This window comes from Litchfieldella xinjiangensis, assembly GCF_000759345.1.
Classification (GTDB): domain Bacteria; phylum Pseudomonadota; class Gammaproteobacteria; order Pseudomonadales; family Halomonadaceae; genus Litchfieldella_A; species Litchfieldella_A xinjiangensis.
In genome coordinates this window covers 628,649-686,319 of the sequence record NZ_JPZL01000001.1, presented here as the reverse complement: position 1 = coordinate 686,319, position 57,671 = coordinate 628,649, and the positions used below count along the sequence as shown (strand labels likewise).

Genomic DNA, 57,671 nt, shown 5'->3' with positions numbered 1-57,671 from the left:
ATCACCGGGGTGCCATCGCCTAGCAATTGCACGTCCAGTTCGACCCATGAGCAGCCGGCCTGGTGAGCGGCTCTCACGGCGGAGAGGGTGTTTTCCGGCGCATGAGCAGAGAGGCCTCGATGGGCGACGGTAAAGGGAACGACCTTGGGGGCATCGGCGGGACTGACAAGCTCAGCAGGCGGGGTAAGGGCGTCGTTCATGACACTGGCCTCGATACGCAACAGACAAGATAAAGGGGGCACATTCCAGCTGAGTCTGACGCGCTGCATGCCCACGCACAAGAGCATCGTGGTTTTGCATGACAGCGTGATGGCAGGCCATGAAGCCGGGCCCGCATGGGCCCGGAAAAAGGGGGGTCAGTCGGGCGCGATCGGCAGGTTGCGCTTGTGCTGGGTGTTGCGGTACGCGGTGAGTATCACCTTATAGACCTTGTCGCTGACCGGCTTGCCTTCGAGGAAGTCATCGATCTCTTCGTAACTGATGCCGAAGGCATCCTCATCGGTCTTGCCCGGCGTGAGCGATTCAAGATCGGCGGTGGGCACCTTGTCGACCAGTTCGCTCGGTGCGCCCAGTTCACGCCCAAGATCACGTACCTGGCGCTTGCTGAGTCCGGTCAATGGGGCCACGTCGCACGCGCCATCGCCATACTTGGTGAAGAAGCCCATCAAGGCTTCGGCGGCCTGATCGGTACCGACGACCAGCCCGCCCCGGGCCCCGGCGACGGCATACTGGGCGATCATCCGCTGGCGTGCCTTGATGTTACCCATCACGAAATCACGATGGGAGGCGTCCTTGAACTGAAGCCCGCCGCTTTCCAGGGCTTCGAGCATGGTATCGCTGGCCTTGGCGATATTCACCGTGAGGCATTCATCCGCACCGATGAATTCCAATGCACGTTGCGCATCGTGCTCGTCCTTCTGTTCCTGGTAGGGCAGGCGCATCGCCACGAAGCGTGCTTCGAGCCCGCGCTCGCGGGCGTGATCCACCGCCAGCTGCGCCAGCTTTCCAGCCACTGTGGAATCGACCCCACCACTGATGCCGAGAACGAGGGTGTGCTGGCCTGAAGTTTCCATCTGGCGAACCAGGAAGTCCCGGCGGCGCTCGACTTCCTTGCGAGCATCGATCTGCGTCTGGGCTTCCAGATCACGAATAATGGTCTGCTGGGCCTCGGTATTGGAGAGTGGCTCCATGACGTTTCGCTCCTTGTCGTTGAGCTCGGTAATCAATCGCTGTCGAGGACTTGCTGATGGTAATGGGGCAGGCGCTCCAGGGAGTAATGGGCAGCAGCGAGACGCACCTCATTGCGGCCGCCGTCGAAGCGCCGTGTCTCGCAGAAGTGATGCTCATGGTCCTTGTGCCGAAACGCCCAGGCAAAACATACCGTGCCGATGGGCGTGTCATCATCGCCCCCGTTGGGACCGGCTACACCTGTGTTCGACAAGGCCACGTCAGCATTGTTGTTGTTCAAGGCGCCGATGGCCATTTCACGGGCGACCGGCTCACTGGTCAGCCCATGGGTATCGATGGTGTCGAAGCTGACCTTGAGGTAGCGGTTCTTGGATTCGGGAGAGTACACGGCCAAACCGCAGTCGATGCTTTGGCCACTCCCCGGGATCCGAGCGAGTTCGGAGACGATCAGTCCTGCGGTGCAGGATTCGGCCGTTGCGAGGTTGAGATTGCTGTCCTGCAGGTATTGGGTGATCCGTTCGAGCATTTCCATTGCGGTTCCTTCTGCTTCCATTCTTGCTTGCATGAGTGATGCCTAGCGTCTTGGGGTGTAGGCGGATGTGGTAGCCTGCGCTCCTCGTGAGGTCCGATGACGAGGCCTCCCCTCAGTGTAGACACAAGCGTGGATGAGTTGGCGACGATGAATGTGGTGCATGTAAAGGATGCAAAAAGGCGTGACGCCTGCCTGGCTCGGCTCTGTGCCGAGGTATACGGCCAGCAAGCCGGGCTGACGCCGCTGGTGGTGTTTACCGGAACCCGGCGTGAGCTCTTCGTCCATGAGGCGGGTCGCATGTTGGCGCTGGTCGATCGTGAAGGTACGCCTCTCGCATTGGCCTTGCTGGTTCTCGACGCGGCCGGAGAAGGCATGACACTCACTCATAGCTGTGCTTTGGGTGAGGAGAAGGACGCCGAGCGCCGCTTGATCAGTGAATTGGCATTCAAGGCGCCGCTTCGTGTGGAGGCGGACAGTCGTGAAGAGGAGTCCTTCTACCTGGGCTGCGGGATTACCCGCTGGTTTGCCGGCCGTGATGGGCAGCGGATTGGCTTGGGACTCAAGCATCCGGCCAGCAGCGTACGCGAGCTGAGTGAGACGCTTGCCTTCGATGAGTCAGCCCTGCTGCGCCGCTTCAAGCATGATGCGAAAACCTTCGACGATGAGAAACAGCGCTTCGTCGATGGATTGGCGAATTTCCCGTCACGGCTCGCCTAGGATGGCCTGCGACTACAAGGCTTGACCTGGCAACAGGGGGAAGCTTGTATGGAGACCATCCAGAACCGAACGAGGAGCTTGTGATGGCCAAACGCATTCAATTCGCCAAGACCGGTGGGCCCGAGGTGCTAGAGTATGTAGACGTCGAGCCGCAGCCCCCGGGGCGCGATGAAGTCCAGGTCAGAAACCAGGCTATCGGCCTCAATTTCATCGATATCTACTTTCGCACCGGCCTGTATCCTGCACCTTCGATGCCATCGGGGCTGGGTACCGAAGGCGCAGGCGTGGTCGAGGCGGTCGGTGAAGGCGTGACCCATTTGAAAAAAGGTGATCGTGTCGCCTATGCCCAAGGGCCGCTGGGTGCCTACGCCGAATTACATACCTTGCCGGCGGCCAAGGTAGTGGTGCTTCCCGACAACGTCGACATCGAAACGGCAGCCGGCAGCATGCTCAAGGGCCTGACGGTGCAGTACCTGCTGCGTCAAACCTATCCGTTAAAAGGCGGCGAAACCATCCTGTTTCACGCTGCGGCTGGCGGTGTCGGTTCGATTGCCTGCCAGTGGGCCCGCGTACTGGGGGTCAGGCTGATTGGTACGGTAAGCTCGCAGGAGAAGGCCGACATTGCCCAGGCCAACGGTGCCTGGGCCACGATCGACTATAGCCGCGAGAATGTGGCCGAGCGTATTCGTGAGCTGACCCAGGGCGAAATGTGCGATGTGGTTTACGATTCGGTGGGCAAGGATACTTGGGAAACGTCCCTGGATTGCCTCAAGCCACGCGGACTGATGGTCAGCTTCGGTAACGCATCGGGCCCGGTGGAGAACGTCAATATCGGTATCCTCAACCAGAAAGGCTCGTTGTTCGTCACACGCCCGAGTCTCAACGGGTATGCCGATTCCCGCGAGCGTCTCGAGATGATGTGCACCGATCTGTTCGACATGCTGGGCAGTGGCAAGGTGGCCGTGGATATCGGCCAGCGCTTCGACTTGAAGGATGCCGGAAAGGCACAAGAAGCCGTGGCCTCGCGCAAGACGACCGGCTCGACCATTCTTATCCCCTGAACCTGCCCGCGCCGCGACATGGCTGCCCTCCGGGCGGCCATTCTGTCTTTTCTATAACGAGGCGTTCAGCTCGCCGATCAACCGTTCACGGTGTTTGAGTGCCGTTACGCCCCGGTCCCCGAGCCGGGCGGCAACCTCGCTCACTATCCCCTCGGCAAGCAACATGAAGGCACACATGCTGTTGCTGAAGAACACGCTTTGATTAGGCACCAGGAACGTGTGCGAGGCGAGTCTCGCCAGCGGCGAGCTTGCCGTATCGGTCAAAGCGATCACGTCGATACCGTGGCGTACGGCGATCTCGGCCGTGGCAATCACACTCGGCGTATAGGGAAAGCAGCTGGCGACCACCAACAGGTCGCCGCGATCGAGTTGGGCCAGCGCATCGGCCACGCCTTGCCGACTGGAGTCCAGCGGTGCCACGTCGGCCCGCAGCATACCCAGTCCGTACGCCATGAATAATGCGAGAGAATGGAACTGCCTCATGCCATGGATGCGAACGCGGTGTGCCGTGGCCAGGCGCCCCACGGTTGCATTGAAGGTATCGGCATCGATGCGCTCCAGTAAGCCTGCGAGGTTGGTACTCTCCTGACGGGCCAGGCGAGGCAGACAGCCGAGTCGCTCGGTTTCATCGCTATCGGCCAGCATCCGAGACGCCTGGTCGCTATAGAAATGCGAGCCCTCGGTCAGCTCGCGGCGAAAGACGGCTTGCAAGTCACCGAAGCCGCCGTATCCCAGGCGCTGTGCCAGACGGGTCAAGGTCGAGGCGTTGACCCCCAGCTGTGCGGCCAGCTCGCTAATCGACCCAAAGGCGCTCTGCTGAGGTGAATCGATCAGCGTGGCGAGGACATGTCGGGAGCGACTCCCCAGTCGGAGCGGCGACTCACCTGCGTCGATCTCGCGGCGGAGTTGCTCTAGCGCCGATAGCGTATCAGGCGGAAAAGAGGTCATGGCGATTGGCCTTGGTGTCGCTTCGAGAAGCGCAAGCATAGCAGGAGGGAGGTAGGGCAAAAATAATTGCGCAAATTATATTTGCATCTATTGTTTGCATATCACTCATCCAAACTCGACGATGCCCTCTCATGAGCCATGTGTTTCACCGCCATCTCAACCAGTTCTATCCCGTCGCGGTTCGAGGCGATGGGCCCTACCTGATCGATGCTGATGGGCGACGCTATCTTGATGCCAGTGGCGGGGCAGCGGTTTCGTGCCTTGGGCACAGCGATGCCGATGTCGTCGAGGCGATTCGCGAGCAGGTAGGCAAGCTGGCTTATGCGCATACGTCGTTTTTCACGAACGAGCCCATGGAGGACTTGGCTGACTTCCTGATCGATAAGGCCCCCGCGGGGTTGGCATCGGTCTACTTCGTCTCGGGGGGCTCGGAAGCCGTGGAAGCGGCGCTCAAGCTTGCTCGCCAATATTTCATAGAGATTGGCCAGCCGCAGCGCAAGCATGTCATCGCCCGGCGGCAGAGCTATCACGGCAACACCCTGGGGGCATTGGCTACCGGTGGCAATGCCTGGCGCCGCCAACAGTTCGAGCCGCTATTGATCGAAGTCAGTCATGTCAGCCCATGCTATGCCTACCGAGAGCAGCAGACGGGAGAGACGCCCGAGCAAATGGGGGAGCGCTTGGCCCAGGAACTCGAAAACGACATCGTGCGACTGGGTGCGGAAAATGTCATGGCCTTCGTTGCCGAGCCGGTCGTCGGGGCAACGCTTGGCGCGGTGCCTCCGGTGCCTGGGTATTTCCAACGCATACGCGAGATCTGCGATCGCTACGGCGTGTTGTTGATCCTCGATGAGGTGATGTGCGGCATGGGACGCACAGGGACCTTATTTGCGGCCGAGCAGGAGGGCATCAGCGCCGACCTCGTGACGATCGCCAAGGGGCTAGGTGCCGGGTACCAGCCGATCGGCGCCACGCTGGTCAGCGAGCGCATCCGCCACGCCATTGCCGAAGGCTCGGGATTGTTCCAGCATGGCCATACCTATATCGGGCACGCTACCGCCTGTGCCGCCGCTCTTGCCGTACAACGGGCCATCGAGTCACGCGACCTCCTGGCTCGAGTGCGCTGGTTGGGGGACGGATTGGAACGGCGCCTCGTACAACGTTTTGGCGGACATCCTCATATTGGCGACATTCGAGGCCGTGGCCTGTTCCAGGGGCTTGAGTTCGTGGCCGATCGTGACGACAAGAGCCCGTTCGCTCCCGAACTGAAGCTTCATGCACGGATCAAGAGAGCCGCCATGGCGGAAGGGCTGATGTGTTATCCCATGGGAGGCACGCTGGATGGCCGTCGTGGTGATCACGTTCTTCTCGCACCGCCGTTCATCCTTGATGACAGCCATCTCGACGAGCTGGTCGAGAAGCTCGGAAGGGCGGTGGATAGCGCGCTCGATAGCCTTCAATGAGATCGACAGGAGCGACCCAGTGAAGATCGATTCCCGGCTGACGCCACTCGACGAATCGCGTATGAATGATGCCCAGCGGCGCGTGCTGGGCGAGATACTCAGCGGTCCGCGAGGCAATCTCGATGGGCCGTTCCTGGCCTGGATTCACAGCCCGGCGTTGGCCGACCATGCGCAGCGGCTCGGCGCGTTCTGCCGCTACCAGACTCGTCTGGAATTACGCCTGAGCGAACTCGCCATTCTGTTCACTGCCGCCTGGTGGCAATCCCAGGCCGAATGGCAGATCCATGAACCTATCGCCCGGCAGGCAGGAATCTCTGACACCGTCATCGAGGCCTTGCGCCGGGGAGACGAGCCGGTGTTCGCTCTTGATGACGAAGCCTTGATCTATCGCCTGGGCACGTCGCTCTACACTAAGCGACGTATCGACGATGCCCTCTATGAAGAAGCGGTGACTACCTTCGGGGAGCCGGGAGTGGTCGAATTGGTGGGAATATTCGGCTATTACGCCCTGGTCGCGATGACGCTCAATGTTTTCGAGGTGCGCCGCGATACCGGCACGGCCTTGCCGTTTGCCGAGCCGTGAAGGGCCTGGGCTTTCATGAAAATGCCCGGCCATTGGCCGGGCAAAACGATCGGTAAGCGAGAAAAGTTCAGAAGTCCACATTAAGCCCGAGCCAATAGCGACGCCCGTCTTCTACGAAGCCATATTCGTCATACGTGACGGATTCATCAAAGAGGTTGTATACCCCTAGGTTAATCTTGGCACGCTCGTTGACCCGGTATCCGACCCCGCTGTCAACGAAGGTATACGACGGAGCCACAAGGGAGCTCTGAGACGGCCCTGTCGTTGGCTGACTCTCTTCGCCACGGTAAGTCAGGCGGACCCAAGGACTGAGCGTTTCAGTGGCCTGCCAATTGAGTGAAGCTGTGAAGAGGTGCTTGGGAAGTTGAGTCAATGGCTCGCCCTCGTATTCACCACTTTTCTGTTCGGAGTCGGTGTATGTATAACTCGCTGACAAGTCGAGATCACGTGTCAGCGGGGCAGCTAAGGTCAGTTCGGCCCCTTGGGTGACGGCTTCGTCGACATTGATTCGATAGGTCGGGTCGCTGCCGAATCGGTTAGGGCCTGCGTCACACACCGAGATGGGGCAGGCTACGCGCGTTATCTTGTCCTCGAAATCATTATGGAAGAGGGTAACGCCTGCATTGAAACCACTGGCTGCCGTGTAAAGAAGCCCGATCTCCTTATTAAGTGACGTTTCCGGTTCGAGATCAGGGTTTCCGTAAACGTCACCTCCGCGACTTATTTGCCCCCAGTCTGCGGTGGTTTCGCGTAAGTTGGGCGAACGGAACCCCGTTGAGATACCTCCTTTGAGTGTCCACTGTGGCGTCATATTCCAGACGCTATAGAGGCGGGGGCTTAAGTGACTGCCATAGTTTTCGGCATCGTCCAGGCGGAGCCCGCCGGTTAACGAGACGTTTTGGGTCAGTAACCACTCATCTTCTGCATACAACGCGTATTGTGAAGACTCGACATTTGTACGATCAGAAATTTGATTCGAGGTGGCGTCTTCAAGGCTTTCTTCTTCGTAGCGACCGCCGACAGTGACAATATGAGCGCCTAGTGGCATCACCAAATTAGTATCGAAAATCGTATTGGTGATTTCCATCTCACGTTTTTTATTTTCACTTTGCTCACGTTGGACATAGGTCTTGCTGGTACCCACGTCCCACCGTCCCGTATGGGTCAGTGCAATATGTTCCCGCGTGAATTCGTTATGCGAATCCGTGCATCCCCCGCGGCAGCCCTCGCTCGGTGCGGAACGCCCCATCAAGGAGTCGCGGCTTTGTTCCGTGGCACTCCCTTCGAGCGTAAAATCGTGGTTCTGGGTCGGAGTCAGCGTCAAGCGAGCGGTGAGGCTGCGTAAGTCCTTATCTTCGTAGCCGTTAACGATCTTGTCTTCGTCGCGAGTGCTGGCTTGACCGTATAGTTCGATACCCAGCAAGCCGGCCCGGAGCGGACCACTCAAATAAAAATTGGTCTGTTGGCTATTTCCCGAGGCGCTGTCTTCTTGAATCACCGTGTCGGCTTGCACGCTTCCGTGCCACTCGGTAGCCACCTTCCGTGTGATCACGTTAATGACCCCGCCGATGGCATCAGAGCCGTATAGAGTCGACATGGGGCCTCGGATCACTTCGATTCTCTCGATTGCTTGAAGGGGCGGGAGCCAATCCTGCTCGAAGCCAGCACTGCCGTTCGGTCGGCTCTCACGAGTGGATTGTGGCTTGCCGTCCACCAGGATCAATGTGTATTGGGAGGGCATGCCGCGAATACTGATATCCGCGCCATTATCCCCAGCACCGCCTCCGGTCACGATGACACCCGGCACATCGCGTAGGGCGTCTGTCACGTCGCGATAATACCGTTCCTCCAATTGCTCACGGCTGATGACACTAATAGAGGCGGGTGCATTCTTGGCCTGTTGTTCATAGCCCGACGCGGTTACCACGATATTGCTGAGCTGCTGGTCTTGTTGTGCCTGGGCGACGGACGCGACGAGGGCCATACCGATGGCGCAGGTAAGCGCGGAGCGTTGAGGGTGTCCCATGATTCACCTTTGAATGATCATTTGTTTCAAATGTTAGTGATTATTATCTGCAGAAGTCATTCTATTGCGAAAGCGATACCGACTGGAGGGTGGATACGGCAACGTCACGTTCATGTTTGTGCAACGCTTTGTGCCTCGTCGCCCAAAGCCGCATCATGTGAGCCGATACACCACGCTATACCGAGCCAGGGAGGGAAGGGATGTCCGATGCCACATGGGTCTTCGTGTTGCTTGGAGCGACGCTTGCCGCCTTCGTCTGGGGGCGGTTCCGGTATGACCTGGTAGCACTGATTTCCTTGCTGGTCGCGGTGATGCTTGGTTTGGTACCCGCCGATGATGCCTTTCTGGGCTTTGGTCATCCCGCAGTCATCACCGTTGCGGCTGTCCTGGTCCTGAGCAAGGGCTTCGAGCGTTCCGGCGTGGTCGACGTTATCGCGGAGCAGGCGTTCAAGGTGGGCAGCCGGCTTTTCCCTCAGTTGCTGGTGCTGACCGGCACCGTCGTCGTTCTATCGGCGGTCATGAATAACGTGGGTGCCCTGGCATTGATGTTGCCCGTCGCGATACGCATGGCTCGCAAGCACGACAGTCCGCCTTCCCTGCTGCTGATGCCATTGGCGTTCGGTTCCTTGCTGGGCGGCCTGCTGACGATGATTGGAACCCCTCCCAACATCATCATTGCTAGCTATCGGGGCAGCCAACTCGGTGAGAACTTCGGCTTGTTCTCGTTTACGCCGGTTGGAGCGATGGTCGCCATGGCTGGGTTGCTGTTTCTGGTTACGCTGGGTTGGCGCTTGACACCTCGCAGAGAGGGCCAAGCCTCCGCTGAAGAGCTGTTCGATACGGCGCACTACCTGAGTGAGCTCCGCGTGACCAAGGATGCCAAGGCGGTGGGCTGGTCGCTTCTGGACCTGCAGAAAGCCATCGATGAACATATTCCCGTGCTTGCGGTAGTACGAGAAGATAAACGTCATGCCGGGCACGCCTTCATGGGCCGGTTGCGTGAAGGCGATGTGCTCTTGGTCGAGGCTGGCCCCGAGGAAATGAAACAGCTCGAAAGCAAGGCGGGGCTGCGTCTCAATAGCCATCGGGATTCGGAATACGAGGGCGAAGAGGACTCACCGGAAGACGCACGGAGAGAACAGGCCGACAGGCACGAGGTGAGCGCTTCGAGCCGGCGAAGGGAGAACGACGACAGCAATTCGAGCCGATCTGTCGACACCGAGGGGTTGCAGCTGGTCGAGGCCGTCGTACGCAACGACTCGATGATGATCAATCGGACCGTGGTTCAGCTTCGCTTGCTCAACCAGCATGGCTTGCACTTGGTCGCTGTTGCACGCGATGGCGAGCGGTTGCGTCAGCGCCTGCGCGAGATTCGCTTTCGGCCGGGTGATGTATTGCTCATGCAGGGTGATGAGGGAGGGCTCTCCGAGAGCTTGGCCACACTGGGATGCCTGCCCCTGGCCAACCGTAACCTGACCTTGGGCCAACCGCGCATGTTGCTGGTCTCGCTGGCCATCTTCTCGGCGGCTATCCTGCTGATGCTCTTCGATGTCTTGCCGGCAGCGGTTGCGTTGACGGCTGCGGCAGCGGTATCGCTTCTGGTGGGGGTGCTACCGATGCGTGATGGCTATCAGGCGATCGATGGGCCCGTGATCGTCCTGCTTGGAGCGATGATCCCGGTGGGCCAGACGCTCGAGACGAGTGGTGGTGCGGCGTTAATTGCCGACGCGCTGCTGCAGTTGGGTGAGCATTGGCCGCCCGTGGTGACGTTGGCAGGTTTGTTCCTGCTGTCGATGGTGCTCTCAAATATCATCAACAACGCTGCGGCAGCGCTGTTGATGGCGCCCATTGCCGCAAGTCTGGCGCGTGGTTTCGATCTATCGCTCGATCCCTTCCTGATGGTGGTCGCCGTATCCGCTTCGTGTGCCTTCCTGACCCCGATCGGCCACCAGTCCAATACGCTGGTCATGGGGCCGGCAGGATATCGCTTCAGCGATTACTGGAGACTCGGGTTACCGCTGTCGTTGGTGGTATGGATCGTGGCCATTCCCATGATCCTGTGGGTGTGGCCGCTGTCCTCCTGACAAGGTCCTCCTTCGGTACGAAGCCTCAACGCATGAACCCCGGCCGAAGCCGGGGTTCATGGTTTGCACTGCATGCGGTTCAGGAGGCGTTATGCCACACGATCTTGTCTCGATCCTGAGCGAAGGCATCGAAGGCAAAGTCATCGACGGTCAGCAACTCCAGCACGCCTGTCTCGAATTCGCGCATGAACGTCGCTTCGTCTTCGGTGATGACCCCGACGCTTAGCGCTGCTTCGAAGCGCTGTTCGGGATGCAGCGCCTGGCTAGGCAGTTCTCCCTTGGCATAGGCCTTGGTGACCTTGCGATAGATCGGCTCTGCCTGGGGATAATCTTTCAGCAGGGCATTGTATTGCGCCAGGGGATTGTCCCGTTGACCTTCATCCTGACGATCCCAGGTGTCGGCGATCAGCTTGCTGCGCAACGCCGTATGGCGAGACACGTTCTGAGCGATCTCGCGTGTCTGGATGTCGCTCGGCTTGCGCCAGCGGCGTCCCATGGGCATGACCAAGGCAGACAGGAGCTTGCCGAGTGCCCGGTTGGGCAAGTTGTCGAATAGCTCGACGAACGCCTGCTCCGCACGATAGAGCAATGTCCGGCAACTGTAATGCAGCAGCGTCGCCTCGCCTTCGACCTTGTCTGATTCATGCCACTGCTTGATGACCATCGAGGCCAGGTAGAGGTTGGAGAGCACATCGCCCAGGCGGGCCGAGATCATTTCCCGCGACTTGAGGGACGAGCCCAGGCTGGCCATGGCTGCATCCGCGCATAGACTGAACCCGGCGGACAGTCGGGACACGTCAGCGGCGTAGGGGCCCGCCACCTCATCGAAGGGCGTCGACACCGTGCTCAGATGCAAGCCGCCCAGCAGGGCGCGTGCGGCATTGCCGAAGATCAAGCGCACGTGCGAGAACAGCGCCTTGTCGAAGGCCTTTGGATCATTGGCGTCCTTGGCGGCCAGTTCCTCGAGCACATGCGGATGGCAGCGTATCGCTCCCTGACCGAAGATCATCAGGTTGCGAGTCATGATATTGGCGCCTTCCACGGTGATCGCCACCGGGTTGGCGCTATAGCCGATACCGATATAGTTGCGCGGTCCGAGGGTGACCGCCTTGCCACCGTGGATGTCCATGGCATCGGCCAACAGGCTGCGCTGGAATTCGGTCAGCTGGCTCTTGAGGATGGCCGAGGGCACGGATGGCTTCTCACCATGATCGACCAGGTTGGCGGTCTGGGATACCGCCGCCTGAGCGATATACGCCAGCGACGCGATACGCGCCAGGGGCTCCTGTACGCCTTCCATTTCCGCGACCGGCAAATTGAACTGACGCCGCAACCGGGCGAACCCGCCGGTCCAGCCCAGCGCATAGCGCGCGGTACCGGTGGCGCCGGAAGGCAGCGTAATGCAGCGTCCCACCGATAGGCACTCGACCAGCATGCGCCAACCCTGGCCGGCCATTTCCGGCCCACCGATGATGGTATCCAGCGGCACGAAGATGTTCTCGCCCTTGATCGGCCCGTTCATGAACGGGCTGCCGATGGGGTGGTGGCGACGACCGATTTCCAGCCCTTCCGTCTCACGGGGAATCAGCGCGCAGGTAATGCCGAGATCCTCGTCGCCGTCCAGCAATCGATCGGGGTCGAACATGCGAAAGGCCAGGCCGACCACGGTGGCGATGGGCGCCAGGGTGATCCAGCGCTTCTCGAAGGTCAGGTCGAGTCCCAGTACCTCCTTGCCATCGATGGTACGCTTGCAGACCACACCGATATCCGGCAATGAGGTCGCGTCGCTACCGGCGCGCGGGCCCGTCAAGCCGAAGCAGGGAATTTCACGCCCGTCGGCCAGGCGTGGCAGATAATGATCCTTCTGCGCCTGGGTACCGTACTTGAGCAACAGCTCGCCCGGACCCAGTGAGTTGGGAACCCCCACGGTAACCATCAGCGTCTCGTTGACTGACAGCTTCTGAAGCACGGCCGACTGGGCCTTGGCCGAGAACCCCAGCCCCCCGTACTCCTTGGGTATAATCATGCCGAAGAAGCCTTCCTGCTTCAGGTAGCTCCATAGTTCGGGCGGCAGGTCGGCCCGTTCCCGCGTGATTTCCCAGGCGTTGCACATCCCGGCCGCGACCGAGCACTGGTTGTCGAGGAAGGCGCGCTCCTCTTCGTTCAGCCCATCGTTGCGGTAGCTCAGTAGCGAATCCCAGTCGGGCTTGCCCGTAAAAAGCTCGCCATCCCAGGAAACGGTGCCAGCTTCCAGCGCGGTGCGCTCGGTATCCGAGACGCGCGGGGCGACCTTCTTGAAGGTGGCAAACAGGCGCGGCGACAGCCAGCGTTGACGTAGCTTGGGCAGGCCGCCCGCTGCGACGAGAGCGGCGCCCAGCAGCAGGAGAACACCCAGCACCTGCGCCTCGACGACCAGGCTGAAGACACCCATCAGCACGAGGACGCCCAGCACCGCTTTTGCGCCCGCTTCCCGATGCATGACGAAGAGCAGTGCGACGGCGGTCAATAGTAAGAGAACCAGATGGACCATGCAGCAGAACCTCCCTCGGCGTGTAGGATGACTCGATACTCTAACAAGCGTTTGAATTATTCAAGCATAGTCGATCCTCGGCCGACCTAAGTCTCATTCTGGCTCGCCCGACGAAAAAACCCCGCAGCGCGGGGTGAAGGAGGCAACGGAGTATCGGGATCAGCTTGTGCCACGTTCCGGTGACTTACGTGCCGGGGCGTTGCCGGCCACGTAATAAGGCGCGTCGGCCTTGGGCAGTGGGTCGCGGCCACGTACCTTGTCGGCCATTTTTTCGGCAATCATGATGGTCGGGGCATTGAGATTTCCCGTCGTGATCACCGGCATGATCGAGGCGTCGATGACACGCAAGTTCTCCAGGCCGTGTACCCGACCGGCGCCATCGACCACGGCCATGTCGTCATAGCCCATCTTGCAACTGCCGCTGGGATGATAGGCAGTCTCGGCGTGTTGACGCACGAATTCGTCGAGTTCCTCATCTGTCTGCACGTTGGGCCCGGGCGATATCTCGCGGCCCCTGTAGGGGTCCATGGCCGGCTGAGCGATGATTTCTCGCGTCAGTCGTATGGCGTCTCGAAACTCCTCCCAGTCCTTCTGTTCCGACATGTAGTTGAACAGGATGCTGGGTGCGGCATTGGGGTCCTTCGATGTCAGGCGGATTCTGCCTCGGCTCATCGAACGCATCGAGCCGACGTGGGCCTGGAAACCATGGGCCTGTACGGCACTCTTGCCGTTGTAGCTGATGGCGATCGGCAGGAAGTGGTACTGCAGGTTGGGCCACGCCTCATCGTCATTGGTACGGATGAAGCCGGCAGCCTCGAACTGGTTGCTCGAGCCGATACCGGTGCCGAAGAACAGCCATTCGGCGCCGATCTTGGGCTGGTTGTACCATTTGAGTGCAGGATAAAAGGAGATCGGCTTGGTGCACTCGTACTGGATGTACATCTCCAGGTGATCCTGGAGGTTTTCTCCGACACCGGGCAAGTCGTGAACGACCGGAATGTCGTACTCCTTGAGGTGTTCAGCGTTGCCGACCCCGGAGCGCAGCAGGATCTGTGGCGAGGCGATGGCGCCGCCACACAGCAACACCTCACGGCGCGCTCGTACTTCCTGGGCCGCCCCCTTGCGAGCATAAGCCACGCCCACGGCGCGCTTGCCTTCGAACAGGATGCGGTCGGTGACCGCGTGAGTCTCGATAGTCAGGTTGTCACGGCGCTTGGCCACGTCGAGATAGCCACGCGCCGTGGAGGCGCGGCGGCCATTCGGCGTGGTGGTGCGGTCCATCGGGCCGAAGCCCTCCTGCTGATAGCCGTTGACGTCCTCGGTTGCAGGATATCCTGCCTCGATCCCGGCCTGGATGAACGCACCGTAAAGTTCGTTGTTGCCCTCCTTGGGCGTAGCCACCGAGACGGGACCCTCACCGCCATGGTAGGTATTGGGGCCAATGTCCCGGGTCTCGGCACGCTTGAAGTAGGGCAGGCACTCGAGGTAGTTCCAATCTTCCAGCCCGGGCTGCTTGGCCCAGCTGTCGTAATCGAGCGCGTTGCCGCGCAGGTAGCACATGCCATTGATGAGGGATGAGCCGCCCAGCCCCTTGCCTCGCCCACATTCCATGCGGCGATCGTTCATGTAAGGTTCGGGGTCGGTCTCGAACGCCCAGTTATAGCGCTTACCTTGCAGCGGATAGGCGAGGGCGGCGGGCATCTGGGTACGGAAGTCGAAACGATAGTCGGGCCCGCCGGCCTCGAGCAGCAGCACGCTGACGTCGGCATCTTCGGTCAGGCGCGTGGCCAACACATTGCCCGCCGAGCCGGCACCGATAATGATGTAGTCATATTCACGAACTTGGGACATTTCAGCCCTCCGAAACAGAGATAGGTCGAATCCGGGGCGCGAACCGGCAGGTATGACGCGAAGACGCTATGAACCCATCCGTGGGCGCTCGGCATTTTCATCCCTGAAAATGACGCTTCGCTTACCTACCTCCCGGTTCGCCAAGGAGTGCGTCAGAACGCCGATTCGAAGGGCCCCATCTCGATCTGGACCGATTTGATCTGGGTGTAATGATCCAGTGTCGACACCCCATTCTCGCGGCCCACCCCCGATTGCTTGTAGCCGCCTACTGGCATTTCGGCCGGCGACTCGCCCCAGGTGTTGACCCAGCAGATACCGGCTTCGAGCTGGTGAATGGTGCGGTGCGCACGGTTCAGGCTCTCGGTGAACACGCCCGCTGCCAGCCCGTAGTGGGTATCGTTGGCGCGACGAATCAGCTCATCCTCATCGTCGAAGACGAGAATGGACATCACTGGCCCAAAGATCTCCTCCTGGACGATGCGCATGTCATCGTTGCAGTCGGTGAAGACCGTGGGGGCCGCCCAGGCACCGGTGGCGTAATCACCGTGATTCATCGGCTCGCCACCGATCAGCACGCGGGCGCCTTCCTGTTTGCCGATCTCGATATACGACAGCACCTTCTTCTGATGTTCGAAGCTCACCAGCGGGCCGAAGTTGACCTCGGGATCGAGCGGGTTACCTGCCTTGATGCGTGCCACACGCTCCTTGACCTTGGCCTCGAAAGCCTCTTTCACGGAGCGCTGCACGAACGCACGCGTGCCATTGGTGCAGACCTGGCCACTGGAATAGAAGTTGGCCATCATCGCCGCATCGGCTGCGCGATCCAGGTCGGCATCGTCGAACACGATCAGCGGAGACTTGCCGCCGAGCTCCATGGTCACATCCTTCAGCGACGAGGCGGCCGCTGCCGACATGACCTTCTTGCCGGTGCCTACCTCCCCCGTGAAGCTGATCTTGTCGATGCCCTCATGATTGGTCAGCATCTGACCTACCTCGCCGGCACCATGGACCACGTTGAAAACGCCATTCGGCAGCCCGGCTTCGGTGAAAATCTCGGCCAGTTTCATGGTGGTCAGCGGTGTGATCTCGCTGGGCTTGAAGACCACGGCATTACCGGCGGCCAGGGCCGGTGCCGCCTTCCAGCAGGCGATCTGGATCGGGTAGTTCCAGGCCCCGATCGAGCCGATCACCCCGAGCGGTTCACGCCGGGTGTAGACGAATGACGTTTCACGCAGCGGGATCTGGCGACCTTCGATCGCGGGTGCCAGCCCGGCGAAATATTCCAGGGCATCCGCACCGGTAACGATATCCACCGCCACGGTTTCGCTGATGGGCTTGCCGGTATTCAGCGTTTCCAGCTCGGCCAATTCGTCGTTTCGCTCACGCAGCAGCGCGACGGCACGATTCATGATGCGTGAACGCTCCACGCCGGTCATGGCTGCCCAGACTTTCTGCCCGCGACGCGCTGAGGCGACTGCAGCATCGACATCGGCCTGAGAGGCGAGCTGGATGTCGGCGAGGTGGGAACCGTCTGTCGGGTTGAGGACAGGGAAGGTCTCATTGGATGTCGCGTCGACACGACGACCATCGATATACAATTGCTGGAGTTCGATCGTTGCCATTGCGTCCTCCTGCGGAGCGTGCGGAATAGGGCTGATAAGCGGTGTGCTGGGGCGTCAGGCTGATCCAGCCTGGGCCAGTTGTTGATCCAGATACGCGTAGGCCAGGTATCTTGCGCCTTCTACCTCCATCTTATCCGGAGCCAGGGCACCACGTAGCCAGAGGCCATCGACCATCGCAGCCAGGCCGCGGGCTGCTCGCCGGGCCTCGTCTTTTGGCAGGCACTGGCGAAATTGATGGCTTAGATTGGAATACAGGCGTCGGTCGTTGACGTATTGCAGTCGCTGTAGATTGCGCTTGTGCATGCTGCTGGCCCAGAACGCCAGCCAGGTCTTCATGACGGCCTGACTTACCTGGCTTCGGTCGAAGTTGCCGTCGATGATGGCTCTTAGATGCTCACGGGGCGAATCAGATGCCAGTGCCTGCCGGCGACTGGCTACAGCCTCGCCAAGGTCGCTCAGGATCTGACGCATGGTGGCTTCCAACAGGCCGTCCTTGCCGCCGAAATAATGGCTGATGATGCCTGCAGAGACACCCGCGCGCCGGGCGATTCGAACCACGGTGGCATCGGCCAGGCCGGCCTCATCGATAGCTTCCATGGTGGCCAGGATCAACTGGCGTCGACGTATGGGTTCCATGCCGAGCTTGGGCAACGATGCATCTCCTGACGTAGGGCGACCAGGACCTGGGTTGGGGCAGCGTTATCGGCTTACCTGGCCATTGGGCGCAACTTCATTTAAGGTGGAAAGTATACATATTTTTATTGAACGTTCAATCAATAAAAATATGTCAGACGTTCTCTCGCTCGCCAGCGCTTGGCAGCAGGGGGAGCACAACGGTGGCTTCGCTATTCGGTATGCCGCCAAGGGACAAAATGGACAGGAGAAGAACATGAACGAGGCAATGCTTAAGCGTGCCCTGGTGACGCTGGGTACCAGTACCCTGTTGGTCGGTGCCGCTGCCGTTCAGGCACAAGAAGACGAAAGTTGCGAACGGGTGCGTTTTGCCGAGGTCGGTTGGACCGATATCACCGCTACCACGGCACTGACGAGTGAAGTACTGGAAGCACTGGGCTATGAGACCCGAGTCGATACCGTATCGGTACCGATTGCCTACTCCGGTCTGCGCAATGAGGACTTCGATGTCTTTCTGGGCAACTGGATGCCTTCCATGGCCTCGATCAGCGATCCTTACATCGAGCAGGGCGACGTCGATCGAGTGGCGGCCAACCTGCAGGGCGCCAAGTACACCTTGGCCGTTCCCCAGTACGTTCACGATGCTGGCGTGACCTCCGTCGAGGATCTCGATGCGGATGCCGAACGATTCGAGAGCCGTATCTACGGCATCGAGGCCGGTAACGATGGCAATATGATCATTCAAGATATGATCGATGACGATGCCTTCGGCCTGGGCGATTGGGAACTGGTCGACTCCAGTGAGGCGGGAATGCTGGCCGAGCTTCGCTCCAAGGCGCAGAACGAGGAATGGATGGTCTTCCTGGGCTGGGAGCCGCATCCCATGAACACCAACTTCGACATGGCCTACCTGGAAGGTGCTGACGATTACTTCGGGACCAACCTGGGCGGTGCGACGGTGCACACCAATACCCGTGCCGGCTATGTCGAGTCCTGCCCGAACGTGGGCACGCTGCTCAAGAATCTCGAATTCACCCTCGAGATGGAAAACCAGCTGATGAGCGCCATCATGGATGAAGGCGTCGATCCGCGTGAGGCGGCGCGCAACTACCTGCAAGAGAATCCGGGCGTGCTCGACGAGTGGCTGGAAGGCGTGTCTACACGGGGCGGCGAGGAAGGCCTGCCGGCCGTCAAGGACGAGCTTGGCATCGAGAGCTGAGTGTAGCGGAACGGGCCTGCGGACTTGCCAAGGGGCAAGGCCGCAGGCATAATCCGCACCGCGTTGGCGGTCGCATCGATTTTGGCGCGCCACTCGTGGCTACGTAGCTCAGCTGGTTAGAGCACATCACTCATAATGATGGGGTCCCCTGTTCGAATCAGGGCGTAGCCACCACGAATCCCATTGGCCCCGCCTGGTTATCCAGGCGGGGCCAATGCATTGTACAGGTTCGCATTTCTCCTACCGATTGCTTCTGCATTCCGACTTGACCTGACCGCCATGTTCCGTATACTACGTCGCGTGTTCCGGGTCGTTCCCCGATAGCTCAGTTGGTAGAGCAAATGACTGTTAATCATTGGGTCGCAGGTTCGAGTCCTGCTCGGGGAGCCAACCCAGTGTCGTCTTCACCAGCGTAATTCGCGGATAGCTCACATACGTTGTTCGCACGATTCCCCGATAGCTCAGTTGGTAGAGCAAATGACTGTTAATCATTGGGTCGCAGGTTCGAGTCCTGCTCGGGGAGCCAACACAACGCGCTACGGCGTTACCCCCTGAACACTGCAAGACGACGATTCCCCGATAGCTCAGTTGGTAGAGCAAATGACTGTTAATCATTGGGTCGCAGGTTCGAGTCCTGCTCGGGGAGCCATCGCTCTATAGCGCTTTTTTCTATAGCCTTTCTTCTGCGCTTTCGTGCCGTGCTTCCTGTCCTGCATAAGCCTAGGCGTTCCCCGACAGCCCCAGCCAGAGCGGAACGAATACGACCAGTAGCAGTACGATGATCAGGCCGACCAAATACGGGATGATGGCCCGCGTGATGACGATTCCCCGATAGCTCAGTTGGTAGAGCAAATGACTGTTAATCATTGGGTCGCAGGTTCGAGTCCTGCTCGGGGAGCCAACCCAGTGTCGTCTTCACCAGCGTAATTCACGGATAGCTCACATACGTTGTCCGCACGATTCCCCGATAGCTCAGTTGGTAGAGCAAATGACTGTTAATCATTGGGTCGCAGGTTCGAGTCCTGCTCGGGGAGCCATCGCTCTATAGCGCTTTTTTCTATAGCCTTTCTTCTGCGCTTTCGTGCCGTGCTTCCTGTCCTGCATAAGCCTAGGCGTTCCCCGACAGCCCCAGCCAGAGCGGAACGAATACGACCAGTAGCAGTACGATGATCAGGCCGACCAAATACGGGATGATGGCCCGCGTGATGCGTTCCAGGGGTAGCTGTGTCACCGAGGAGGCAACATAGAGATTTATGGCGACAGGCGGCGTGATCATGCCGATGGCCAGGCCCACCACGATGATCAATCCGAAGTGAATGGGGTCGATGCCCAGCTGGTAGACCAGCGGCAGCAACACTGGCGTAAGGATGATCAGAGCGCTGGCCGTCTCGATGAACACCCCGGTGAGCAGGATGACCGCGACGATCAACAGCATGATCACATATGGGTCGGTGGAAATGGATAGCACCCACTGGGCAATGGCGGTAGGTACGTTTGCGTTGGAGAGTGTCCAACTGAGCACCGCCGAGGTGGCGATGACGAACATGATGACCGCCGTGGTGATTGCCGAGCGGATCATCACGCGGTAGATATCACGTAACGTGAGGTCGCGGTAGACGAACAGCGAGACCAGCAGGGCGTAATTGACCGCAACGACGGCCGCTTCGCTTGGCGTGAAAATACCCGAGAAGATTCCCCCCAGGATGATCACTGGGGTCATCAATCCCCAACTGGCATTTTTCAAGGTACGGCCGATAGTCGCCAATGACAGTGCCGTGCCGCGTGGATAATTGCGTCTATAAGCCTGGACGATGGCGATGGTCATCAGCCCTAGCCCCATGGCCAACCCGGGCAGGAAGCCATTGAGAAAGAGCTTGGACACCGACTGCTGGGCGATGACCGCATAGATGATCATTGGCACGGAAGGAGGAACAACCACCCCTATGGTGCCACTGGCTGCAATCAGGCTGGCTGCGGAGGCAGGATCGTAGCCCTTGCGCTTGAGCTCGGGAACCAGACTGGAACCCACGGCAGCCGTCGTTGCCGCACCGGAACCGGAAATGGCGGAAAAGAACATGCCTGCCAGTACCGAGACAATCGAGAGGCCGCCCTTGAGGAAGCCGAACAGCGCATCGGCGAAATCCACCAGCTTCTCACTGACTTTCCCCTGCGCCATCAAGTCACCTGACAGAATGAAAAGCGGGACCGCAACCAGGGCGAAGGAATTGATGCCCTGGAACATCTGCTGGGTGACGACCATCAAAGGAACGCCCTGCGTATAGAGGGCGAGAAGTGAGCTGGCACCGATGGCCAAGGCAATCGGCACGCCGAATAACATGAACCCTACGAAAAGTACGAGTAGAAGGGCCGTCATGAAACCGGCTCCTCAGGCTGTGGTGCGTTCGATGGCCCGGCCACGATGAGTTGTACAAGGTCATTGAAGGCGTACCAGGCCATCAGCGCCGAACTCAACGGAATGACTGCATAGACGTACGTCATCGACAAGCGCAGCGATGCCGATTTCTGAAAGCTCTGTACTTGCATGTAGCGGTAACCGATGACTACCAGGGCCAGGAGGAATCCCAGCGCTACCAGCAGCGCGATGATACGAGCCACATGCCGCAAACGCAGCGGCAGGGCATCCACCACGAACGTCACGGCGATATGTCGGCCGCGCTGAAACGCGAGAGTCGCTGCCAGAAACGTGATCCAGATCAGCAGGAAGCGTGCCACTTCCTCCGTCCAGCCCACGGCGGTGAACAGCACCCGTGACACGATTTGCAGGGTGATCACGGCGATCAGCGCCGCCATGCCAACAAAGACGATTGGCTGTATGACGGCGTCGATCGCGCTTTCAATGCGTTGCAGGACCTTCAGCACTTATTCGATCGCCTCACGGATGCGGTCGAGGTAGTCTTCGAATTGATCGCCATACGTGTCGTAGACCGGTGCAACGGCTTGCTGAAAAGCGGCGATATCCGGCTCTTCGACGATCGCCATGCCCGCTTCACGCAGGTCGGCCAGTTGCTCGGCCTCCATCTCGGCATTCACCGTACGCTCGTGCTGGGCGGCTTCGCGTGCGGCTTCCACCAGTACGTCCTGCGCTGCGTCGGGTAGGCGGTTCCAGGCGGGCATGCCGATGACGAAGATGGCAGGGGCGTAGGTATGCCGGGTGAGCGTCATATGATCCTGTGTCTCGTAAAGCTTGAACGAGTGGATCACGTTGACGGGGTTCTCCTGTCCATCGATCGTGCCTTGCTGCATGGCTGTCAGTGCTTCGGTCCAGGCCATGGGAACGGCATTGGCGCCCAGCTCACGGAAGGTGTCGGTGTAGACGGGGTTCTCCATGACGCGAATGCGCAGGCCGTCGATGTCATCGGGGTGCTCGACGGGGCGTTCACTGTTGGTCAGGTTACGAAAACCGCGTTCGGCATACGCCAGGCCCTTGAGATTGACCTCGCTCAGCTTGTCGAGCAGATCCTGGCCGATGGGACCGTCGAGAACGTCATAGGCAGCTTCAGGGGAGGGGAACAGGAAAGGCAGTTCGAATACCGCCATTTCCTCGACGAAATTTGCGACGGGGCCGTTGGTGATCACGCCCATGTCGACGGTGCCGATCTGCATGCCCTCGAGCAGGGTCCGTTCGTCGCCCAGCGTGGCATTGGGATAGAGCTCCACGGAAATCGCGCCTTCGGTTCGCTCGGCCACCAGTTCCTGGAATCTCACCGCTGCAATATGAAAACCGTCCTGTTCGTTGACCACGTGGGCCAGGCGTAGGGTGACCGGATCCATCTCGGCCAGCTCGTTGGCGGATACGGCATTCGTCAGCGACAGGACGGCGGTGGCGATGCCCAGCGAGAGCAGGCGTTGCTTGAAGGTTTTCATTATCGTTTTCTCTTGCGGTTGATAAGCCTGGCGAGTCTCGCCCAGCAGGCGAAGCGGGTCAACGGCACGTAAGTCTAGGAAGCCCCGGGAGTTTGTTGAAGCGGGACGATGTAACCGTCGAGCAATGCTGACAGTATCGGGTTGGAAAAGAATTCGACCAGCCGGCGTGCGGTGACTTCGCCAATGCCGGGGTAGCGTTGCCAATCCTCAAGGGTTCTGGCGCGGTAGGCGCTGAGTGAGGAAGGGCTGTCAGCCAGATCGAGGCCTGCCTGTGGAATGCTCGGCATCCCCAATGCTGTAAGCCAGCGTGTGAAAGGCTGCTGCTGGGCCGCTTGGAAGCGTGCGTGCCATTGGGCTGCGCGGCGTTCGCCAACCCCCTTCACCTCTTCCAGTTCAGCAGGCGACAGGGTCAGCCAATCGTGGAGATCCTCGACCAATCCCGCTGCGATCAGCCGCGACCAGGCGCCCTCGCCGATGCCCGGCATATCGAGCCCCTCCCGACTTGAGATCCATGTCAGCCGGGCCAGGAATTGCGCTTCGCAGCCTGGGGCGAGCCGCAGACAGCTTAAATCGTGATACCGCTCGGGGTCTGGGGCCTCGATCGGCACCCGGGGTATCTGGCGATGCATCACGTCATCGAGTTGCGGAATCGTCGCGCCTGCCAGGCGGATCGTGACGTCATCACCGGGGCGTACATCCCATTGCTGCCATTGGTCGAGGGAGCCCAGGCTCACGCGACGTATGACGCGATCGTCTAGTCGAGTCGGGGCCAGCGTCAGCATGGGCGTAATGTTGCCGGTGCGACCGATCCGAAACGTGACGTCGCGTACCGTCGCCAAGCTGCGTTGCGCAGGATGCTTCCAGGCCACTGCCCAGCTCGGCGGCTGGGGCAGCCACTCGGTCCCTGCGGGACGTGCGCCCTGGCGGATGACGACACCGTCCGTGGCGAAGGGCAGAGGACCTTGGTACCAACGACGGCGCCATTCACCGACGTCCTTGAAATCCGCCACCGGCTGGGTAAGGTCAGCCGCGTCGTCGAAGCCCCATGCGCTCAACCGTTCCAGCCTGTCGGTCATGCTCGCTGGGCCATCCGGCCAGTCCCATACGAACAGGCCGATCTCCCGGGCATCCATGGCATCGAGCATGTGGCGTGCCATCAGGCCGATGACGGTGCTGCGAGCCCCGTCGCTACCCATGTCGGCTTGCACATGGTCGGCGCGCCGATGGTAGAGTTCGCCCTGTAGCGTCACGCGCGGGGGTGGGGCGGTACCCGCCAGTGTCTTGGGAATGGCTTCGATCCGTTCGGCATGGCTGCTCCAGTCCTGACCTTGCCGGCCGTCACCGCGACTGACGACCTCGAGCAGTTGACCATCGTCATAGACGAGCGTGACCGCCACGCCGTCGACCTTGGGCTGTACCCAGAGCCCCTGTGACTGGCGACGCTTCACCCAGACTGCCAGGGCGTCAGGATCGGTGATCTTGTCCAGCCCCGTCTGGACGATGGCATGTTTGACGCCATCGCGTATCGGGGTAAGGTGCGCTTCGCGTCGTGCCGCGGGAGACGGTGTCGGTGAGTCCAGGCATGCTTGCCAGGCAATCAAGCGCTCACGCGTCTGATCGTAGACGCTGTCTTCGACGAGTCGCTCGCCACGTCCGTAATACGCTTCGTCCCAGGCCTCGATGCGATCGGCTAGCGATGTCATGGCCTCTTGCTGCAGTGCCGGATCGCCAGGTGGGCATGTCTCGGCCCAGGCCAGCGGCAAGGATAACCATCCCGTCCAGGCGCAAATCGCACCGACCAGCCCAAGGCGAATCCTTGGGCGCATAGTGGCAAGACTTTCCACGACGAGGCCTCTCCCTGGCGACGTTGACAAGCGATGGTGTTGTCCTGGCCAAGGGGGGGGACCCGGGCCTGGGCATGAGCCGCCATGATACCGTGTCTGCAACGAAATCGCCCCGCCGAAGCGGGGCGATTCACGTCGTGCACGCGTGAGGCTAGGCCTGGCGGCTCAAGTGAGCATAATCCAGGAGGATCTCGGCGCTCTCCAGTACCTGGGCACGGGATGCAGGCTCGCTATCCTCATCGTCTTCGCTGCGCGCCTCGACCCAATCATCGAGTGGCTCGAGACCGAGGGCGCGACGACGCTGATTCTCGAGTGAGAGCTGCTCGGCTTCCTGCGCCTCCATTTCACGCTTGCGCTGTTCACGATTGAGGCTGATGGTCGTGTGTTGTTCACGTAGTCGCCGAGCCAACTCCGCCTGACGTTCCAGGTAGACGAAGTTGGGATGCGTTTCGACGCGCGCATCATGTCTCGCCTCGAGTGTTTCGATGTAGCGCCATGGCTCGCCATACAGGCGATATTGCACGCTGCGCACGGTATCCCAGGGCAGGGCATTGTCGAGGCTGCTTTCACCGATCATTTCAGGATCGATCAGGCTGGGGAAGAGAATGTCGGGCTCGACCCCGCGGTGCTGGGTACTTTCCCCCGAAATACGGTAGAACTTGGCGCGGGTCAGCTTGACCTGGCCGTGGCTGAGTTCATTGAGGGTCTGCACCGTACCCTTGCCGAAGGTCTGGCTACCTACCACCAGGCCACGCCCATAATCCTGGATGGCACCGGCAAAGATTTCAGAGGCCGAGGCAGACAGTCGATTGACCAGCACGGTCAGTGGGCCGTCATAGAGCGTGCCGGTTTCGGTGTCGCCATACAGGCTGATCCGGCCACGGGCGTCGCGCACTTGCACGGTGGGGCCGCGGTCGATGAACAGGCCAATCAGTGAATTCGCCTCTTGCAGGGCGCCACCCCCATTGTTGCGCAGGTCGAGCACGATGCCTTCGACGCCTTCACGTTTCAGGATCTCGATTTCTTGCGCCACGTCGCGCGTGGTGCTGCGGTAATCTTCTTCGCCTGCCTGCCAGGCATCGAAATCGACATAGAAGGTGGGAATCTTGATGACCCCGACGCGGTGACGTCCGTCTTCCCGCTCGATCTCGACTATTTCACTGCTGGCGGCCTGATCTTCGAGATTGACCGTATCGCGGGTGATCTCCACGGTGCGCGAGCGGGTCATGTCGATGGCCTGGGCGGGGACCACATCGAGTCTGACCACCGATCCCTTGGGCCCGCGAATCAGATCGACCACCTCATCGAGACGCATGCCGACCACATTGACCATTTCGCCTTCTTCCTGGCCTACGGCAATGATCCTGTCCGCTGGCTCGAGCACGCCGGCCTTGTCGGCAGGCCCGCCGGGAACCAGGCTCGAGACCTTCACATATTCGCCTTCGGTCTGGAGCAGTGCGCCTATGCCTTCGAGCGATAGACGCATCTGAATATCGAAGGACTCGCCCTGACGCGGCGAAAGATATTCGGTATGCGGGTCGACGGTGCCGGTCACTGCCGCCATGAACAGGCCGAAAATATCTTCGGCGTTAGTCTGGCGGACACGGGTCAACTGCCCCTCGTAGCGCTGGCGCAGGTTGTCCTCGATCTGTTCGTCGTCCTGTCCGCTGATGTCCATGGTCAATGCCGCGTTCTTCAGGCGTTTTGTCCAGAGCTCATCCAGCGCGGCTTCACTCTCTGCCCACGGGGCGCCTTCTCGATCCACTTCGAGTCGTTCGTCGCTGTCGAAGCGGTAGTCGAGGCCACCTTCCAGCTGGGCGAGGATCCACTCGAGCCTTGATTCGAGGCGCTCATGGTAGCGTTGGTAGAGCGTAAAGACGCGTTCCAGCTCGCCATCGTAGAGGGCATCGTCCATCCCCGTTTCCAGATCGCGAAAATGGTCCACGTCACGACGCAGGAGATAGGCCCGCTGTGAGTCAAGCACATCGAGATAGCGTTGGAATGCCTGTTCCGACCAGGCATTGTCGAGGCTGACATCCGCATAGTGGCCATAGCGCAGTGACTCGGCGACCTCCGCTGCAGCCTGACGATGGGTATCGGCGGGCTCGGGCTGGGCCAGGGCCGTCACGCTGATGGTCGAGACAAGCGCGATGACGCTCACACGCCGTATAACGGCAATCAGGCTCATCAATGAAGCACTCCCGGTTTCATGTACACTTCTTCCCTAGACTGGCGATCGGCGCGTGAGGTTGCGTCTGCCAAGTTTGGCATTGTAGCAGCCTGTGTCGCCAGACACAGACCCTTCGACGAGGATCGACATGCCCCACGACCCTACCCTAGAACGACTCTTGAACTTCTTGCAGCGCTCACCCACCCCATGGCATGCCGTTGCCAACATGGCTCAGCGTCTCGAACAAGCCGGTTATCGCCGTCTGGATGAGACGCTGTCCTGGCAGTTGTCGCCGGGCGAGCGCATCTACATTACCCGCAATGACTCTTCGTTGGTGGCCATGCAATTGCCTGCCGATCGACTCGAGGCATTACGCATGATCGGGGCGCATACCGATAGTCCCGGGCTGCGCCTGAAGCCGAATGCTGCCCAACAAAATAGCGGGTGGCTCCAGCTCGGGGTCGAGGTGTATGGCGGCGCGCTGCTGGCCCCCTGGTTCGATCGGGATCTTGGCATCGCCGGTCGAGTCCAGGTGCGCCGTGAAGATGGGCGAATCCAAGGGCTACTCCTGAATGTGGAGCGACCCGTCGCCATTGTCCCGAGTCTTGCCATCCATCTCGATCGTGAAGCCAACAATGGGCGGGCGATCAATGCGCAGACACAAATGGCGCCGGTGTTGCTACAGGGCGGCGACAAGGCGGACCTGCAACGCCTCATACAGCGATGGTTGCATGAGCAGCATAACATCGAGAACGCCGACGTTCTCGATTTCGAACTGGCCTTCTATGACGTTCAACCTCCGTCTCGTGTCGGCATGGAGGGGGAGCTGATCGCCAGCGCACGCCTGGATAACTTACTGTCCTGCTTCATCGGCCTCGAGGCGTTGCTTGCATGCGATGGCCGCCAGGGCGCGCTAATGGTCGCCAATGATCATGAAGAAGTCGGTAGTGCCAGTACCAGTGGCGCCCAGGGTCCGCTTCTCAGCGATGTCTTGCGGCGCGTCAATGCGCAGCTCGGGGATCCAAGCGAAGAGGGGTATATCCGCCTCATTCAGGCGTCGCGTATGATTTCTTGCGATAACGCACATGCGCTGCATCCCAATTTCCCCGACAAGCACGATGCTGCCCATGGCCCCGCCATCAATGGTGGCCCGGTGATCAAGGTCAATGCCAATCAGCGCTATGCCACCAACAGTGCGACGGCGGCCATGTTCCGTGATCTATGCCGTGAAGTGGCGGTGCCGGTTCAGACCTTCGTGACCCGAGCCGACATGGGCTGCGGCAGTACCATCGGTCCGATCACGGCGACTCAGTTGGGCGTGCCAACACTGGATATCGGGGTCCCCCAGTGGGGCATGCATTCGATCAGGGAGACGGCCGGTAGTCAGGACGTCGGTTACTTGACCAAGGTGCTGACCGCTTTCTTCAATCGTCCACGATTAAGCTAGGGACCGTTGAGTCAGCGAGAACGAAAACCGCCCGTCGGCAGGCCGACGGGCGGAGAATTCGATTTGGTGGCTACGCCCTGATTCGAACAGGGGACCCCATCATTATGAGTGATGTGCTCTAACCAGCTGAGCTACGTAGCCGTCCAACGGGGGCGAATCTTACCCCTAAGGGCGTGATACGTCAACTCATTCGGGTTCAGACATTGAATCGAAAGTGAATGACGTCACCATCCTGAACCACATAATCCTTTCCCTCCAGACGCCATTTGCCCGCATCCTTGGCGCCTTGCTCGCCACCCAGGGCGACGAAATCGTCGTAGGCAATCACTTCGGCGCGGATGAAACCCTTCTGGAAGTCGGTATGGATCGCCCCCGCGGCTTCCGGTGCAGTGGCACCGACCTTGACGGTCCAGGCTCTTACTTCCTTCACACCCGCGGTGAAGTATGTCTGCAGGCCCAGCAGGGCATAACCGGCGCGAATCACGCGGTCGAGGCCCGGCTCTTCCATGCCCAGTTCCTCGAGGAACATGGCGCGCTCGTCATCTTCGAGCTCGGCGATCTCGGCTTCCAACTGGTTGCACACCGGGACCACCACGGCGCCTTCCTCGGCGGCAATCTCGCGAACGATGTCGAGGTAGGGATTGTTCTCGAAGCCATCGTCGTTGACGTTGGCAATATACATGGTGGGCTTGAGCGTAAGGAAGCCGAAGCTCTTGACCTGCCGCTTCTCGTCGTCGGAAAGCCCGAAACTGCGCAGGGGCATACCCTCGGCCAGGTGCGGCTGGATGCGGTCGAGAATCGCCTTGGTGGCAATCGCCTCCTTGTCGCCGCCTTTGACCACGCGCGTCAGGCGTTGGATTGACCGATCGACGGTATCCAGGTCAGCGAGCGCCAGTTCCATGTTGATGGTTTCGATGTCGGCGTGTGGGTCGACCTGGTTGGCCACGTGGATGACGTTGTCATTGTCGAAGCAGCGCACAACATGAGCGATCGCTTCCGTTTCGCGTATGTTGGCAAGGAACTTGTTGCCCAGGCCTTCGCCCTTGGAGGCGCCCGCCACCAGGCCGGCAATGTCGACGAACTCCATCGTGGTCGGCAGTACCTTCTGCGGCTTGACGATCTCTGCCAGCTTGTCCAGGCGTGGATCGGGCATCGGAACGATACCCACATTGGGCTCGATGGTGCAGAAGGGGAAGTTCTCGGCGTCGATACCGGATTTGGTCAGCGCATTGAAGAGCGTCGATTTACCCACATTGGGCAGGCCGACGATGCCGCAGTTGAAACCCATGATAGTGTCCTGAAAGCGTAGGTCGTGTGGCGAGAGTGACGTGCTTACGGTTTGAAGCTGTGCAGTCGATTCATGGCCTTGGCCATGTCGCCGCCCAGGGCATCGGGAAGCGTGGCCTCGATCTCGACAAGGGCAGCGTCGATGGCTGCGCGCTCTGCCTTGCCGGGGCGACCCAGCACGAAATTGGTGACCTGCCGGGCATCGCCGGGGTGACCGATGCCGACCCGCAAGCGATGAAATGAATTGTCATTGCCCAATGCACGGATGATGTCTCGAAGGCCGTTATGGCCGCCATGGCCGCCACCTTGCTTGTAGCGGGCCGTACCCGGGGCAATGTCCAACTCGTCATGTGCGACGATCAGTTCGTCGGATGCCAGCTTGAAGAACTGGCAAAGCGCGGCGACAGCCGCGCCACTGCGATTCATGAAGGTCTGCGGAAACAGCAAGTGCAGTTCATGTCCGGCATAGTTCACCTTGGCGTAATGGCCAAGGAACTTGCGCTCGGGACGCAGGGGCGTATGGCTATCGCGCGCAATGGCCTCGACCAGCCAGGCGCCAGCGTTGTGCCGGGTGTCGTCGTACTCCGGCCCGGGATTACCGAGGCCGATGATCGCTTTCACTTGGCTCATGCTGACGTCCTGGTGGCCATGGCAACAAGGGAGAAAGTTTACTCGCCCTTGTCATCCTGCTTGGCGTTGGCTTCCGGTGCTTCGGGCTCAGCGTTCGGCTGCGCCTCGTCACCCTCGGCGTTATCGTCGGCCGTACCACGCGTCGGGTGGGTGATGCTCACCACGCCTGAATCGTGCTCTTCCCCATGGGAAAGGGCGACCGAGGAAACGCCGGCCGGAAGGGCCAGGTCGGACAGGTGCAATGTGGCGCCCAGCTCGAGATTGCTGATATCCACTTCCAGATATTCCGGCAGGTCCTTGGGCAGACAGCTGATCTCGATATCGTTGGCCAGCACGTGCAGCACGCCACCGTCATCCTTGATGCCCTTGCACTTGTCTTCGCCCACGACGTGCAGCGGCACGTGCAGCTTCATTTCGTGGGTGGCATCGACGCGCATGAAGTCGGCATGAGTGACCAGCGCCTTGTAGGGGTGGCGCTGCAGATCACGGATGATGACCTGTTCCTTGTTACCATCGACGTCGATATTGATCAGCGAGGAGAAGAACGCTTCGTCCTCGATGGCCTTGTAGAAGGCGGCCTTGTCGATGGTGATCGGCTGGGGAGCCTTTTCGCCGCCGTAGATGATGGCAGCGACTTGCTCGTTCGCACGACGCAGGCGGCGGCTCGCACCTTTCCCCAGCTCCTTGCGAACATTGGCGGTGAGTTGGTAATCGGACATGGGTTTAACCTCATTGGTCAATAAAGGAAAGCGCTACCGCCCGCGACCAGACGATAGCGTTTCCGGGGCCCTTTCGGGCTGCGTATCCCAACACGATGTCGCTTAGTGGAACATCGCGCTGACGGATTCTTCATTACTGACCCGACGGATCGCCTCTGCGATCAGTCCGGCCACGGAAAGTTGACGGATCTTGCCACTGCGGCGGGCTGGCTCCGCCAGTGGAATGGTGTCGGTCACTACCAATTCGTCGAGTACTGAACCCGAAATGTTGTCGACAGCGGGTCCGGACAGGATCGGGTGCGTGGCATAGGCCACCACACGACGTGCCCCGTGATCCTTGAGTGCCTCGGCGGCCTTGCACAACGTACCGGCGGTATCGACCATGTCATCCACGACCACGCAGGTGCGACCTTCGATCTCGCCGATGATGTGCATCACCTGGGCCTGGTTGGCCTGGGGGCGACGCTTGTCGATGATCGCGAGGTCGGCATTGAGCTGCTTGGCGATGGCCCGGGCACGTACCACACCGCCCACATCGGGCGATACCACCACCAGGTCGTCATAGTTCTGGCGCTCGATGTCGTCGAGCAGGATCGGTGAGCCATAGACGTTGTCTACCGGCACATCGAAGAACCCTTGAATCTGATCGGCGTGCAGGTCCATCGTCATGACCCTGTCGACGCCGGCCTTGACCATCATGTCGGCCACTACCTTGGCGGAAATAGGTACACGTGCAGAGCGCACCCGACGATCCTGGCGAGCATACCCGAAGTAGGGTACCACCGCAGTGATACGGGTTGCCGAAGCACGACGCAGTGCATCCACCATCAGGATCAGTTCCATCAGGTTGTCGTTGGTCGGTGCGCAGGTGGACTGCAGGAGGAAGACGTCCTTGCCGCGAACGTTCTCGTTGATCTCTACCGCGATTTCGCCATCGCTGAACTGGCCTACCGTGGCATGACCCAGCCGGTTATCCAGCCCCTCGGCGATTTTTCGAGCGAGGTCGGGATTGGCGTTCCCGGCGAAAACCATCAATTTAGACACGCGCAGCCACCTTTGGAGTCTCAGGAATCTCTGTGGGGGAATGGCGACAGCTCAACGACGCGAGAACTGGCTGGGGTAGCAGGACTCGAACCTGCGAATGGCGATACCAAAAACCGCTGCCTTACCACTTGGCTATACCCCAGTATTCGTCTCGCCTCGGTCGAAACCTCTGCCTTGGCGCCGTTATGGCGTTACGCTCGGGCTCGTGACCGGCATGCCGCCATACTCCAGAGCTGCATGGAGGGGAGAGCGATTGCAGCCCTTCGCCTTGAAGGCGTGCCAGCCAGCATCGACACGCTGCAGAATGCTATCGGCCTCGCACTCGTCAGTCAAACGCGCAAACAGGCAAGCGCCAGTGCCGGTAAGCATGGTCGGGGCGAACCCGGACAGCCATGCATGGGCCCTGGCAATCTCAGGGTAGCGGGCGAAGACCGTTTGCTGGCAGTCGTTGTGCCACGCCAGAGCCCCCCCTTGCAGTGCGCGCGCCATACTAATGGGGGGGGTGTTCCGTGTCAATTGCGGTGCGTTGAACACGCTGGCCGTCGAGACCGTGATACCGGGGTGCAACACCACGAACCAGGGCGTCTCCAACTCGACGGCCGTCAGCACTTCACCGACGCCTTCCGCCCAGGCAGCCTGGCCATGCACGAAAACCGGCACGTCGGCACCCAAGGTCAGGCCGATGGACGCGAGGCGCTCATAGGTAAAGCCAGTCTCCCAAAGGCGATTCAGGGCCAGCAGGGTCGTCGCCGCATTGGAGCTGCCCCCACCCAGGCCTCCTCCCATGGGCAGGCGTTTTTCAAGAGTGATATCCACACCGTACCGGCAGCCGCTCTCCCGTTGTAGGGCGCGGGCTGCCCGTACGACCAGGTTATCTTCAGGGGCGACCCCCGGCAGTGCGGGGGATAAAGTAATGCTGTCGTCGTGTCGCGGGGTGAAGTGCAGGGTGTCCGAGACATCGAGAAACTGAAACAGCGTCTGTAGCGTGTGATAGCCATCCGGACGGCGACCGGTGATATGCAGCATCCGGTTGAGCTTGGCCGGGGCCGGGAGCGTCAAGGTCTCAAGCATCGGGGGCTTCGCCGAGCCGCCATTGGTTGACCACCAGCGTTGCGCGTAAATCGCCATAGGTCATGACCAGCCGGCGGGGTAGCCACAATCCTTTCTGCGTCTCGACCCAGTCGCGATAATCGATCTCCCATCCAGCCTGCTCGAGATACAGCGGGTAACCGCTTTCGTCAGTATTGCGCGTGTATTCGCTCCCTGGGGCTGGCAGTCCACGTACCCAGTGATCCAGCGCCGAGATGGGCAGGGACCAACCCAGCTGTTGTTCCATGAGGGCTTCGGGGGTTTCGGCTTCGAAGCGCCCCTCGCTGGTGGTCAGGCTGACGCGGCCGGGACGGCCCTCCATCAGGTTGCGACCGCTACCGAAAGGCCCGCTGATCAACAGGCGGTAATAGCGGGGATATTGTGCCCAGTCGAGGTTGGCGCTTGTCGATTCCTCAGGGGTGCGCAGTCCGACCTTTCCCGCCAGGGTCCACCGCTGGAGCGCTTCGATATCCTTTACCTGACTTTTCCAGGTCGGCCGTTCTCCCGGTATCGTGGCATCCAGGCTGCGGGTGGCACAGCCCGTCATCAATAGCGTGACCAGAAGGGCCGGAATCAATCTGTTGAGATGAGTCATTGCGTTCCTGTTCCGTCAGTTGGCACGAGGGATTCACGGCCGTAATTCTGGGATGCGTTCGAGCAGGCTGTCGATGGCGGGATGACGTGTGAATCGATCCAGGCTCTCTTCTATCAAGGCTCGGGCCCGGTGTTTTTCGTCGAGTGCCCACAACACCTCAGCCAGATGGGCGGCGACTTCCTGATCCGGCATGGTGGCATATGCACGTTCGAGATAAGGCAGGGCGCGCGCATCATCGCCCTGCTTGTGATAGACCCAGCCCAGACTATCGAGGATCGCAGCGTTGTCGGGAGAGAGGCGGTAAGCGCGCTCGACCAGGCGCTGTGCTTCGTCGAGCCGATCGGTCATGTCGGCCAGGGTATAGCCCAGCGCATTGAGCGCCATGGCGTGGTCGGGTTGTCGCTCGATGATGTGGCGCAGGTCGGCTTCCATGGCCGCCAGATCGCCTTGCTCGAAGGCCCGCATGGCGCGCATGTAGCGCAGCTCATGAGCCTCCGGGTTCTGTGACAGTTCCCGTCTCAGCAAGGCATCGGCATCGGCCTTGCGATCCTGTTGATCCAGCAATTCGACTTCCAGTGTCGTCAAGCCGCTGGCGTAGTCCTCGTGTCGCAGGCGCTCGATTTGTAGAAAGTCACGGGCGTCGCCCAGGCGGTCGGCCTCGACCAGCATTTGCGCGGCGAGCAGGCGGGATTGGAGGAAGCCGTCTCCCGGCGGTACCTGGCGGTAATAAAGCAGGGCGTTATCGACTTCACCTGCCTCGGCCGCGATATTGCCTAGCAGCATGAATACCTGGGGGGCGGGCTTGCCGCCTTCCACCATGGGAAGCAGGAGGCGTTTCGCCGGTCCCGGGTAGCCCTCTTCGAGATACAGTTGTGCCAACGCCAGGCGCAGTTCCTGATTGTCTTCATGGCGCTTCAGCAGCGCGTTGAGTTGCGATTCGGCTGCTTCGACATTGGATAGCTGCAGCTCGACCTGGGCGGCCAGCAGGAGAAAGCGCCCATCATCCGGCGCGATCTCGATACCGCGCCTGGCCGCTTCTCGTGCTCCGATGAGGTCCTGTTGCTGCATCGCGATCCGGGTTCTCGCCAGCCACAAGGCCGGCAGTTCGGGGTGCGAGCGGGCCAGGGTTTCGAGTCGCGATTCGGCACGTCCCAGTTCGCCGCTTGCCGCCTCGAGCAGGGCGGTGGCCAGGATAGCGTCGTAGTGGTGAGGTTGATCACTGCCGGGGTGGCGTGCCAGGTAGTCGCGCAAGCGTTCGAGTAGCGGCGCCAGTTCGACATCCTGTTCTATTGCTTGCTCGGAAAAATTGGCGAGCTCGCCATGGATTCCCCGTTCGCTGAGGGCCAGGCGCTGTTCGAGGCTGGTTACCCAGTCGCCACGCTGCAGGGCGAGGCTGGACAGCAATCGTGTGGGAGCCTCGGCATCGGGAGCCAGGGTTTGCCAGCGCTTGGCGCTACGCTCGAGGAGTTCGGGGTCGTTGGCAAAGCGGGCCGCCAGCGTGGCACGTTCGACCAGGGCCAGGGAGTCGTAGCGATCGGCGACCTGTAGATAGCCATGGCTGGCTTGTCGATAATCGCCGCGCTGCCCGGCGAACTCGGCTGTCAGAAGTGTGGCAAGGCTTTCACCGTCGAGGCCGCTGGAGACCGGGGGCGCCTTGGCCAGGGGGTCTTCGGCCGGGGCGAGGGAAGAGGTTGGCGTGCTTTGGCAGCCATGGGTCAATAAAGCCATCGGTATCGACAGGGCTGCCAGGATCAAGCGTGCGCGCATGGGTGCCTCGTTAATTTAGCCAGGCATTCAGCATAACGGCTTGGCGTGATCGGTCAACGACAATGCAGACGCCACCCATCTTTAGGGCTGTGTTAGAATACGCGCCTTACGGCCCGATGGCCGTGCGACTCGCTTGTAAATCCTGAGCCAAGATCTTGACTTAATGACGCTTCTCGCCCTGGGAATCAATCACAAGACCGCTGCCGTAGAGGTGCGCGAGCAGGTCGCTTTTACCCCGACGCAGCTCGAAGTCGCGCTGAGCGAACTGCGTGCCCTGCCTGACGTCACAGAAGCGGCGGTCCTCTCGACCTGCAATCGTACGGAGCTCTACTGCGTGACCGAGTCACGCGGCGAGAAGGCGATCCTCGAGTGGCTGGGCCGGTTTCATGATCTGAAGGTCGAAGACCTGTCCAGAAATGCCTACCACTATCTCGACAACGATGCCGCACGCCATTTGATGCGTGTCGCGGTGGGGCTCGACTCCATGGTTCTGGGTGAACCCCAGATCTTGGGTCAGCTCAAGGATGCCTACCAGACGGCGCGTCGCTATCACGGCCTCGGAGGCGAGCTGGAGCGTCTTTTCCAGCACACCTTTTCCGTGGCCAAGCAGGTGCGCACCGAAACCGGCATCGGTGAGAACCCCGTCTCGGTCGCCTATGCGGCCGTGAGCATGGCTAGCCGTATATTCGAGGACTTTTCGCGGCAGCGCGCGCTGTTGATCGGGGCGGGCGAAACCATCGAACTGGTCGCCCGTCATCTTCGCGAAGCCGGTATCTGTGAATTGATCGTTGCCAACCGTACCCGGGAGCGTGCCGAGGAACTGGCCAGCGAGTTTTCTGCCGAGGCCATTTCGCTCAACGAAATCCCGGAGGCGCTGGTGCGGGCCGATATCGTGATTTCATCGACGGCGGCGCCGCTGCCGATCCTGGGCAAGGGCATGGTCGAGGCCGCCATTCGGCGTCGTCGCCACCGGCCCATCTTCATGGTCGATATTGCCGTGCCGCGCGATATCGAACCCCAGGTCGGCGAGCTCGGTGATGTCTTCCTTTATACCGTCGACGACCTGCATGAGGTGATCGAAGAGAATCGGCGCCATCGTCAGGTGGCGGCCGACCAGGCCGAAGCGCTGATCGAGCAAGGGGTCGGTCACTGGGTTCACGAGCGTCGGGTGCGCGGAGCCGGCGATCTGATTCGTCGCTATCGTGAGCAGGGAGAAGCCCTGCGGGCCGCTGCTGAAGCCCAGGCGCTGGCCCAACTGGCCAAGGGCGACGACCCTCAGAAAGTCATTGCCCGTCTTTCGCGCCAACTTTCGAACAAGCTCATGCATGGGCCCACCACCCGTCTTCGCGAAGCGTCCGGCGCCGAGCGCCACGATGTGGTGGGCGCGGCCGAGGCGCTGCTGATCGACCCGGCAGCGCCTCCACAGGATCCCTGAGGGCGAGACTCGCCCGGCTTTCGAACCCGCTCGCGCCCAACAATCAACAGGATTCTCAATGAAAGCGACACTTCGCCAGCGCCTGGATTCCTTTCACGAACGCTTCGAAGAGCTTTCCGCTCTACTTGCCGAGCCCGATGTCATCGCCGACCAGGGCAAGTTTCGTGATTATTCCCGCGAGTATGCCGAGCTCGAAGAGCTGGTAGCGGCCTGGCAGCGCTATCGCAATGTCGAGGCCGATATCGAGGCGGCCGAGCAGCTCAGCCATGACAGCGATCCGGAAATGCGCGAAATGGCCGAGATGGAACTGGAAGAAGGGCGGTCGCGACTGGAAGGGCTGGAGGAGGAACTCAAGCGCTTGCTGGTGCCCCGGGATCCCGATGATGGCCGCAATGTCTTTCTCGAGGTTCGGGCCGGCACCGGAGGCGACGAGGCTGCATTGTTTGCCGGGGACCTGTTCCGCATGTACTCGCGCTACGCCGAAAAGCAGGGCTGGAAAGTCGAGGTGATCAGTGCCAGCCACGGCGAAATGGGGGGCTACAAGGAAATCATCGCGCGCGTTCGTGGCGAGGGAGCCTACGCCCAGCTCAAGTTCGAGTCGGGGGCCCACCGTGTGCAGCGTGTCCCGGCGACCGAGTCCCAGGGGCGTATCCATACCTCGGCCTGTACGGTGGCGGTCATGCCCGAAGTCGATGAAGTGACCGATATCGACATCAACCCCAACGACCTGCGAGTCGACACCTTTCGCTCCAGCGGCGCTGGCGGTCAGCACGTCAATACTACCGATTCGGCGATCCGCATCACACACCTGCCCAGCGGGGTCGTGGTGGAATGCCAGGAGGAGCGCAGCCAGCACAAGAACCGGGCCAAGGCAATGTCGCTGCTGGCGGCACGACTCAAGCAATCGGCGCTAGACACTCAGCGCCAGCAGCAAGCGGATACCCGCCGTTCATTGGTGGGTTCGGGCGATCGTAGCGAGCGCATCCGTACCTACAACTTCCCTCAAGGCCGCCTGACCGATCACCGCATCAACTTGACCCTCTACAAGCTGGGTGAAGTCATGGGCGGCGAACTGAGCGAAGTGATTGGGCCGCTCGTCAACGAATATCAGGCCGAGCAATTGGCCGCTCTTCAGGACGCCTGATGCGCCTGGATACCTTGTTGCTGCGTGCCGCGCGCCGCCTGAGCGAATCGGGCTCGCCCAGCCCGCGGCTGGATGCCGATGTGCTCCTGTGCCATGTCATGCAGGTAGAGCGAAGCTGGCTTTATACATGGGGAGATCGTCAAGCCGAGCCGTGGGTACAGGCGCGTTTCGAAGCGCTGATTGCGGCCCGGGCCCAGGGTTGGCCGGTCGCCTACCTGACCGAAGAGCGGGAATTCTGGGGGCTACGCTTGATGACGGGGCCTTCGACCTTGATCCCTCGCCCCGATACCGAAAGGCTGGTAGAAGCGGCTCTGGCCCAAGCCGACTCCGAGTCGGGCCGATTCCTCGATCTGGGTACGGGCACGGGGGCGGTGGCTCTGGCCTTTGCCTGTGAGCGTCCGACCTGGGAGGTCGTGGCAGTGGATCGTGAGCCGGCCGCCGTGGCCCTCGCCAAGGCCAACGCCCAGCGCCATGGACTCACTCGTGTCGAGATACTGATCAGCGATTGGTTCGAAGCGTTGGGAAAGCGGCAATTCGCGATCATCGTGTCCAATCCGCCGTATCTTGCCTCCGACGACCCCCATCTGGCCCTGGGTGATGTCCGCTTCGAACCGCGCTCCGCGCTGGTGGCTGGAAAACAGGGACTGGCCGATCTGGAAGCGCTTGTCGATACCGCGCGCGATCAACTCGAGCCTCATGGCTGGCTAATGTTGGAGCATGGCATGCAGCAGGGGGCGGCAGTACGCAGTGCCCTGGAGGCAGCAGGTTACGAACAGATCGAAACGGTCTGCGATCTCGAAGGACGTGATCGGGTGACCCTGGGCCGCTGGCCGGCCACGACCGAGCGTTGAAGGGGGAGCGTGCGTTACGCTGGAGGACGCAGGCGGCTGTGTGGTAATACTTAAGACGGGGGATGGCTCAGTCATCCTTGCTCGGCAAAGTGCATTCCACGATACAAAAAACTATAAACCTCTGGATTTGTGGTGCATCTTGCCATGACACGTCTTTATGCCATTGGCTCGGACCGCACATTACAATGAAAGCCAAGACTCGTTCACTGGATCGTATCGACCTCAAAATCCTGCGTTGCCTGCAAGAAAACGCGCGCATTTCCTATGTCGACCTCGCTTCCCAGGTGGGGCTCTCCACGACCCCATGCCTGGAGCGCGTCAAGCGGCTGGAGCGTAGTGGCATTATACGCGGCTACAAGGCCGTGCTGGATCCCAAGGCACTCAAGGCCAATCTGCTCGTGTTTGTCGAAATTAGTCTCGAGACGCAATCGCCGACGGTATTCGATGAATTCCGGCGCGCCGTCAGCACGCTTCCCCAGATACAGGAGTGCCATCTGGTTTCCGGCCAATTCGATTACATACTCAAATGTCGGATCCCCGAAATGGCAGCCTATCGACAGTTGCTGGGCGATGTCGTTCTGACACTGCCCGGCGTCAAGGAATCCAAGAGTTACGTCGTGATGGAGGAGGTCAAGGAGGAGTTTGCCTTGCATATCCCCGATATCGACCAGCTCGACGACAAATAGGGCGGAGGCCCAACGTCGCCATGAACGATGAAGCGCTATTGCGATACAGCCGCCAGATCATGCTGGATGCCATCGATGTCCACGGCCAGGAGCGCCTGCTTGCAAGTCACGCGCTTGTGGTGGGTGCCGGTGGTCTGGGCTCACCCGTGGCGCTCTATCTGGCCGCTGCCGGCGTGGGACGCCTGACCATTGCCGATGCCGATGAGGTGGAGCTGTCGAACCTGCAGCGACAAGTGGCCCACCGCCAGGCCGACCTGGGACGCAACAAGGCTGAGTCCGCACGTGAGGCGGCGCAAGCGCTCAACCCTGACTGCGATATCCAGGCGGTGACTCGCCATCTCGAGGGAGATGCGCTGACGGCTCTGGCCCGCGAGGCCGATATAGTACTGGACTGTACCGATCGTTTTTCCAGTCGTTACGCCATCAATCGCGGCTGCTTGCAAGCAGGGGTGCCCCTCGTGTCGGGTGCGGCGATTCGCTTCTCTGGACAGCTCGCGGTTTTCGACCCGCGCGATCCCGACAGTCCCTGTTATGCCTGCCTGTATCCCCCCCGGCAGGGGGAAGCACAGGACGACGAGTTGCGCTGTGCCGAAAACGGGGTCGTGGCACCGTTGGTGGGCCTAATTGGCTGCTTTCAGGCACTCGAGGCCATGAAATTGCTAAGTGGTGCGGGAACGGCGCATCGCGGACTTTCCACCTTTGATGGGATGCGAGGCGAATGGCGGCATTTCAAGGTGCCGCGCGATCCGGCGTGTTCGGTCTGCGGTACGCGCTGATGCCTGGCGACGGAGCTTCGCCGTGGCCAGCGCTTTCGCCAAGGCGTTATCGAATACTTGACAGGTCAAGGTGGTCTGGTGTCAGACTGTTCAGCATGGGGTCGCTTTGATGGCCTTTATTTCAATAAGTGTGGTTAAAGAATTCAACAACAATAATGGCGGAAAAGAACGAGCCCGCCCGTAAGGAATCCAATGACCTCCGCTGCATTGCATCGCCCCGCGTCTTACTATCAGGACAGTATCGCTGTCACGGCAGGCCCCTTTCCGGCGCTGGAGGAGTCGCGGCGCGCCGATGTCTGCATCATCGGCGGCGGGGTCACCGGTTGCTCGGCGGCACTCCATCTGGCGGAGCGGGGCTATTCCGTGGTGTTACTGGAAGCCGCCGAGGTGGGGTACGGTGCCTCGGGGCGTAGCGGAGGACAGATCCTGCCTGGCCTGGGCACCGATATCGCGACCGTCGAGAAGGCGCTGGGAAAGTCTCGGGCACGGGATATCTGGGAAATGAGTCGTGAGTCGGTTCGCCTGACGGCCGCTCTGATCGAACGACATGGCATTCCCTGCGATCTGGCCTGGGGCTACCTGCACGCTGCGGTAAAGTCGCGCCATGTCGAGGAACTCAAGGCATTCCAGGCGCGCCTGGCCACTGACTACGATTATCCTGCCCTGCAATGGCTCGAAGGCGCGTCCCTCCAGGAACATGTGGTCACCAACGCCTATCCCGGTGCGCTTTACGACGCCGAGGGCGGTCACCTCCATCCCCTCAATTACACCCTCGGGCTGGCCCGCGCAGCGCAGCACGCCGGGGTGCGCATCCATGAGCACAGCCCGGCTGTCGAAGTGCACCCGGGCCAACCAGCCCAGGTCGCGACCCCAGGCGGTCGTGTTACTGCCGACTACGTCATCGTGTCCACCAACGCATATCGAGGGGAGGGATTGCTTCCGGACCTGGATGGTCGGATCATGCGCGCTGCCAATTACATGATCGCTACCGAGCCGCTCAGCGAGGCCCAGGTAGCGAAGGTACTGCCCAGTAACGACGCGCTATCCGATGCCAACTTCGTGCTCGATTATTATCGACTCTCCGCGGATCGACGTCTGATTTATGGCGGCGAGGTCAGTTACGACGGGCGTGAGCCTCGCCAGCTTCGTGAGCGCATGGACGCCAAGATGGCGCGCCTGTTCCCGGTGCTCGAGGGAATCGGTATCGATTATCGATGGGGGGGCGACGTGGCGATCACCCTCAACCGCGCCCCGGATTTCGGCCGTGTGGGTTCCAATGTGTATTACGCACACGGTTATTCAGGGCATGGCATGTCACTGGCAGGCCTGGCGGGACAGTTGCTGGCCGAGACGATCTCTGGACAGAGCGAGCGCTTCGACATCTTCGCCGCGATGCCGCATCGGAGTTTTCCGGGTGGCAAATGGCTGCGGACCCCGCTGCTGGTATTGGCTACCCAATTCTATAAATTGCGCGATCGGCTGTAACCAGCGGTACCAGCCTGTTGTCGACACGCACAGGAGAGTCGAGTCATGACCCCGTCCCCCTTGGCCCCCGAACCGGGCACCCGTGAACCGGATGCGCCACGTGACACCGATAATGCTGCACGCGAGGCCTCTTCGATCGAGCTGTTGGGCCTGCACAAGCGGTTCGGCAAGGACACGGTCGCGCTTGACGGGGTCGACCTGACCATCCGTGCCGGAGAGTTCTTCACCTTGTTGGGTCCATCGGGATGCGGCAAGACGACCTTGCTGCGCATTCTTGCCGGCCTGGAAGAACCCGATAGCGGCAGCCTGAAGATCGGCGGGCTAGACATCACCGATACGCCGCCCCACAAGCGCAGCGTCAATACCGTATTTCAGTCCTACGCGCTGTTCCCCCATCTTTCCGTACGCGACAACCTGGCCTTCGGGTTGCGCATGCTGGGCCTGCCGGCGGCCGAGCGCGAGGCGCGGGTCGCGCGCATTGCCGAATTCATCCAGCTCAACGATCTCGTGGACCGCAAGGTCGACCAGCTTTCGGGAGGCCAGCGTCAGCGCATTGCCCTGGCACGTGCACTGGTCTGCGAGCCGGATGTCCTGCTGCTCGACGAGCCGCTTTCTGCGCTGGATGCAGGGCTTCGAAGCCAGCTTCAGGTCGAGTTGTTGCGGGTACAGAAGCGCCTGGGCATGACTTTCGTGTTCGTTACCCACGATCAGCAGGAAGCCATGGTCATGTCGGACCGTATTGCCGTGCTCGATAGCGGCAATATTCAGCAGGTCGGCCCGCCACGCGAAGTCTACGAGCGGCCGGTCAATGCTTTCGTGGCGCGTTTCATGGGCCATGACAACCTGTTTCCCATCACGCGCCGCGCCGAAGGCGGGTGGCTCACGACCGAGTTGGGTGACCTCAGATGCGACGGCGAGGGCGCGGGCGACTTGCTGTTGATCCGCCCCGAAACGCTGGATCTGCTGCCTGGCGAACAGCCTGGTGAGAATCGCTTGTTGGCTACGGTCGGCGAACGGCTCTATCGCGGCAGTCATGCCGAATACCGTTTGGATATCGGCCAGACCAGCCTTCAAGCCACGGTCAATAACCGCGGTAGGCACCTACCCGAGGTCGGTGAGCGGATTACCGTCACCGTTGCGGCGGACGATCTCGTGACCCTGGGCAAGTAAGGAGCGCGGACATGGCTTATTCCGGTGTACGCCCCACGACGCGTAGTCGCGCCATGGTCAGCGAGACGCGTCACCTGTTGTTTACCGTGGCGCCTGGCGCCGTCTGGATCGTGATCTTCCTGGTCCTGCCAAGTGCCTACCTGATGAGCGTGGCCTTCATGAGCACGGGCATCTACGGCCTACCCGAGTTGCCGCTATCGCTGGAATCGTTTCGCCGGTTGGCGGGGTTCGGCTTTCTGGGCTGGAGTCCGGGTAATATCTACACGCTGTTGCGCTCGCTCTGGCAGACGCTGGTGTCGACGGCGTTGGTGATGGTGGTGGCCTATCCCATCGCCTATTACATCACCACCTGCCGCGAGCGCTGGCGTCCGATCATGCTGCTGCTGGTGGTCGTACCGTCGTGGACCAACCAGGTCATTCGCACCTTCGGCTGGATGAACCTGTTGGCGCCGGGCACGCCGCTGGCCAACCTGGCAGAGCTGGTCGGCTTCATTCCGCCTAACATGGGCCTTTATCCCTCTAACTTTGCCGTCACCTTGGGCTTGGTCTACAACTTCCTGCCATTCATGGTGTTGCCGTTGTATGCGGCCTTCGAAAAGCTCGATACCGCCCAGGTCCAAGCCGCTCAGGACCTCTACGCTTCGCCGGTTCGCGCCTTCTGGCACGCCGTCTTTCCCCAGACCTTGCCGGGGTTGCTGGCGGGTACGGTGCTGGTGGCCATTCCCGCCTTTGGGATGTATGTGATTCCGGAGCTGCTGGGTGGCGGCAAGGGCATGATGCTTGGCAATCTCGTTGCCAACCAGTTTGCCGGCAGTGCCAATTGGCCACTGGGTGCTGCGGGAGCCATCCTGATGCTGATTGCCACTTTTATCGGTCTTTTCGCCATGCGTCGCATCGGCAAGCGGCTGGGTGGCGGTGAGGAGGTGGTGATATGAAAAAACGCACCCTCAGGCGGGGATTGACTGCCATCTGGTGGCTGATCCTGATCTTCCTTTATCTGCCGCTCGCGGTGGTCGTGCTGTTCTCGTTCAATTCGGCCAATAGTGCCGCCAGCTTCACTGGGGTGTCCTTGCGCTGGTACAAGCGCTTGATGGGCAATGAAGAGATTCTGTCGGCGCTGAGCAATAGCTTGATCCTGGCCATCGTTTCCTCGGCCGTCGCCTTGGTCATCGGCTGTCTTATTGGTTATGGCATGTATCGTCACAGGCACCGCAAACTGGGTTGGCTGATCGTGTTGATCTACTTGCCGATCGTATTGCCCGATATCGTATTCGGTATTTCCGAAATGGCCTTCTTTGTGCAGATTCATCGCATGACCGGCCTGCTGCAGCCAGGGCTTGGCACCATGATCATTGCCCACGTGACGTTCCAGATTCCGTTCGTGGCGCTGATTGTCTATTCGCGCTTCGTGGGGCTCGATCCTACGTTGTTCGAGGCGGCCAAGGATCTCTATGCTTCTCCGGCGCAGCGCGCGTTTCACTTCATGTTGCCGACCATCAAACCGGCGCTCATTTCGGCCTTCTTCCTCTCCTTTACGCTGTCGGTAGACGATTTCGTCATCAGCTTCTTCACGGCAGGTCCCGATAGTGCGACGCTTCCCATCTATATCTGGGGTGCTATCAAGAAGGGGGTCTCACCCGAGATCAACGCCATCGCGACGTTGATGATCGGTGCAGTAACGATTGCCGCCATACTGAGTCTGTTGTTCAGCCACCGCCGGCAGCCATAGGCGGTTTACGAAGGGAACGAAAGGAGAACGATTGATGAAAAACGTCACGACGCGTTTAGCCGTTTCCCTGGGCAGCCTGTTGTTGGTTGGGGCTGCACAGGCTCAGGAGAACCGCCTGTACCTGTTCAACTGGACGGAGTACATGGACCCAGAAATCATTGAGGCCTTCGAAGAAAAATACGATGTCGAGGTAGTGCAAAATTACTTCAATTCCTTGCCGGAGATGTTTGCCAAGCTCAATGCCGGTGGCGTGTCCCAATACGACATCATCGTTCCTTCCAACTACTATATCCCTCGTCTGATCGAAACTGGTCTGGTGCAAAAGCTGGACAAGCCCAAGCTGTCGAACCTCGGCAATGTCATGGAGCAGTTCCAGAACCCGAGCTATGACCCCGACAGCGAATACAGCGCGCCTTATCAGTGGGGAACCACGGGGATCATCTATAACACCGAGACGTTCCCCGAGGCACCCAAGAGCTGGTCGCTGCTCTTCGATCCCGAGGTCAATCCGAGCCACCCGTTTGCCTTGATGGGCGACGGCCAGGTCAGCATGGGCAGTGCCTGTGCCTACCTGGGGCATGGCTATGATTGTACGGACATGTCCGGATGGCGTGAGGCAGCGCAGCTGCTGATCGATACCAAGGGACGCGATAATTTCAGCGGGTTCGTCGATGGCACCCCGGCGCTCCAGCAACTGGCACGCGGCGTCGCGCATGTGGGGCTGAGCTACAACGGTGATTATCTGTTCTTCAAGGAGGAAGACCCCGAGACCTTCGAGACCATCGATTTCATGCTGCCCGACGAGGGGGCAGAGATGTGGGTGGATGCGATGCTGATTCCCAGCGAGGCACCCAACCCCGACATGGCGCACAAGTTCATCGATTTTATCCTCGATGCCGAAATCGGTGCCCAGCTTTCGAACTACAACTACTATGCCAGCCCCAACGCTGCTGCCGAGCCCCATCTGGACAAGGTGTTGACACAGCCGCCGGTCCAGCCGAGCGAAGAAGACATGGAGCGGTTGCGGTTCACGCCGAGCCTGTCTGGCGATCAACTGCAGAACTTCCAGCAGCTGTGGTCTGAGGTACAGGCGCGGTGAGGTGGCCGGCCCCGGTCGTACGACCGGGGTTGCGCCCGGGCGACATCAAGGATTGCGTATGAGTAACCCTAACGAAGTGAATGGCCTGAACGAATGGTTCAGGAACCGTGGCATTACCGAAGTCGAGTGCCTGGTCACCGACCTGACCGGCCTCCTCAAGGGCAAGATCATGCCCGCGAGCAAGTACATACATGGTGGACGGCCCCGTTTGCCCGATTCGATCTTCATTCAGACCGTCACGGGGGGCTACCCGGATGACGATGAGATTCGTTTCTGGAATCCCGCCGAACGGGACATGGAGCTGGTCCCGGATCCTGACGCCGTGTACCTGGTTCCCTGGGCGGAAGATCCCACCGCGCAAATCATCCATGATTGCTACTATCTCACTGGTGAGCCGGTAGAGTTATCGCCCCGCTATGTGCTCAAGCGGGTGCTGGAGCTCTACGAAGCCCGAGGGTGGAAGCCGGTGGTGGCGCCCGAGGTCGAGTTCTATCTGGTCAAGACCAATACCGACTCCGACTATCCGCTGGAGCCGCCCATCGGTCGTTCTGGGCGACAGGAGAGCAGCCGACAGTCGTTTTCCATCGATGCCGTCAATGAGTTCGACCCGCTATTCGAGGAGATGTACGACTACTGCGAAGCGATGGGGCTCGATCTGGATACGCTGATCCATGAGGAAGGGGCGGGCCAGATGGAAGTCAATTTCCAGCATGGCGATCCGCTGATCCTGGCCGACCAGGTCATCATGTTCAAGCGCACGCTGCGCGAGACGGCACTCAGGCATGGTATGTATGCCACCTTCATGGCCAAACCCATGGCCAATGAGCCGGGTAGCTCCATGCATATTCATCAGAGCCTGATGGACCTGAGCGGCAAGACGAACCTGTTTGCCGGGGACGATGGCCAGCCCAGTCGTCTGTTCAATCATTTCATCGGCGGTTTGCAGACGTACATGCCGGCCGCGATCCCGTTCTTCGCTCCCAACGTCAATTCCTACCGACGATTGATGCGTAACGAAACCAGTGGTTCGGCGCCCGTCAATGTCGAGTGGGGGCTCGATAACCGAACCGTAGGGCTGCGCGTGCCGGTGGACTCCCCTCAGGCGACCCGAGTCGAGAACCGACTCGCCGGTGCCGATGCCAATCCTTACCTGGCAATGGCGGCCTCGCTGGCCTGTGGCTATCTCGGCATGCTGAGTCAACTCGAACCCCGTCCGCCGATGGTCGGCTCGGCCTGGTCGGGTGGCAACAAGCTCCCCGACGACATCGGTCCCGCCCTGGATGCGCTTCGTGAGTGCAAGCCCTTGGCCGATCTACTGGGTGAGCGATTCATAAACAGTTACCTGGCCGTCAAGCGTGCCGAGCATCGCGCCTACTTCCAGGTCATCAGTTCTTGGGAGCGCGAACATCTGCTGTTGCGGGTGTAAGCCGACCTCGAGTGTCCGTCCAAAACGATAAGGAAAACAGCATGGTCCTTCGATCTTCTCGACGCGTCGCAGCACTGGGGTTGAGTTTCTGTCTGGCCGCCCCCGCCTTTGCCCAGGAGCAACAGCTCAACCTCTTCAATTGGTCCGACTACATGGATCCGGCCCTGATCGAAGAGTTCGAGGCCGAAACCGGCATTGAAGTGGTCCGCAATTACTTCAACTCCAATGCCGAGATGTTTTCCAAGCTCACTGCCGGTGGCGACGCCCAGTACGACATTATCGTGCCGTCGGGCTACTTCATGCCCCGTCTCATCGGCGCGGGGCTGGTTCAGCCACTGACGGAAAACGATGAACCATTGTCCGGGCGTGACGCGATCCTCGCGGAGTTCCAGACCCCAAGCTACGACCCGGAAGGGCGCTATACCGTACCTTACCTATGGGGCATGACGGGTATCGCTTATAACACCGAAGTTTGGCCTGACCCGACACCGAGCTGGGGCTTGCTCTATGACCCCGAGGTCAATGACGATCAGCCTTTTGCGCTGCTCAAGGGTGATGCCCAGTTCACCTTCGGCACCGCATGCGCTTACCTGGGGTTTGGGTTCGATTGTGTCGGCCAGGAGCCGTGGGTCGAGGCAGCCAAGCTGGTCAGGGAGACGAACAAGCGCGACAACTTCGTCGGCTTCGTGGATGCCACCGCGACGATAGAGCAACTGGCGCAAGGCACGATCCAGGCGGGCATCGCCTATAACGGCGATTTGGCTAACAAGCTGGCCGAATCGGAAGAGACCTACGGCAAGATTGGTTTCTTCATTCCCGAGGAGGGCTCCCAACGCTGGGTCGACGTGCTGGCCATACCGGCCAGGGCACCGCATCCGGATGCTGCGCGCGCGTTCATCGACTTCATGTTGCGCCCTGAAGTGGCTGCTCGGCTAGCGAACTACAATCGCTATACGACACCCAACGAGAAAGCGCTGGAACTGGTCGATGCGGCCCTGCGCGAGCCTCCCGTCATGCCCGATGAGCAAACCCGTCAGCGCCTGGTCTCGACGCCCTCGGTAAGTGGCGAGCAGTTGCAGCTGCTTCAGGAACTATGGAACGAAGCGCGCAGCCGCTAAATCCACCTGTCCCTTCAAGAGACACGTCCGCCCTTGGGTAGGGCGTGTTTCACTCATTCTCGAGCTGGAGGACGTCAATGTCCAAGCCCGATACGTCCCATGTGGCGTCTTATTATGCGGCTTCTGCCAATCCCGCGCCGGCGCGCCCGGCACTCGAAGGCGAGCTGACCTGCGATATCTGCGTGGTCGGTGCCGGTTTCACGGGCATTTCGTCAGCGCTGCACCTGGCCGAGAAGGGGCTGAACGTCATCGTTCTCGAAAGCGCCCGGGTGGGTTTTGGGGCGTCGGGCCGCAATGGCGGCCAGATCGTCAATAGCTACAGCCGCGACATGGACGTGATCGAGGATAAGTACGGCCTGGATGCGGCGCGGGCGCTTGGCGACATGGCGTTCGAGGGCAACCGTATCATTCGCGAACGTATCGCCCAGTACGGCATCGAGTGCGATCTGAAAGGCGGTAATCTTTTCGCTGCCTGTAACGCCAAGCAGCTCAAGGGATTGATCGAACACAAGGCACTTTGGGAGCGCTTTGGACATAATCAGCTGGAGCTGCTCGAGGGAACAGACCATCAGCGCGAGGTACAGAGCGAGCGTTATGTCGGTGCGCTCGTCGATCACTCCGGTGGGCATCTGCACCCGTTGAACCTGGTACTTGGCCAAGCGGCTGCCTTCGAGTCGCTGGGGGGTGTCATCTATGAGCAGACACCGGTCGTCGAGCTGATCCATGGCCAGCCGGTACGCCTGAAAACCCCGCGGGGGGAAGTGCGCGCCGAACGTGTGGTACTTGCCGGTAACGCATACATGCAACAGCTGATCCCCCAGCTCGAGAGCAAGAGCATGCCCTGCGGGACCCAGATCGTGACGACTGCGCCACTCAACGAGGCCCAGGCAAGCGCCTTGCTGCCCAATGACATGGCCGTCGAGGACTGCAATTACCTGCTGGATTACTACCGCCTCTCGGCCGATCGCCGTTTGATCTATGGCGGAGGGGTAAATTACGGGGGACAGGATCCGGCCAGTATCGAGGGAGTGATTCGGCCCAAGCTGGAAACCACCTTTCCTCAACTGAAGGGCATACAGATCGACTATGCCTGGAGCGGCAATTTCCTGATGACGCTCAACCGATTGCCTCAGTTCGGTGTGCTCAATGACAACGTCTACTATGCACAGGGATATTCTGGCCATGGGGTGACCTGTACCCACCTGGCCGGTCGCCTGATTGCCGAAGTCATGACTGGGCGCTCCGAGCGTTTCGATGCCTTCGCGGGCCTGCCGCACCTGCCTTTCCCCGGCGGTCGACTGCTGCGTGTACCGCTCTCGGCAATGGGAGCCTGGTACTACCAGACGCGGGATGCGCTGGGTATCTAGCCATATGGGGCGGACAATGTCGTCACTCAGCGACAATCCCGAGAAGAATACGGAAACAGTGTTCAAAAATAGCGCCTCGGTCTTTACGACCGGGGCGTTTTGCATACACTGGCGAAATCTCAGCGCAACACAGCGGAGCGGGGCGCTCCGTTACCCAGTCGCATTGCCTGGAGCTTGGTACCGTATTCGGTCAGTCTTCGGGAGGAAGTCATGGACAAGTCAATCGTAGTCGGTAGCACCCTTGCCGTCTTCGGGCTCGGCGGGTTGGCCGTCGGCGCCTATCAGGTGCAGGAGTATGCGTCGCCCTCGGCTCCCGAGTACGCCGATATCCTTGCCGTTGCACCGGTGACGCGTCAGGTGGAGACCCCGCGCGAGGTCTGTAAGGATGTCGTCGTGCAACAACGTGCGGCAAGCCGCGATCCCAATCGCATTGTTGGTACGGCGGCGGGTGCCATCGTCGGTGGCCTGTTAGGCAATCAGGTAGGAGGCGGTAGTGGAAAGACGTTGGCCACCGTGGCTGGCGCGGTTGGGGGCGGGTTTGCCGGACGAGAGGTGCAGGAACGTATCGAGGCCGGACAGACAACCACCACGACCCGTCGCCAATGCCACACCGTGAACGATATTCATGAGGAGACGCTGGGCTATCAAGTCGAGTACCGCTATCAGGGCCAGGTTCATCAGGTGCGTCTCGAGGACGCTCCCCCACGGAGAACGCGTGCGAATGCTCCAGGGACAACCCCAGTGGAATAATCCTGCCGACATGGCCCAAGGCTAGGTTAGCTTCGAGTCCCGTACGCGATACGCCCGGCCATGGCCGGGCGTATCGTTTACGTAGCGCATCAAACGTGACGCAGGTACCAGTCGTACTCGAGCTTGCTCACTTCCTGCATGGCCAGGGCGCGTTCGGCACGTCGATTGGCCAGGAATACATGCAGGAAGTCGCGTCCCAGGCCTTCCGCCAATACGTCGTTGGCTTCCAGTAGGTCAAGGGCCTGTTGCCAGCTATTGGTCAGGCTTGGCTCGCTCTGCTCGTAGGCGTTGCCCGTGGTGTCCTCGGGAGGCGCCAAGCGCTGCTGCATGCCATGCCAGACCGATACCAGCAACGTGGCTACCAGCAGGTAGGGATTGGCATCCGCACCAGCAACCCGGTGTTCGATACGGCGCGCTTCGTTTGGCCCTGAGGGAATACGTACCGCCACCGAGCGATTGTCGTAGCCCCAGGTCGGGGCCATGGGGACGTACAGGCCCGGCTGAAAGCGACGGAAGGAATTGAGGTTAGGCGCGCATAGCGCCATCGACGCGGGAAGCAATTCGAGCATCCCGGCAATAGCGTGGCGCAGCAGCGGTGTGCCGAGAGGATCCTCGTCTTCGGCGGCGAAGACGTTGCGACCCTCACGATCGAGCAGGCTGATATGGATATGGGTGCCATTGCCGGCTTCGAGTCCATAAGGCTTGGCCATGAACGTGGCCTCGAACCCATGGGTCAGGGCAATTCCCTTGATCAGGCGCTTCAGCAGTATGGAACTGTCGCAGGCGAGTAGCGCGTTGTCGCAGTGCAGCAGGTTGATTTCGAACTGCCCCGGCGCGCACTCCTTGAGCGCTGTATCCAGCGGCAGTCCCTGAATTTGAGCGGCTGCGTGAATATCCTCGAGAAAGTCGGAATATTCATCGAGCTCATTGATCGAATAGAGCTGACTTTGCACGGCGCGCTCACCGGTCGCGGGTGAGCGGGGCGGTTGCGTCATGCCGAGCGTGTCACGGCTGCGATCGACAAGGTAGAACTCCAGTTCCACGGCAATGACCGGGGTCAGGCCTGCCTCGGTGAAGCGTGACAGGACGCGTGACAGGACCTGGCGAGGATCGGCAAAGAACGGGCTGCCGTCGGGCTCGGTCATGGTCATCAACAACTGTCCCTGACGACCACGGCGCAGCCAGGGGCTCGGCATCAGGCTACCGGGAACAGGGCAACACAGGCGGTCGCCATCACCGCTGGACAAGCCGAGGCCGGTTTCCTCGATGGTATTGCCGTTGATATCGAGTGCAAAGAGTGACGCCGGCAGATTGATGCCGTCCAGAAAAGCCTTCTCGAGATTATCGCGAGGAATGCGCTTGCCGCGCAGTACGCCATTGAGATCGCTGATCAGCAGATCGATGCTGTCGACTTCAGGATGCTGGTCGAGGAAGTGATGGACTTCGTCCATCGGGGAGCGCGACATGATGTCACCTGTGACTGCGGTATCGTTGTTGATGGGGTCATCATTCATTTGGGTAGGGTGTGTTGTCAAATCTTTTACGTTTCGGCGTTTTCCTTTCATTGCTGCAGTGGCGTGTCGCTATGGAATCCCCACTGATAATGGGCCTTATCGCAGAACAGGACGCCGTTTGAAGGGTGGGTTGGCATCGCTTCCTCAGCCGGGTATGTTGAGCAAAGCATAACAATCATAGAGGGGCATCGGAGATTATGAGCCTTATGCAGACCCGGCCCCTGGTCGGGGTCATCGCTTGTCGCCGCGATGTGGAGGGCCACCCGGCCCATGTTGTCACGGATAAGTACCTGACGGCCGTACGCGATTATGGGTTGGAGCCGATCATCTTGCCGGTTTGGGAGACCACCCCCACAGAGAGCGCCCATGCATTGCTGGCACGGCTCGACGGACTGCTCCTGACCGGAAGCTACAGCAATGTCGAGCCCGCACGCTACGGGGCCGAGCGGGCTCCGGAGAACACGCGAGCCGACCGACATCGGGACACGGCTTCGCTGGCCTGGGCACCTCTGGCCGTCAATGACGGCATCCCCCTGTTCGGCATCTGCAGGGGCTTTCAGGAAATCAACGTGGCCTATGGTGGCAGCCTGCATCAGGCAGTTCAGAACCAGCCTGGGTTGCACGACCATCGCGAGCCCGACGGCGACATGCCCGTACGCTATGCGCCGGCGCATGAAATCGAGTTACTGCCTGACGGTCAGTTGGCGCAGCTTTACGCCGAGCCGACGGCGCGGGTCAATTCTCTTCACCAGCAAGGGATCGAGCGGCTAGGCGATGGGCTCAAGGCCGAGGCGGTCGCTCCCGATGGTCTGATAGAAGCGATATCGGTCACCCAGGCGCGGGCGTTTGCAGTGGCCGTGCAGTGGCATCCCGAGTGGCAACCCCATGCGCACCCACTTAATGACGCTCTATTCAGTGGTTTTGCCGACGCCTGTCGCAAGCGGCTGGCACAGCGCCTGGTATCGCCGGCGCTTTCGCCTCAGGCCTGATAACGACGCTGATTGAAAGACGTACCCTCTACCGGAGCTTCGCCATGGCCACTGCCGATCTGAAGGCGCTGGATAGCGCGCACCATCTACACCCCTTCACCGATTACAAGGCGCTCGGCGAGGAGGGGAGCCGTATCGTTACCCATGCCCAAGGCATCTATATCCATGATAGCGAGGGCAATCGCATCCTCGACGGCATGGCCGGATTGTGGTGCGTCAACCTGGGCTATGGTCGCGCAGAGCTGGTCGAAGCCGCCAGCGCCCAGATGAGCCAGCTGCCTTACTACAACAACTTCTTCAAATCGACGCATCCTCCCGCAGTGAAATTGGCAAAGATGCTGTGCGGCCTTGCCCCTGGCCATATGAACCGCGTTTTCTTCACGGGCTCTGGCTCGGAGGCCAACGATACCGTGCTGCGCATGGTAAGGCGCTACTGGGAGCTCAAGGGACAACCTGACAAGCGCTGGGTCATTGCGCGGGATAACGCCTATCACGGCTCGACGGTGGCCGGGGTTAGCCTGGGCGGCATGTCACCGATGCGAAACCAGGGCGGGCCGCTGGTCCCCGATATCGCGCATATCCGACAGCCCTATTGGTTCGGGGAAGGTCGCGACATGACGCCGGAAGCCTTTGGTCGGGTGTGTGCCGCGGACCTCGAGCGTAAGATTCTCGAACTTGGTGTGGAAAACGTGGCCGCGTTCATCGCCGAGCCGGTACAGGGCGCGGGCGGGGCCATCATTCCCCCCGAGAGCTACTGGCCGGCGATCAAGGCCATCCTCGATAAATACGATATTCTTCTGGTGATCGACGAAGTGATCTGCGGCTTCGGGCGTCTGGGCGAATGGTTCGGCAGTCAACATTATAGCCTCGAACCGGACCTGATGCCTGTCGCCAAGGGGCTGTCTTCCGGCTACCTTCCCATCGGCGGCGTGCTGGTGGGCGATCGTGTTGCCGACACGTTGATCGAGGAAGGAGGCGAGTTCTTCCATGGCTTTACCTATTCAGGCCATCCGGTATGTGCCACGGTCGCGTTGCGAAATCTGCAGATCTTGCGGGATGAGGCGGTGATCGATCGCGTGCGCGACGATATCGGCCCCTACCTGGCCAAGCGTTGGGCAGAGCTCGGCGAACATCCTCTGGTGGGCGAGGCGCGCTCGCTGGGATTGATCGGCGCACTGGAACTGGTCGCCGACAAACAAAGCGGGCAGCGCTTTCCTCAGGCGTTTGCCGTCGGCAACCTGTGTCGCGACATCAGCTTCGACAAAGGCCTGGTGATGCGCTCGGTAGGCGACACCATGATCATCTCGCCGCCCTTGGTCATTCGCCATGATCAGGTGGACGAGCTTGTCGCACTGGCCTGGCAGGCACTGGACGCCACCGCGGCGCGTCTGGCCCAAATCAAGGACAAGGAGACCCCAGCATGAGCATGCCTAAAACACCGACCTCCACTCCACCGAAGACACTGGCCGACTGGCGGGCCAAGGCCGAGGCGCTGAGCTTCGAGAGCCGTGCCTTCATCGATGATGGCTTCGTCGATGCGCTGAGTGGCGACACGTTCGAGTCGATCAATCCGGCCAATGGGCAGTGCTTGGCAAAAGTAGCCAGCTGTGACGACGCTGATGCCGAGCGTGCCGTGCGTCACGCCCGGGCTGCCTTCGAACGTGGCGAATGGTCGCGACTCGCCCCGGGATCGCGCAAGCGCATACTGCTGCGTCTGGCTGATCTCCTCGAACAGCACAAGCACGAGCTGGCACTGATCGATACCCTCGACATGGGCAAGCCGATCGGCAGCGCCCTGGGGGACATGGCCGGTACCATTGCTTGCCTGCGCTATAACGCCGAGTCCATCGACAAGGTCTTCGGTGAGGTCGCCCCGACCGGCGAGGAAAGCCTGGGATTGGTGCTTCGCGAGCCGTTGGGTGTGGTGGCCTCGATCGTGCCGTGGAACTTCCCGATGATGATGACGGCGTGGAAGATCGCTCCAGCCCTGGCCGCCGGCAACAGCGTGATTCTCAAGCCCTCGGAGAAGTCGCCGCTTTCCGCCCTGCGCCTGGCTCAGCTTGCACAGGACGCCGGAATCCCACGGGGCGTGTTCCAGGTACTGCCGGGGTTCGGTCATACGGTGGGCAAGGCGTTGGCGCTGTCGATGGAGGTCAATTGCCTCGCGTTCACCGGCTCGACCCAGGTTGGCAAACAGCTCATGCAGTATGCGGGGCAATCCAATCTCAAGCGCGTGTACCTCGAGTGCGGCGGCAAGAGCCCCAACATCGTCTTTGCCGACTGCAAGGATCTCGATGCCGTGGCGGCAAATGCCGCCGAAGCGATATTCCACAATCAGGGCGAAGTGTGTATCGCCGGCTCGCGCCTACTGGTCGAGAATTCGATTCGTGAAGATTTCGTCACCCGTGTTCTCAAGGCCGCCGAAGCCATGCAACCGGGCGACCCGCTCGATCCTGATAGCTTCATGGGCGCCATCGTCGACGAGACCCAGCACAAGCGAATTCTCGATTTCATTCGCCAGGGGGTCGAAGAGGGCGCCCTGTTGCGTGGAGGCGGGCAGGCGCTCGAGACGTGTCCCGGCGGCTTGTTCATCGCGCCGACCGTCTTCGATGGCGTCACCCCCGAGATGAGCATCGGTCGTGAGGAGATATTCGGGCCGGTATTGGCGGTGTTCGGTTTCGATACCGAGGAAGAGGCAATCCAGCTTGCCAACGACAGCCAGTACGGCCTGGCTGCGGGGCTCTGGAGCCAGGATATCGACCGTATCATGCGCGTGACGCGGCGGCTCGAATCGGGGCAGGTCTTCGTCAATAACTGGGCGGGTGGCGATCAGACAGTGCCCTTCGGCGGAGTGAAGCAATCCGGCAATGGACGCGATAAGTCGATGCACTCCCTGGCCGAGTACTCGGAACTCAAGACGGTCTGGTTTTCATTGCGACCCTGAACGCGTTACTGAATCAGATAGCTAGCATGTGAAGGGCCCGGCCTGGTATTTCACACTCGCACATTATAGGCAGGCCTTTCATCTGGAGGGAGTTGCGCTCACGGCTAACCTAGAAGCATCGTCGTGAGTGGAGCTCCTGCATGCCTTCGTTACGCCCCCTTGTTCCTTTGCCCCGCAGCGCGTGGTGGCCTGTTGCTGTGTACCTACTTTGGCTGGGGAGTGAGTCTGTGGCCGGCGAACCCCGTCAGCACGACCTGCTCAAATACGATTGGGCGCATGTGGCTGGAGTGTACCCGAGTGATCGGGGACTGCGGATTGAAGGGCTCGGGCTCGGCCTGGTCCCGCCGCAAGATAACGCGGGCAGCCCCGTCACCCCGACACCCCCGATCAACCTGCGAGGTCCAGTCGTGCAGGTGCAGGGTGATGTCCTGTTTTCTGCGGCTATGCAGCTCCCCAGGGGGCATCGTGCGTCTCTGACGTTTTACGGTGAGCTGCCCTTGAATCAGGACGAGTGGCGTCAGGAGGGGCATGCCGTGACCCTGCATATCGCTGAAAATGCGATCATCGCCGAGCTGCAGCAGGGAATAGGCGAACCCACTCGCCAAGAGCGGAAACGCGATCTGGAGCGCAATGTCTCGGTATCCCTCGCTCGGCAGCGGGGCCGGCTTTCGATAACTGTTGACGGTGAGCAGGTCATGTCATTCGACGACCCAGGGATTCTCGATCCAGGCCCTGTTTATCTGGGCGTCGATACGGTAGCCGGTGAGTATTTCATTATTGAATCGCTGTCTGTCGAGTCCCTGGATAAAGAAGGGGAGGTGGCCGTTACCAGCCACGAAATGGTACGTGCCGAACCGACCGCGACCTCTTTGCGCCGCCTGGCCGAGAACCATCATCCTCATGTACGGATTGGCACCGCTGTCTCGACGATTCCCCTGCTCAGCGATTCGGAATATGCCCGTACCCTGGCCACCCATTTCAATATGGTAACGCCGGAAAATGCCATGAAATTCCAGGCTATCCATCCCCGGCCGGCGCACTATGCGTTTGCCGACGCCGATGCCATCGTGGATTTCGCTGAACTCAACGAGATGGCGGTGCATGGCCACGCCTTGGCTTGGGGGGAAGCGCTGCCACGCTGGGTCACGGACCCCGAGCGTGAGGCACAACCTACCCGCGACATTCTGATTGAGCACATCGAGACCGTGGTCGGCAGGTACCGGGGACGAGTGGCATCGTGGGACGTGATCAACGAACCGTTCGAGCCTTTCGCCGGAGAATTGCGTACCGATTCACCTTGGTACCGTGCAATGGGGGATACCTACATCGCGGTGGCCCTTGAAACCGCTCATCGAGCCGATCCAGATGCCCGGCTATACATCAACGATTTCGCGTGTGAAGAGCGCAACGAGAAGTCGGATGCGCTTTATCGCCTGGCCCGCTCGCTGCTGGCGGAAGGAGTGCCGCTGCACGGTATAGGGTTTCAGTTGCATGAGGATATGCGCGACGATTACCGCCCCGTGAACGCTCAGGCCTTCCAGGAGAACGTCCAGCGGTTCATCGATCTGGGGCTCGAGGTGCGTATTTCGGAAATGGACGTCAATCTGCATGACGACGATTCACCCGAGCGTCTTCGGGCCCAGGCCGACTATTACCGCTCCATGCTCGAATTGGCACTCGCTACGCCGGCTTTTACCGCATTCTCGATGTGGGGATTCAGTGACAGGTATTCGTCCCTGCAGGGCTGGTGGGACGCCGACGACCTGGGCAACGGGCTCATCTTCGACAGCGAGCATGCTCCCAAGCCGGCGTTTCACGCGTTGCAAAACGCCTTGGCCGAATGAGGGGCGATCGTTAGAAGGTCTTTGCCGGGGTGCAGCAGCTCACCAGTCGGCAAGGGCGGGTGCCGGGATTACGGAAGCGATGCGGGACATTGGTGTCGAAGTAATAGGCTTCGCCAGGTCCCATGACACGCGTATCGGCGCCAATGGTGATCTCGATCTCTCCTTCCAGAACGACCCCGGCCTCTTCACCCTGGTGCGCGATCATTTCGCGCCCGGTGTCGCTACCGGCTGGGTAGGTCTCGATCATGAACGACAGCGCGCGGGAATCGCGATTGGCGCCTACCAGCTTGTACACGACGTCACCGCTACCGATGTCGGCCAACTCATCCGCCGTGTAGAACACCTGGTCACGGCTCTCCAGGTCCATGGTGAAAAAGTCGCCAACACTGATCGGAAACGCATCGAGCACC

General features: G+C 60.5%; 49 protein-coding genes and 8 tRNA genes (2 of these 57 running past the window's edge). 31 read left to right on the top strand and 26 right to left on the bottom strand.

What is annotated here, in order from left to right; all coding sequences use genetic code 11:
• The 3 genes from JH15_RS03300 to JH15_RS03290 all read right to left on the bottom strand — a co-directional run.
• Window positions 1–200 carry the beginning of a glycerophosphodiester phosphodiesterase family protein gene (locus JH15_RS03300; protein WP_052383871.1) on the bottom strand. 628 nt of this gene lie to the left of the window's left edge, so only the first 200 of its 828 coding nucleotides appear in the window; it begins with the start codon at window positions 198–200; the stop codon falls past the left edge of the window.
• Between the two features lie 156 nt (window positions 201–356).
• Window positions 357–1,190: an ammonia-dependent NAD(+) synthetase gene (gene nadE, locus JH15_RS03295; RefSeq protein WP_043526969.1), complete on the bottom strand. Its 834-nt coding sequence runs from the start codon at window positions 1,188–1,190 to the stop codon at window positions 357–359.
• A gap of 32 nt (window positions 1,191–1,222) precedes the next feature.
• Window positions 1,223–1,720 carry a CinA family protein gene (locus JH15_RS03290; protein ID WP_043526967.1) on the bottom strand — a complete coding sequence of 166 codons (498 nt, stop codon included), beginning with the start codon at window positions 1,718–1,720 and terminating at the stop codon, window positions 1,223–1,225.
• A 147-nt stretch (window positions 1,721–1,867) separates the two neighbouring features.
• On the opposite strand from JH15_RS03290, the gene JH15_RS03285 reads away from it, so the two are divergent.
• Window positions 1,868–2,437, top strand: coding sequence for a hypothetical protein (locus JH15_RS03285; RefSeq protein ID WP_043526964.1), 570 nt, complete (start codon window positions 1,868–1,870; stop codon window positions 2,435–2,437).
• Window positions 2,438–2,520: 83 nt separating this feature from the next.
• Entirely contained in the window at window positions 2,521–3,498 is a 978-nt protein-coding gene (locus tag JH15_RS03280; RefSeq protein ID WP_043526962.1) for an NADPH:quinone reductase, read from the top strand.
• A 51-nt stretch (window positions 3,499–3,549) separates the two neighbouring features.
• Here JH15_RS03280 and JH15_RS03275 read toward each other — a convergent pair whose 3' ends face one another.
• Window positions 3,550–4,446 (bottom strand): MurR/RpiR family transcriptional regulator, encoded by an 897-nt coding sequence (locus JH15_RS03275; protein ID WP_043526959.1) that lies wholly within the window; start codon window positions 4,444–4,446, stop codon window positions 3,550–3,552.
• A 131-nt stretch (window positions 4,447–4,577) separates the two neighbouring features.
• Between JH15_RS03275 and JH15_RS03270 the strand changes: the two genes are divergently transcribed.
• A complete protein-coding gene (locus JH15_RS03270; protein ID WP_043526956.1) occupies window positions 4,578–5,909 on the top strand; it encodes an aspartate aminotransferase family protein in 1,332 nt (443 codons plus the stop codon).
• Between the two features lie 19 nt (window positions 5,910–5,928).
• The gene (locus JH15_RS03265) at window positions 5,929–6,492 is read left to right on the top strand and encodes a carboxymuconolactone decarboxylase family protein (RefSeq protein ID WP_043526954.1); all 564 of its coding nucleotides are present in this window, start codon (window positions 5,929–5,931) and stop codon (window positions 6,490–6,492) included.
• Between the two features lie 67 nt (window positions 6,493–6,559).
• On the opposite strand, the gene JH15_RS03260 is transcribed toward JH15_RS03265, so the two are convergent.
• Window positions 6,560–8,518: a ligand-gated channel protein gene (locus JH15_RS03260; RefSeq protein ID WP_043526952.1), complete on the bottom strand. Its 1,959-nt coding sequence runs from the start codon at window positions 8,516–8,518 to the stop codon at window positions 6,560–6,562.
• Between the two features lie 200 nt (window positions 8,519–8,718).
• Here JH15_RS03260 and JH15_RS03255 point away from each other — a divergent pair, with 200 nt between their 5' ends.
• Window positions 8,719–10,602: an SLC13 family permease gene (locus JH15_RS03255; protein ID WP_043526949.1), complete on the top strand. Its 1,884-nt coding sequence runs from the start codon at window positions 8,719–8,721 to the stop codon at window positions 10,600–10,602.
• Window positions 10,603–10,681: 79 nt separating this feature from the next.
• Here JH15_RS03255 and JH15_RS03250 read toward each other — a convergent pair whose 3' ends face one another.
• The 4 genes from JH15_RS03250 to betI all read right to left on the bottom strand — a co-directional run bounded on the left by JH15_RS03250 (window position 10,682) and on the right by betI (window position 17,256).
• Window positions 10,682–13,132 (bottom strand): acyl-CoA dehydrogenase, encoded by a 2,451-nt coding sequence (locus tag JH15_RS03250; protein WP_043526945.1) that lies wholly within the window; start codon window positions 13,130–13,132, stop codon window positions 10,682–10,684.
• A gap of 159 nt (window positions 13,133–13,291) precedes the next feature.
• Window positions 13,292–14,983 carry a choline dehydrogenase gene (gene betA, locus JH15_RS03245; RefSeq protein WP_043526943.1) on the bottom strand — a complete coding sequence of 564 codons (1,692 nt, stop codon included), beginning with the start codon at window positions 14,981–14,983 and terminating at the stop codon, window positions 13,292–13,294.
• 152 nt (window positions 14,984–15,135) lie between these two features.
• Window positions 15,136–16,605 carry a betaine-aldehyde dehydrogenase gene (gene betB / locus JH15_RS03240; protein WP_043526940.1) on the bottom strand — a complete coding sequence of 490 codons (1,470 nt, stop codon included), beginning with the start codon at window positions 16,603–16,605 and terminating at the stop codon, window positions 15,136–15,138.
• A gap of 54 nt (window positions 16,606–16,659) precedes the next feature.
• Window positions 16,660–17,256: a transcriptional regulator BetI gene (betI, locus tag JH15_RS03235; protein WP_197053268.1), complete on the bottom strand. Its 597-nt coding sequence runs from the start codon at window positions 17,254–17,256 to the stop codon at window positions 16,660–16,662.
• Between the two features lie 238 nt (window positions 17,257–17,494).
• Here betI and JH15_RS03230 point away from each other — a divergent pair, with 238 nt between their 5' ends.
• From JH15_RS03230 to JH15_RS03210, 5 genes are all read left to right on the top strand, one after another.
• Window positions 17,495–18,457 (top strand): choline ABC transporter substrate-binding protein, encoded by a 963-nt coding sequence (locus JH15_RS03230; RefSeq protein ID WP_231566360.1) that lies wholly within the window; start codon window positions 17,495–17,497, stop codon window positions 18,455–18,457.
• Between the two features lie 97 nt (window positions 18,458–18,554).
• Window positions 18,555–18,631, top strand: a tRNA-Met gene (locus tag JH15_RS03225).
• 140 nt (window positions 18,632–18,771) lie between these two features.
• A tRNA-Asn gene (locus JH15_RS03220) sits at window positions 18,772–18,847 on the top strand.
• A 60-nt stretch (window positions 18,848–18,907) separates the two neighbouring features.
• Window positions 18,908–18,983, top strand: a tRNA-Asn gene (locus JH15_RS03215).
• A 47-nt stretch (window positions 18,984–19,030) separates the two neighbouring features.
• Window positions 19,031–19,106 (top strand) — tRNA-Asn (locus JH15_RS03210).
• Window positions 19,107–19,177: 71 nt separating this feature from the next.
• On the opposite strand, the gene JH15_RS18435 is transcribed toward JH15_RS03210, so the two are convergent.
• Window positions 19,178–19,309 carry a hypothetical protein gene (locus JH15_RS18435; RefSeq protein WP_269319771.1) on the bottom strand — a complete coding sequence of 44 codons (132 nt, stop codon included), beginning with the start codon at window positions 19,307–19,309 and terminating at the stop codon, window positions 19,178–19,180.
• Between JH15_RS18435 and JH15_RS03205 the strand changes: the two genes are divergently transcribed.
• Window positions 19,283–19,358: transfer RNA gene (locus JH15_RS03205), tRNA-Asn, on the top strand. The two genes, JH15_RS18435 and JH15_RS03205, sit on opposite strands and share 27 nt — an antisense overlap.
• A gap of 60 nt (window positions 19,359–19,418) precedes the next feature.
• Window positions 19,419–19,494: transfer RNA gene (locus JH15_RS03200), tRNA-Asn, on the top strand.
• A 71-nt stretch (window positions 19,495–19,565) separates the two neighbouring features.
• Here the strand turns inward: JH15_RS03200 and JH15_RS03195 are convergent.
• From JH15_RS03195 to JH15_RS03175, 5 genes are all read right to left on the bottom strand, one after another.
• Window positions 19,566–20,831 (bottom strand): TRAP transporter large permease, encoded by a 1,266-nt coding sequence (locus tag JH15_RS03195; RefSeq protein ID WP_043526938.1) that lies wholly within the window; start codon window positions 20,829–20,831, stop codon window positions 19,566–19,568.
• A complete protein-coding gene (locus tag JH15_RS03190) occupies window positions 20,828–21,337 on the bottom strand; it encodes a TRAP transporter small permease (protein WP_043526936.1) in 510 nt (169 codons plus the stop codon). The genes JH15_RS03195 and JH15_RS03190 overlap by 4 nt, the downstream gene beginning before the upstream one ends.
• A complete protein-coding gene (locus tag JH15_RS03185) occupies window positions 21,338–22,342 on the bottom strand; it encodes a TRAP transporter substrate-binding protein (RefSeq protein ID WP_043526934.1) in 1,005 nt (334 codons plus the stop codon).
• Window positions 22,343–22,416: 74 nt separating this feature from the next.
• The gene (gene ligB, locus JH15_RS03180; RefSeq protein WP_197053267.1) at window positions 22,417–24,186 is read right to left on the bottom strand and encodes an NAD-dependent DNA ligase LigB; all 1,770 of its coding nucleotides are present in this window, start codon (window positions 24,184–24,186) and stop codon (window positions 22,417–22,419) included.
• A 151-nt stretch (window positions 24,187–24,337) separates the two neighbouring features.
• Window positions 24,338–26,374, bottom strand: a complete 2,037-nt coding sequence (locus tag JH15_RS03175; protein WP_043526931.1) for a carboxy terminal-processing peptidase — start codon at window positions 26,372–26,374, stop codon at window positions 24,338–24,340.
• 130 nt (window positions 26,375–26,504) lie between these two features.
• Between JH15_RS03175 and JH15_RS03170 the strand changes: the two genes are divergently transcribed.
• Complete coding sequence (locus JH15_RS03170; protein WP_043526928.1) at window positions 26,505–27,803, top strand: M18 family aminopeptidase; 1,299 nt, start codon at window positions 26,505–26,507, stop codon at window positions 27,801–27,803.
• Window positions 27,804–27,867: 64 nt separating this feature from the next.
• Here JH15_RS03170 and JH15_RS03165 read toward each other — a convergent pair.
• The 9 genes from JH15_RS03165 to JH15_RS03125 form a co-directional block, all read right to left on the bottom strand.
• Window positions 27,868–27,944 (bottom strand) — tRNA-Met (locus JH15_RS03165).
• A gap of 55 nt (window positions 27,945–27,999) precedes the next feature.
• Window positions 28,000–29,091: a redox-regulated ATPase YchF gene (gene ychF / locus JH15_RS03160; protein ID WP_043526926.1), complete on the bottom strand. Its 1,092-nt coding sequence runs from the start codon at window positions 29,089–29,091 to the stop codon at window positions 28,000–28,002.
• 44 nt (window positions 29,092–29,135) lie between these two features.
• Window positions 29,136–29,720, bottom strand: coding sequence for an aminoacyl-tRNA hydrolase (gene pth / locus JH15_RS03155; RefSeq protein WP_043526923.1), 585 nt, complete (start codon window positions 29,718–29,720; stop codon window positions 29,136–29,138).
• A 38-nt stretch (window positions 29,721–29,758) separates the two neighbouring features.
• Entirely contained in the window at window positions 29,759–30,439 is a 681-nt protein-coding gene (locus JH15_RS03150) for a 50S ribosomal protein L25/general stress protein Ctc (protein WP_043526921.1), read from the bottom strand.
• A gap of 102 nt (window positions 30,440–30,541) precedes the next feature.
• Window positions 30,542–31,483 (bottom strand): ribose-phosphate pyrophosphokinase, encoded by a 942-nt coding sequence (locus tag JH15_RS03145; RefSeq protein WP_197053266.1) that lies wholly within the window; start codon window positions 31,481–31,483, stop codon window positions 30,542–30,544.
• A gap of 67 nt (window positions 31,484–31,550) precedes the next feature.
• A tRNA-Gln gene (locus JH15_RS03140) sits at window positions 31,551–31,625 on the bottom strand.
• A 41-nt stretch (window positions 31,626–31,666) separates the two neighbouring features.
• Window positions 31,667–32,554 carry a 4-(cytidine 5'-diphospho)-2-C-methyl-D-erythritol kinase gene (gene ispE / locus JH15_RS03135; protein ID WP_052383869.1) on the bottom strand — a complete coding sequence of 296 codons (888 nt, stop codon included), beginning with the start codon at window positions 32,552–32,554 and terminating at the stop codon, window positions 31,667–31,669.
• The gene (gene lolB, locus JH15_RS03130) at window positions 32,547–33,167 is read right to left on the bottom strand and encodes a lipoprotein insertase outer membrane protein LolB (RefSeq protein WP_043526917.1); all 621 of its coding nucleotides are present in this window, start codon (window positions 33,165–33,167) and stop codon (window positions 32,547–32,549) included. Before lolB ends, ispE begins: the two co-directional genes overlap by 8 nt.
• 33 nt (window positions 33,168–33,200) lie before the next feature.
• Window positions 33,201–34,934, bottom strand: coding sequence for a tetratricopeptide repeat protein (locus tag JH15_RS03125; protein WP_043526915.1), 1,734 nt, complete (start codon window positions 34,932–34,934; stop codon window positions 33,201–33,203).
• Window positions 34,935–35,097: 163 nt separating this feature from the next.
• Between JH15_RS03125 and hemA the strand changes: the two genes are divergently transcribed.
• The 14 genes from hemA (at window position 35,098) to JH15_RS03055 (ending at window position 49,970) form a co-directional block, all read left to right on the top strand.
• Window positions 35,098–36,369 (top strand): glutamyl-tRNA reductase, encoded by a 1,272-nt coding sequence (hemA, locus tag JH15_RS03120; RefSeq protein ID WP_043526913.1) that lies wholly within the window; start codon window positions 35,098–35,100, stop codon window positions 36,367–36,369.
• 58 nt (window positions 36,370–36,427) lie between these two features.
• Complete coding sequence (gene prfA, locus JH15_RS03115; protein ID WP_043526911.1) at window positions 36,428–37,513, top strand: peptide chain release factor 1; 1,086 nt, start codon at window positions 36,428–36,430, stop codon at window positions 37,511–37,513.
• Window positions 37,513–38,364 (top strand): peptide chain release factor N(5)-glutamine methyltransferase, encoded by an 852-nt coding sequence (gene prmC / locus JH15_RS03110; protein WP_043526909.1) that lies wholly within the window; start codon window positions 37,513–37,515, stop codon window positions 38,362–38,364. The genes prfA and prmC overlap by 1 nt, the downstream gene beginning before the upstream one ends.
• Window positions 38,365–38,549: 185 nt before the next feature.
• A complete protein-coding gene (locus JH15_RS03105; protein WP_043526908.1) occupies window positions 38,550–39,050 on the top strand; it encodes an Lrp/AsnC ligand binding domain-containing protein in 501 nt (166 codons plus the stop codon).
• Window positions 39,051–39,070: 20 nt separating this feature from the next.
• On the top strand, window positions 39,071–39,826 hold the full coding sequence (locus JH15_RS03100; protein ID WP_043526906.1) for a HesA/MoeB/ThiF family protein: 756 nt from the start codon (window positions 39,071–39,073) through the stop codon (window positions 39,824–39,826).
• Window positions 39,827–40,018: 192 nt separating this feature from the next.
• The gene (locus tag JH15_RS03095) at window positions 40,019–41,311 is read left to right on the top strand and encodes an NAD(P)/FAD-dependent oxidoreductase (protein WP_043526905.1); all 1,293 of its coding nucleotides are present in this window, start codon (window positions 40,019–40,021) and stop codon (window positions 41,309–41,311) included.
• 45 nt (window positions 41,312–41,356) lie between these two features.
• Complete coding sequence (locus JH15_RS03090) at window positions 41,357–42,481, top strand: ABC transporter ATP-binding protein (RefSeq protein WP_043526903.1); 1,125 nt, start codon at window positions 41,357–41,359, stop codon at window positions 42,479–42,481.
• Window positions 42,482–42,492: 11 nt separating this feature from the next.
• Complete coding sequence (locus JH15_RS03085; protein ID WP_043526901.1) at window positions 42,493–43,416, top strand: ABC transporter permease; 924 nt, start codon at window positions 42,493–42,495, stop codon at window positions 43,414–43,416.
• Entirely contained in the window at window positions 43,413–44,210 is a 798-nt protein-coding gene (locus tag JH15_RS03080) for an ABC transporter permease (protein ID WP_043526899.1), read from the top strand. Before JH15_RS03085 ends, JH15_RS03080 begins: the two co-directional genes overlap by 4 nt.
• Before the next feature lie 34 nt (window positions 44,211–44,244).
• Window positions 44,245–45,309: an ABC transporter substrate-binding protein gene (locus JH15_RS03075; protein ID WP_043526897.1), complete on the top strand. Its 1,065-nt coding sequence runs from the start codon at window positions 44,245–44,247 to the stop codon at window positions 45,307–45,309.
• 58 nt (window positions 45,310–45,367) lie between these two features.
• On the top strand, window positions 45,368–46,735 hold the full coding sequence (locus JH15_RS03070; RefSeq protein WP_043526895.1) for a glutamine synthetase family protein: 1,368 nt from the start codon (window positions 45,368–45,370) through the stop codon (window positions 46,733–46,735).
• A gap of 41 nt (window positions 46,736–46,776) precedes the next feature.
• On the top strand, window positions 46,777–47,853 hold the full coding sequence (locus tag JH15_RS03065) for an ABC transporter substrate-binding protein (RefSeq protein ID WP_043526894.1): 1,077 nt from the start codon (window positions 46,777–46,779) through the stop codon (window positions 47,851–47,853).
• Window positions 47,854–47,930: 77 nt separating this feature from the next.
• A complete protein-coding gene (locus JH15_RS03060) occupies window positions 47,931–49,220 on the top strand; it encodes an NAD(P)/FAD-dependent oxidoreductase (RefSeq protein ID WP_043526892.1) in 1,290 nt (429 codons plus the stop codon).
• A 210-nt stretch (window positions 49,221–49,430) separates the two neighbouring features.
• A complete protein-coding gene (locus JH15_RS03055) occupies window positions 49,431–49,970 on the top strand; it encodes a glycine zipper 2TM domain-containing protein (RefSeq protein ID WP_231566359.1) in 540 nt (179 codons plus the stop codon).
• A gap of 89 nt (window positions 49,971–50,059) precedes the next feature.
• On the opposite strand, the gene JH15_RS03050 is transcribed toward JH15_RS03055, so the two are convergent.
• The gene (locus JH15_RS03050) at window positions 50,060–51,436 is read right to left on the bottom strand and encodes a glutamine synthetase family protein (RefSeq protein WP_043528714.1); all 1,377 of its coding nucleotides are present in this window, start codon (window positions 51,434–51,436) and stop codon (window positions 50,060–50,062) included.
• 254 nt (window positions 51,437–51,690) lie between these two features.
• Between JH15_RS03050 and JH15_RS03045 the strand changes: the two genes are divergently transcribed.
• The 4 genes from JH15_RS03045 (at window position 51,691) to JH15_RS03030 (ending at window position 57,261) form a co-directional block, all read left to right on the top strand.
• On the top strand, window positions 51,691–52,473 hold the full coding sequence (locus JH15_RS03045) for a gamma-glutamyl-gamma-aminobutyrate hydrolase family protein (RefSeq protein WP_043526890.1): 783 nt from the start codon (window positions 51,691–51,693) through the stop codon (window positions 52,471–52,473).
• 44 nt (window positions 52,474–52,517) lie between these two features.
• Complete coding sequence (locus tag JH15_RS03040; protein ID WP_043526888.1) at window positions 52,518–53,897, top strand: aspartate aminotransferase family protein; 1,380 nt, start codon at window positions 52,518–52,520, stop codon at window positions 53,895–53,897.
• Window positions 53,894–55,417, top strand: a complete 1,524-nt coding sequence (locus JH15_RS03035) for an aldehyde dehydrogenase (RefSeq protein ID WP_043526887.1) — start codon at window positions 53,894–53,896, stop codon at window positions 55,415–55,417. Before JH15_RS03040 ends, JH15_RS03035 begins: the two co-directional genes overlap by 4 nt.
• A gap of 227 nt (window positions 55,418–55,644) precedes the next feature.
• Window positions 55,645–57,261 carry an endo-1,4-beta-xylanase gene (locus tag JH15_RS03030; protein WP_043526885.1) on the top strand — a complete coding sequence of 539 codons (1,617 nt, stop codon included), beginning with the start codon at window positions 55,645–55,647 and terminating at the stop codon, window positions 57,259–57,261.
• A gap of 10 nt (window positions 57,262–57,271) precedes the next feature.
• On the opposite strand, the gene JH15_RS03025 is transcribed toward JH15_RS03030, so the two are convergent.
• On the bottom strand, window positions 57,272–57,671 hold the 3' portion of the coding sequence (locus JH15_RS03025; protein ID WP_043526883.1) for a cupin domain-containing protein. 152 nt of this gene lie beyond the right edge of the window; 400 of the gene's 552 nt are visible here — the last part of the coding sequence; its start codon lies beyond the right edge, outside the window; it ends in the stop codon at window positions 57,272–57,274.

Bases quoted from the DNA above. Each gene is read 5' to 3' on its own strand.
- JH15_RS03270 (WP_043526956.1), top strand. From the start codon at position 4,578: ATGAGCCATGTGTTTCACCGCCATCTCAACCAGTTCTATCCCGTCGCG.
- JH15_RS03060 (WP_043526892.1), top strand. From the start codon at position 47,931: ATGTCCAAGCCCGATACGTCCCATGTGGCGTCTTATTATGCGGCTTCT.
- lolB (WP_043526917.1), bottom strand. From the start codon at position 33,167: ATGACTCATCTCAACAGATTGATTCCGGCCCTTCTGGTCACGCTATTG.
- JH15_RS03080 (WP_043526899.1), top strand. From the start codon at position 43,413: ATGAAAAAACGCACCCTCAGGCGGGGATTGACTGCCATCTGGTGGCTG.
- JH15_RS03050 (WP_043528714.1), bottom strand. From the start codon at position 51,436: ATGTCGCGCTCCCCGATGGACGAAGTCCATCACTTCCTCGACCAGCAT.
- JH15_RS03070 (WP_043526895.1), top strand. From the start codon at position 45,368: ATGAGTAACCCTAACGAAGTGAATGGCCTGAACGAATGGTTCAGGAAC.
- JH15_RS03230 (WP_231566360.1), top strand. From the start codon at position 17,495: ATGAACGAGGCAATGCTTAAGCGTGCCCTGGTGACGCTGGGTACCAGT.
- JH15_RS03255 (WP_043526949.1), top strand. From the start codon at position 8,719: ATGTCCGATGCCACATGGGTCTTCGTGTTGCTTGGAGCGACGCTTGCC.
- JH15_RS03045 (WP_043526890.1), top strand. From the start codon at position 51,691: ATGCAGACCCGGCCCCTGGTCGGGGTCATCGCTTGTCGCCGCGATGTG.
- JH15_RS03185 (WP_043526934.1), bottom strand. From the start codon at position 22,342: ATGAAAACCTTCAAGCAACGCCTGCTCTCGCTGGGCATCGCCACCGCC.
- JH15_RS03195 (WP_043526938.1), bottom strand. From the start codon at position 20,831: ATGACGGCCCTTCTACTCGTACTTTTCGTAGGGTTCATGTTATTCGGC.
- nadE (WP_043526969.1), bottom strand. From the start codon at position 1,190: ATGGAGCCACTCTCCAATACCGAGGCCCAGCAGACCATTATTCGTGAT.
- JH15_RS03075 (WP_043526897.1), top strand. From the start codon at position 44,245: ATGAAAAACGTCACGACGCGTTTAGCCGTTTCCCTGGGCAGCCTGTTG.
- betB (WP_043526940.1), bottom strand. From the start codon at position 16,605: ATGGCAACGATCGAACTCCAGCAATTGTATATCGATGGTCGTCGTGTC.
- JH15_RS03095 (WP_043526905.1), top strand. From the start codon at position 40,019: ATGACCTCCGCTGCATTGCATCGCCCCGCGTCTTACTATCAGGACAGT.
- JH15_RS03275 (WP_043526959.1), bottom strand. From the start codon at position 4,446: ATGACCTCTTTTCCGCCTGATACGCTATCGGCGCTAGAGCAACTCCGC.
- JH15_RS03035 (WP_043526887.1), top strand. From the start codon at position 53,894: ATGAGCATGCCTAAAACACCGACCTCCACTCCACCGAAGACACTGGCC.
- JH15_RS03085 (WP_043526901.1), top strand. From the start codon at position 42,493: ATGGCTTATTCCGGTGTACGCCCCACGACGCGTAGTCGCGCCATGGTC.
- JH15_RS03290 (WP_043526967.1), bottom strand. From the start codon at position 1,720: ATGGAAATGCTCGAACGGATCACCCAATACCTGCAGGACAGCAATCTC.
- JH15_RS03055 (WP_231566359.1), top strand. From the start codon at position 49,431: ATGGACAAGTCAATCGTAGTCGGTAGCACCCTTGCCGTCTTCGGGCTC.
- ychF (WP_043526926.1), bottom strand. From the start codon at position 29,091: ATGGGTTTCAACTGCGGCATCGTCGGCCTGCCCAATGTGGGTAAATCG.
- JH15_RS03090 (WP_043526903.1), top strand. From the start codon at position 41,357: ATGACCCCGTCCCCCTTGGCCCCCGAACCGGGCACCCGTGAACCGGAT.
- betA (WP_043526943.1), bottom strand. From the start codon at position 14,983: ATGTCCCAAGTTCGTGAATATGACTACATCATTATCGGTGCCGGCTCG.
- JH15_RS03105 (WP_043526908.1), top strand. From the start codon at position 38,550: ATGAAAGCCAAGACTCGTTCACTGGATCGTATCGACCTCAAAATCCTG.
- JH15_RS03175 (WP_043526931.1), bottom strand. From the start codon at position 26,374: ATGAGCCTGATTGCCGTTATACGGCGTGTGAGCGTCATCGCGCTTGTC.
- JH15_RS03170 (WP_043526928.1), top strand. From the start codon at position 26,505: ATGCCCCACGACCCTACCCTAGAACGACTCTTGAACTTCTTGCAGCGC.
- prfA (WP_043526911.1), top strand. From the start codon at position 36,428: ATGAAAGCGACACTTCGCCAGCGCCTGGATTCCTTTCACGAACGCTTC.
- hemA (WP_043526913.1), top strand. From the start codon at position 35,098: ATGACGCTTCTCGCCCTGGGAATCAATCACAAGACCGCTGCCGTAGAG.
- pth (WP_043526923.1), bottom strand. From the start codon at position 29,720: ATGAGCCAAGTGAAAGCGATCATCGGCCTCGGTAATCCCGGGCCGGAG.
- JH15_RS03260 (WP_043526952.1), bottom strand. From the start codon at position 8,518: ATGGGACACCCTCAACGCTCCGCGCTTACCTGCGCCATCGGTATGGCC.
- JH15_RS03040 (WP_043526888.1), top strand. From the start codon at position 52,518: ATGGCCACTGCCGATCTGAAGGCGCTGGATAGCGCGCACCATCTACAC.
- ispE (WP_052383869.1), bottom strand. From the start codon at position 32,554: ATGCTTGAGACCTTGACGCTCCCGGCCCCGGCCAAGCTCAACCGGATG.
- JH15_RS03150 (WP_043526921.1), bottom strand. From the start codon at position 30,439: ATGTCCGATTACCAACTCACCGCCAATGTTCGCAAGGAGCTGGGGAAA.
- JH15_RS03280 (WP_043526962.1), top strand. From the start codon at position 2,521: ATGGCCAAACGCATTCAATTCGCCAAGACCGGTGGGCCCGAGGTGCTA.
- JH15_RS03285 (WP_043526964.1), top strand. From the start codon at position 1,868: ATGAATGTGGTGCATGTAAAGGATGCAAAAAGGCGTGACGCCTGCCTG.
- JH15_RS03100 (WP_043526906.1), top strand. From the start codon at position 39,071: ATGAACGATGAAGCGCTATTGCGATACAGCCGCCAGATCATGCTGGAT.
- JH15_RS03065 (WP_043526894.1), top strand. From the start codon at position 46,777: ATGGTCCTTCGATCTTCTCGACGCGTCGCAGCACTGGGGTTGAGTTTC.
- JH15_RS03125 (WP_043526915.1), bottom strand. From the start codon at position 34,934: ATGCGCGCACGCTTGATCCTGGCAGCCCTGTCGATACCGATGGCTTTA.
- JH15_RS03250 (WP_043526945.1), bottom strand. From the start codon at position 13,132: ATGGTCCATCTGGTTCTCTTACTATTGACCGCCGTCGCACTGCTCTTC.
- prmC (WP_043526909.1), top strand. From the start codon at position 37,513: ATGCGCCTGGATACCTTGTTGCTGCGTGCCGCGCGCCGCCTGAGCGAA.